This window comes from Phytobacter sp. V91 (assembly GCF_965644225.1).
Lineage (GTDB): Bacteria > Pseudomonadota > Gammaproteobacteria > Enterobacterales > Enterobacteriaceae > CBFFRJ01.
This window is the reverse complement of record NZ_CBFFRJ010000024.1, coordinates 1-48,144: the sequence shown is the minus strand read 5'-3', so window position 1 is coordinate 48,144 and position 48,144 is coordinate 1. Positions and strand designations below refer to the sequence as shown.

General features: G+C 52.5%; 42 protein-coding genes and 2 pseudogenes. 27 read left to right on the top strand and 17 right to left on the bottom strand.

The genetic code is table 11. The annotated features are described in order from the left end of the window. Window positions 1-407 precede the first annotated feature (407 nt). Window positions 408-1,112 carry a FadR/GntR family transcriptional regulator gene (locus tag ACSZO4_RS07215; RefSeq protein ID WP_437888204.1) on the top strand — a complete coding sequence of 235 codons (705 nt, stop codon included), beginning with the start codon at window positions 408-410 and terminating at the stop codon, window positions 1,110-1,112. A gap of 11 nt (window positions 1,113-1,123) precedes the next feature. After that, window positions 1,124-2,553, top strand: a pseudogene (gene mdtD, locus ACSZO4_RS07210) (multidrug transporter subunit MdtD). On the opposite strand, the gene rbsR reads toward mdtD, so the two are convergent. From rbsR to kup, 7 genes are all read right to left on the bottom strand, one after another. Then, window positions 2,519-3,511, bottom strand: coding sequence for a ribose operon transcriptional repressor RbsR (gene rbsR / locus ACSZO4_RS07205; protein WP_437888203.1), 993 nt, complete (start codon window positions 3,509-3,511; stop codon window positions 2,519-2,521). The pseudogene mdtD and the gene rbsR overlap by 35 nt on opposite strands. A 3-nt stretch (window positions 3,512-3,514) precedes the next feature. Beyond that, window positions 3,515-4,444, bottom strand: coding sequence for a ribokinase (gene rbsK / locus ACSZO4_RS07200; RefSeq protein ID WP_437888202.1), 930 nt, complete (start codon window positions 4,442-4,444; stop codon window positions 3,515-3,517). A 110-nt stretch (window positions 4,445-4,554) separates the two neighbouring features. Continuing rightward, window positions 4,555-5,445: a ribose ABC transporter substrate-binding protein RbsB gene (gene rbsB, locus ACSZO4_RS07195; RefSeq protein WP_437888201.1), complete on the bottom strand. Its 891-nt coding sequence runs from the start codon at window positions 5,443-5,445 to the stop codon at window positions 4,555-4,557. A 27-nt stretch (window positions 5,446-5,472) separates the two neighbouring features. Further along, window positions 5,473-6,438, bottom strand: coding sequence for a ribose ABC transporter permease (gene rbsC, locus ACSZO4_RS07190; RefSeq protein WP_437888200.1), 966 nt, complete (start codon window positions 6,436-6,438; stop codon window positions 5,473-5,475). A gap of 5 nt (window positions 6,439-6,443) precedes the next feature. Then, a complete protein-coding gene (gene rbsA / locus ACSZO4_RS07185) occupies window positions 6,444-7,949 on the bottom strand; it encodes a ribose ABC transporter ATP-binding protein RbsA (protein ID WP_437888199.1) in 1,506 nt (501 codons plus the stop codon). Window positions 7,950-7,956: 7 nt separating this feature from the next. Then, the gene (rbsD, locus tag ACSZO4_RS07180) at window positions 7,957-8,376 is read right to left on the bottom strand and encodes a D-ribose pyranase (protein WP_437888198.1); all 420 of its coding nucleotides are present in this window, start codon (window positions 8,374-8,376) and stop codon (window positions 7,957-7,959) included. Window positions 8,377-8,580: 204 nt separating this feature from the next. Further along, window positions 8,581-10,449 (bottom strand): low affinity potassium transporter Kup, encoded by a 1,869-nt coding sequence (gene kup, locus ACSZO4_RS07175; protein WP_437888197.1) that lies wholly within the window; start codon window positions 10,447-10,449, stop codon window positions 8,581-8,583. Window positions 10,450-10,673: 224 nt separating this feature from the next. On the opposite strand from kup, the gene ravA reads away from it, so the two are divergent. Both ravA and viaA read left to right on the top strand, forming a co-directional pair. Then, window positions 10,674-12,170, top strand: a complete 1,497-nt coding sequence (gene ravA / locus ACSZO4_RS07170; RefSeq protein WP_437888196.1) for an ATPase RavA — start codon at window positions 10,674-10,676, stop codon at window positions 12,168-12,170. Beyond that, window positions 12,164-13,615: an ATPase RavA stimulator ViaA gene (viaA, locus tag ACSZO4_RS07165; RefSeq protein ID WP_437888195.1), complete on the top strand. Its 1,452-nt coding sequence runs from the start codon at window positions 12,164-12,166 to the stop codon at window positions 13,613-13,615. The genes ravA and viaA overlap by 7 nt, the downstream gene beginning before the upstream one ends. Here viaA and asnA read toward each other — a convergent pair. Beyond that, complete coding sequence (asnA, locus tag ACSZO4_RS07160; protein WP_437888194.1) at window positions 13,612-14,604, bottom strand: aspartate--ammonia ligase; 993 nt, start codon at window positions 14,602-14,604, stop codon at window positions 13,612-13,614. The two genes, viaA and asnA, sit on opposite strands and share 4 nt — an antisense overlap. 154 nt (window positions 14,605-14,758) lie before the next feature. Between asnA and asnC the strand changes: the two genes are divergently transcribed. The 13 genes from asnC to ACSZO4_RS07095 all read left to right on the top strand — a co-directional run bounded on the left by asnC (window position 14,759) and on the right by ACSZO4_RS07095 (window position 26,254). Further along, window positions 14,759-15,217 carry a transcriptional regulator AsnC gene (gene asnC, locus ACSZO4_RS07155; RefSeq protein WP_041689565.1) on the top strand — a complete coding sequence of 153 codons (459 nt, stop codon included), beginning with the start codon at window positions 14,759-14,761 and terminating at the stop codon, window positions 15,215-15,217. Between the two features lie 99 nt (window positions 15,218-15,316). Continuing rightward, a complete protein-coding gene (mioC, locus tag ACSZO4_RS07150) occupies window positions 15,317-15,766 on the top strand; it encodes an FMN-binding protein MioC (protein ID WP_437888193.1) in 450 nt (149 codons plus the stop codon). Between the two features lie 372 nt (window positions 15,767-16,138). Continuing rightward, on the top strand, window positions 16,139-18,028 hold the full coding sequence (gene mnmG / locus ACSZO4_RS07145) for a tRNA uridine-5-carboxymethylaminomethyl(34) synthesis enzyme MnmG (RefSeq protein ID WP_437888192.1): 1,890 nt from the start codon (window positions 16,139-16,141) through the stop codon (window positions 18,026-18,028). 99 nt (window positions 18,029-18,127) lie between these two features. Next, window positions 18,128-18,745, top strand: coding sequence for a 16S rRNA (guanine(527)-N(7))-methyltransferase RsmG (gene rsmG / locus ACSZO4_RS07140; protein ID WP_437888191.1), 618 nt, complete (start codon window positions 18,128-18,130; stop codon window positions 18,743-18,745). Between the two features lie 619 nt (window positions 18,746-19,364). Then, the gene (gene atpI, locus ACSZO4_RS07135; RefSeq protein ID WP_437888190.1) at window positions 19,365-19,745 is read left to right on the top strand and encodes a F0F1 ATP synthase subunit I; all 381 of its coding nucleotides are present in this window, start codon (window positions 19,365-19,367) and stop codon (window positions 19,743-19,745) included. Window positions 19,746-19,753: 8 nt separating this feature from the next. Then, complete coding sequence (gene atpB, locus ACSZO4_RS07130; protein ID WP_437888189.1) at window positions 19,754-20,572, top strand: F0F1 ATP synthase subunit A; 819 nt, start codon at window positions 19,754-19,756, stop codon at window positions 20,570-20,572. Between the two features lie 48 nt (window positions 20,573-20,620). Beyond that, window positions 20,621-20,860 carry a F0F1 ATP synthase subunit C gene (atpE, locus tag ACSZO4_RS07125; RefSeq protein WP_004393045.1) on the top strand — a complete coding sequence of 80 codons (240 nt, stop codon included), beginning with the start codon at window positions 20,621-20,623 and terminating at the stop codon, window positions 20,858-20,860. 59 nt (window positions 20,861-20,919) lie between these two features. Next, complete coding sequence (gene atpF, locus ACSZO4_RS07120; protein WP_437888188.1) at window positions 20,920-21,390, top strand: F0F1 ATP synthase subunit B; 471 nt, start codon at window positions 20,920-20,922, stop codon at window positions 21,388-21,390. Window positions 21,391-21,403: 13 nt separating this feature from the next. Continuing rightward, window positions 21,404-21,937 carry a F0F1 ATP synthase subunit delta gene (gene atpH / locus ACSZO4_RS07115; protein ID WP_437888187.1) on the top strand — a complete coding sequence of 178 codons (534 nt, stop codon included), beginning with the start codon at window positions 21,404-21,406 and terminating at the stop codon, window positions 21,935-21,937. 12 nt (window positions 21,938-21,949) lie between these two features. Further along, window positions 21,950-23,491, top strand: coding sequence for a F0F1 ATP synthase subunit alpha (atpA, locus tag ACSZO4_RS07110; protein ID WP_437888186.1), 1,542 nt, complete (start codon window positions 21,950-21,952; stop codon window positions 23,489-23,491). A 50-nt stretch (window positions 23,492-23,541) separates the two neighbouring features. Continuing rightward, window positions 23,542-24,405, top strand: a complete 864-nt coding sequence (atpG, locus tag ACSZO4_RS07105) for a F0F1 ATP synthase subunit gamma (RefSeq protein WP_437888185.1) — start codon at window positions 23,542-23,544, stop codon at window positions 24,403-24,405. Between the two features lie 26 nt (window positions 24,406-24,431). Beyond that, entirely contained in the window at window positions 24,432-25,814 is a 1,383-nt protein-coding gene (atpD, locus tag ACSZO4_RS07100; protein ID WP_437888184.1) for a F0F1 ATP synthase subunit beta, read from the top strand. A 20-nt stretch (window positions 25,815-25,834) separates the two neighbouring features. Beyond that, window positions 25,835-26,254, top strand: a complete 420-nt coding sequence (locus tag ACSZO4_RS07095; RefSeq protein ID WP_437888183.1) for a F0F1 ATP synthase subunit epsilon — start codon at window positions 25,835-25,837, stop codon at window positions 26,252-26,254. Between the two features lie 375 nt (window positions 26,255-26,629). On the opposite strand, the gene ACSZO4_RS07090 is transcribed toward ACSZO4_RS07095, so the two are convergent. Then, window positions 26,630-28,804 (bottom strand): right-handed parallel beta-helix repeat-containing protein, encoded by a 2,175-nt coding sequence (locus ACSZO4_RS07090; RefSeq protein ID WP_437888182.1) that lies wholly within the window; start codon window positions 28,802-28,804, stop codon window positions 26,630-26,632. 342 nt (window positions 28,805-29,146) lie between these two features. Here ACSZO4_RS07090 and glmU point away from each other — a divergent pair, with 342 nt between their 5' ends. The 9 genes from glmU to ACSZO4_RS07045 all read left to right on the top strand — a co-directional run bounded on the left by glmU (window position 29,147) and on the right by ACSZO4_RS07045 (window position 40,619). Then, entirely contained in the window at window positions 29,147-30,517 is a 1,371-nt protein-coding gene (gene glmU / locus ACSZO4_RS07085) for a bifunctional UDP-N-acetylglucosamine diphosphorylase/glucosamine-1-phosphate N-acetyltransferase GlmU (protein ID WP_437888181.1), read from the top strand. Window positions 30,518-30,712: 195 nt separating this feature from the next. Beyond that, complete coding sequence (gene glmS, locus ACSZO4_RS07080) at window positions 30,713-32,542, top strand: glutamine--fructose-6-phosphate transaminase (isomerizing) (RefSeq protein WP_437888180.1); 1,830 nt, start codon at window positions 30,713-30,715, stop codon at window positions 32,540-32,542. 316 nt (window positions 32,543-32,858) lie between these two features. Further along, window positions 32,859-33,899: a phosphate ABC transporter substrate-binding protein PstS gene (gene pstS, locus ACSZO4_RS07075; protein ID WP_437888179.1), complete on the top strand. Its 1,041-nt coding sequence runs from the start codon at window positions 32,859-32,861 to the stop codon at window positions 33,897-33,899. 118 nt (window positions 33,900-34,017) lie between these two features. Continuing rightward, window positions 34,018-34,977: a phosphate ABC transporter permease PstC gene (pstC, locus tag ACSZO4_RS07070; RefSeq protein ID WP_437888178.1), complete on the top strand. Its 960-nt coding sequence runs from the start codon at window positions 34,018-34,020 to the stop codon at window positions 34,975-34,977. Then, on the top strand, window positions 34,977-35,864 hold the full coding sequence (gene pstA, locus ACSZO4_RS07065) for a phosphate ABC transporter permease PstA (RefSeq protein ID WP_437888177.1): 888 nt from the start codon (window positions 34,977-34,979) through the stop codon (window positions 35,862-35,864). Before pstC ends, pstA begins: the two co-directional genes overlap by 1 nt. 45 nt (window positions 35,865-35,909) lie before the next feature. Next, on the top strand, window positions 35,910-36,683 hold the full coding sequence (gene pstB / locus ACSZO4_RS07060; RefSeq protein ID WP_437888176.1) for a phosphate ABC transporter ATP-binding protein PstB: 774 nt from the start codon (window positions 35,910-35,912) through the stop codon (window positions 36,681-36,683). A gap of 13 nt (window positions 36,684-36,696) precedes the next feature. Further along, complete coding sequence (gene phoU, locus ACSZO4_RS07055) at window positions 36,697-37,422, top strand: phosphate signaling complex protein PhoU (protein ID WP_437433081.1); 726 nt, start codon at window positions 36,697-36,699, stop codon at window positions 37,420-37,422. Window positions 37,423-37,796: 374 nt separating this feature from the next. Next, entirely contained in the window at window positions 37,797-39,386 is a 1,590-nt protein-coding gene (locus tag ACSZO4_RS07050; RefSeq protein WP_437888175.1) for a carbohydrate porin, read from the top strand. Between the two features lie 54 nt (window positions 39,387-39,440). After that, on the top strand, window positions 39,441-40,619 hold the full coding sequence (locus tag ACSZO4_RS07045; RefSeq protein ID WP_437888174.1) for an alpha/beta hydrolase-fold protein: 1,179 nt from the start codon (window positions 39,441-39,443) through the stop codon (window positions 40,617-40,619). Between the two features lie 37 nt (window positions 40,620-40,656). Here the strand turns inward: ACSZO4_RS07045 and yieH are convergent, their stop codons facing one another. After that, complete coding sequence (gene yieH / locus ACSZO4_RS07040; protein WP_437888173.1) at window positions 40,657-41,322, bottom strand: 6-phosphogluconate phosphatase; 666 nt, start codon at window positions 41,320-41,322, stop codon at window positions 40,657-40,659. 188 nt (window positions 41,323-41,510) lie between these two features. On the opposite strand from yieH, the gene ACSZO4_RS07035 reads away from it, so the two are divergent. Then, window positions 41,511-42,845 carry an NCS2 family permease gene (locus tag ACSZO4_RS07035; protein WP_437888172.1) on the top strand — a complete coding sequence of 445 codons (1,335 nt, stop codon included), beginning with the start codon at window positions 41,511-41,513 and terminating at the stop codon, window positions 42,843-42,845. A 64-nt stretch (window positions 42,846-42,909) separates the two neighbouring features. Here ACSZO4_RS07035 and ACSZO4_RS07030 read toward each other — a convergent pair whose 3' ends face one another. The 7 genes and pseudogenes from ACSZO4_RS07030 to ACSZO4_RS07000 form a co-directional block, all read right to left on the bottom strand. Then, window positions 42,910-43,656, bottom strand: coding sequence for a 4'-phosphopantetheinyl transferase family protein (locus ACSZO4_RS07030; protein WP_437888171.1), 747 nt, complete (start codon window positions 43,654-43,656; stop codon window positions 42,910-42,912). Window positions 43,657-43,936: 280 nt separating this feature from the next. After that, the gene (gene mnmE, locus ACSZO4_RS07025) at window positions 43,937-45,301 is read right to left on the bottom strand and encodes a tRNA uridine-5-carboxymethylaminomethyl(34) synthesis GTPase MnmE (protein WP_437888170.1); all 1,365 of its coding nucleotides are present in this window, start codon (window positions 45,299-45,301) and stop codon (window positions 43,937-43,939) included. 97 nt (window positions 45,302-45,398) lie between these two features. Next, window positions 45,399-47,042 (bottom strand): membrane protein insertase YidC, encoded by a 1,644-nt coding sequence (yidC, locus tag ACSZO4_RS07020; protein WP_437888169.1) that lies wholly within the window; start codon window positions 47,040-47,042, stop codon window positions 45,399-45,401. Between the two features lie 2 nt (window positions 47,043-47,044). After that, a complete protein-coding gene (gene yidD / locus ACSZO4_RS07015; RefSeq protein ID WP_437888168.1) occupies window positions 47,045-47,302 on the bottom strand; it encodes a membrane protein insertion efficiency factor YidD in 258 nt (85 codons plus the stop codon). Further along, window positions 47,266-47,625, bottom strand: a complete 360-nt coding sequence (gene rnpA / locus ACSZO4_RS07010) for a ribonuclease P protein component (protein ID WP_088221260.1) — start codon at window positions 47,623-47,625, stop codon at window positions 47,266-47,268. Before rnpA ends, yidD begins: the two co-directional genes overlap by 37 nt. Before the next feature lie 17 nt (window positions 47,626-47,642). Continuing rightward, window positions 47,643-47,783 carry a 50S ribosomal protein L34 gene (gene rpmH, locus ACSZO4_RS07005; RefSeq protein ID WP_000831330.1) on the bottom strand — a complete coding sequence of 47 codons (141 nt, stop codon included), beginning with the start codon at window positions 47,781-47,783 and terminating at the stop codon, window positions 47,643-47,645. A 229-nt stretch (window positions 47,784-48,012) separates the two neighbouring features. Beyond that, window positions 48,013-48,081: pseudogene (locus ACSZO4_RS07000) on the bottom strand (hypothetical protein); the annotation flags it as partial. Window positions 48,082-48,144 lie beyond the last annotated feature (63 nt).

Here is a 48,144-nt window from a genome sequence, read left to right as displayed (position 1 = left end):
TCGTCCGAGGACGTTAAGAATCCATGTCACTTTGAGTGCCCACACAGATTGTCTGATAAATTGTTAAAGAGCAGTGCCGCTTCGTTTTTCGCTGCGGCGCGGGGTGTGCATATTACGCTTTCCCGCCTCAGAGTCAAGCATTTATTTTTGCTTTTCTCTGCGAGGTTCTCAGTGGAACCCCGCTGACCCGGCGGCGTTTGTGCCGTTGTTCCGTGTCAGTGGAGGCGCATTATAGGGAGTTATTCCGGGCTGACAAGCGCTAAATTCAAAAAACTTTTCAACCGTCTTTTTTTTCAACAACACGCGGAAAAAGGCAGCATAAAGGCATTAATTTGCTGTTTTTATCACCACGGATATATACCGAATGGCATACTAACAAGTGAATATGCAAAACCAGGAACCTATAAATGTCTTTAAATGCACAACAGATCGCGGCACAAAAAAACCTTTCCTGGGTGCTGGCTGAGAAAGTGGCACAGCAAATCCTTAAAGGTCAGTATCTCCCCGGAAGCATTCTGCCTGGTGAAATAGAGTTGGGAGAGCAGTTTGGTGTCAGCCGAACGGCAGTAAGAGAAGCAATAAAGACATTAGCCGCAAAAGGTATGGTCCTTCCCCGTCCACGTATTGGCACTCGGGTCATGCCGAGGGAAAACTGGAACTTCCTTGATAAAGAGTTACTGACGTGGTGGATGAGCGAGGATAACTTTCAGGAAGTTATTCAGCACTTCCTTATTATGCGTAGCAGCATTGAACCCCAGGCGTGCCAGTTAGCCGCCGTAATGGGAACTGCCGAACAAAAGGCACACCTTAATACGCTAATGGAAGAGATGGGCAGGCTTAAAAAGCATTTTAATCGCGAGCGCTGGGTTGAAGTGGATATGGCCTGGCATGAACTGATCTATACGATGAGCGGCAATCCTTTTCTGACTTCCTTCGCAGCACTGCTCCATTCGGTCTATCGCACCTATTTCACGTCAATAACCCAGGACCAGGTGATTAAACTCGACCTTCATCAGGCCATTGTTGATGCCATCCAGGAAAGCAATGGGGAAGGCGCTTTCCACGCGTGTCAGATGCTGTTAAAAACACCAGGCGCACCCGCGGCAAAATAACAGGAACCCGCATGACAGAGAAAAAACACCGCAGTATGGCCGGATTGCCGTGGATTGCGGCAATGGCTTTCTTTATGCAGGCTCTGGACGCCACAATATTAAATACCGCACTGCCTGCAATTGCACAGAGCCTCAATCGTTCCCCTCTGGCGATGCAATCAGCCATTATTAGCTACACCTTAACGGTCGCAATGTTGATCCCGGCAAGCGGCTGGCTGGCAGACAGATTCGGTACCCGCCGGGTATTTATGCTGGCGGTCAGTTTGTTTACCCTCGGCTCACTGGCCTGTGCACTTTCCACCTCACTGGCATCGCTGGTCACTTTCCGCGTTATCCAGGGGATTGGCGGCGCGATGATGATGCCCGTAGCCCGCCTTGCGCTACTGCGTGCCTATCCGCGTAGCGAGCTACTTCCGGTCCTCAACTTCGTAACGATGCCGGGTCTGGTGGGGCCAATACTCGGGCCGGTGCTGGGCGGCGTTATGGTCACCTGGGCTACCTGGCACTGGATATTCCTGATTAATATCCCGATTGGTATTACCGGATTGTTATATGCGCGCAAATACATGCCCAACTTCACCACGCCGCGCAAGCGTTTCGATACCGGCGGTTTTTTTCTTTTCGGCCTCAGTCTGGTGCTGTTTTCCTGCGGGATGGAGCTATTTGGCGAGAAAATTGTGGCGAGCTGGCAGGCAGGCGTCGTGATCCTGAGCGGGATTATGCTATTCCTTCTTTATATACGTCATGCACGCCGTCATCCCACCCCGCTGATATCGCTCAATCTCTTCAGAACACGAACGTTTTCCGTAGGCATAGCCGGGAACATCGCTTCTCGTCTGGGTACCGGTTGTGTGCCGTTTTTAATGCCACTGATGCTGCAAGTGGGTTTTGGCTACTCAGCATTGATAGCCGGCTGCATGATGGCCCCGACAGCCATGGGGTCCATTCTGGCTAAATCACTGGTTACCCAGGTGCTCCGCCGCCTGGGTTATCGCAAAACCCTGGTCGGGATTACGCTGTTTATCGGGCTGATGATTGCTCAGTTTTCCCTGCAGTCACCCGCGATGGAGGTCTGGCTGCTGATACTGCCTCTGTTTATTCTGGGTATGGCGATGTCTACCCAGTTCACCGCAATGAACACCATTACACTCGCGGATTTAACGGATGAAAACGCCAGCAGCGGCAATAGCGTTCTGGCCGTTACTCAACAATTGTCGATTAGCCTGGGTGTAGCGGTGAGCGCTGCGGTACTGCGCTTCTATGAGGGATTTGAGGGGAATAACATCGTAGAGCAGTTCCACAACACCTTTATCACCATGGGTGTTATCACGCTGATATCCGCATTTACCTTTATGCTGTTACGACCAAAAGATGGCCGTAACCTGATAAAAGAAAAGCACTGAGGCTTAAGCGGATCCGCGCTCCATCAGCACCGGCGTAAGCTGTAAGCGCTGCTGCTGCTGGGTTGGGTCAGCAATACGGTGGATTAGCACGTCAATGGCCAGTTCACCCAGCTCGTCTTTCGGCTGATGAATAGTCGTGAGCGGCGGCGCCATATAACGCGCCAGTTCGATATCGTCATAGCCGACAATCGCCATATCGTCAGGGACTTTTAACCCGGCCTGGTACAGCGCCTGATACGCCCCCACGGCCATCGCATCGTTGCTGATAAACACCGCCTGGGGACGATCTTGTTGCGCCAGCAGCGTCTGCATCGCCTCAAAACCACCACCAAACTCAAAATTACTGATGATTTCATCCCCTTCGCCGACGGTCAGGCCCGCATTCGCCATTGCCGCACGATAACCCTCAAGGCGCAGACGGGCTGGGGTTTTGTCCTGAGGACCGGTAACACAGGCAATATGGGTATGACCTTTATTGATCAGATACTGAGTGGCCATATCGCCCCCCAATAACGAATTATCCTGAATCAGGTCACTGTCACCATCAAAAGGTGCCCAGTCCATCATTACTGTCGGAACAGAAGGGTAGCGCTGGAGAATTTCCTGAGAAGGCTGGTGAGTCTCAGTGCATAAAAGCAAAAGCCCATCGACTCGCTTTTGCATCAGCGTTTCCAGATTACGGTTCATACGCTGCTCATCGCCTTCGGTATTGCACAATATCAGGCTGTAGCCGCGTTCAAAGCAGCTGCGCTCTACACCGCGCACCAGTTCAGAATAGAAGGGGTTTGAACTGGCGGTAATCAACATGCCGATGGTGCGGGTTTGATTTATTTTCAGGCTGCGGGCCAGCGCAGAAGGCGCATAGTTCAACGTCTTGATTGCGGATTCCACCTTTTCCCGGATGGCATCACTGACAAAACGATCTTTATTGATGACATGCGAAACGGTCGACGTTGATACACCCGCTACGCGGGCCACATCCTTCATCGTAGCCAATCGTCACCCCTGCTGACTGAGAAAATCATCAATTTCTTTGCGCCACGGAACCGACGGTTGCGCCCCTTTACGGGTGACAGCAATGGCTGCCGCCGCGTGAGCAAATCGGATAGCGTCATCCAGCGCATTATTCTCTAACAGCGCCGTCATCAGCGCGCCATTGAAGGTATCGCCTGCGGCAATGGTATCGATGGCTTTAACTTTAAATCCGGGGATACGCCGGCCTTCGCCTTTTACGCTCGCCCAGACACCACGGCTGCCAAGAGTAATAATGACGGTATCAATGCCTTTAGTATGGAGTACTTGCGCCGCATTTGACGCATCTTCGTCACTGCTCACCCGAATACCGGTCAGTTTTTCTGCTTCAGTTTCATTCGGGGTAATGATATCCACCAGCGCCAGCAACTCATCGGACAATTCACGGGCGGGTGCCGGGTTCAGAGCCACGATGGTTTGATTCTCATGAGCGATACGGGCAGCCGCCAGTACGCTTTCAACCGGTGACTCCAGCTGCATCAACAATGCCGAAGCCTGAGCAATAGCGTCGCGTTGGGCGACAACGCGTTCAACGGAGAGTGCTGCGTTTGCGCCCGCATGAATACCGATGACATTCTCACCTTCACCGTTAACAAAAATCAGCGCCACGCCAGTGGACTCACCAGCAATAACACTGACAGGCGCAACGTCGATATTGTCGCTTTTCAGCTGCTGGCGAACGCGTTCACCCGTATCGTCATCGCCCGTACAGGCAATAAACGCAATATTAGCACCGCTGCGACCCGCAGCGACGGCCTGATTTGCGCCTTTACCGCCAAAGGCGATTTGGTACTGATTACCCGTTACCGTTTCCCCTGGGGTCGGGAAAGATTCAAGGTTGAGAATGTGATCGGCATTAATACTGCCAAGGACGACCAGTTTGCCTGTGGTTTTCATGATGCGCTTGTCCGTTAAAATGCGCCACCAGCCTGCCGGTGGCGCGAGCCCTGCTTTTCTTTAATACGTTATCCTCCAGACCCCTTCCCGTGGGAGAGTCTGAATCCTTCTTACTGTTTGATAACCAGTTTCAGGTCAACAGGGATTTTTACGTGTACTTTCTCGCCTTTCAGCACTTTATCAGCGGTTTCAACGCCTTTGGCGCCAATCTGTTCCGGGAGCTGCGCGATGGTCGCCGCCATTTTGCCGTCGTTTACCGCTTTTACGCCATCCGGCGTACCGTCAAATCCCACCACCATCACGTCGGATTTGCCTGCGGTTTGCAGCGCGCGCATCGCGCCCAGCGCCATCTCATCGTTCTGAGCAAATACCGCCTGCACATCAGGATGGGCCGTCAGCAGGTTCTGCATAACGTTCAGGCCTTTTGTACGGTCAAAGTCAGCAGGCTGGCTGGCAAGAACACTAAATTTGTGTGCAGCAACGGCCTGCTGGAAACCTTCGCCACGTTCACGGGCCGCAGAAGTTCCGGCAATCCCCTGGAGCTCAATAATTTTCGCGCCTTCACCCGCCTTACGGGCAATGTAGTCACCGGCAATTTTACCGCCCAGCACGTTATCGGAAGCGATATGGCTGACCACTTCGCCTTTCGCCGCAGCACGGTCAAGGGTGATAACCGGAATGTTGGCCTGGTTTGCCATTTTAACTGCGTTACCCACGGCGTCGGAGTCAGTCGGGTTGATCAGCAGCAGTTTGGTGCCACGAACCGTCAAATCCTGAACGTTGGCTAACTCTTTCGCCGGGTTGTTTTGTGAATCCAGCACTACCAGGTTGTAACCCAGTTTATCGGCTTCTTTCTGCGCACCGTCTTTCAGGCTAACAAAGAACGGGTTGTTCAGTGTGGAAACAACCAGTGCAATGGTGTCCTTGGCCATCGCATTCGCGCTTACGGTGGCGCTCAGTGCAACAGCAGAAACCAGGGTAGCCAGTTTTTTCATGTTCATATTCATGATGTCCTGTAGTGTGGGTAATTACTGTTTTTTGTTGTCTACCAGCACCGCGAGCAGAATCACCACTGCTTTAACGATCATCTGGTAATAGGAAGAAACGCTTAACAAATTCAATCCATTATTCAGGAAGCCAAGGATCAGCGCACCGATCAATGTCCCAACAATGCGCCCTTTACCTCCGGCCAGGCTGGTACCGCCCAACACCACCGCAGCAATGGCATCCAGCTCATAACCGGTCCCGGCGTTTGGCTGAGCGGAGGACAGACGGGCAACCTCAATAATGCCTGCCAGTGAAGCCAGTAAGCCGCACAGGGCATAAACCATCACTTTCACTTTATCGACGCTGATGCCCGACAACCGGGTTGCCGCTTCGTTACCGCCCAGAGCATAAATATAGCGGCCGAGACGGGTATGGTGCAGTAAATACCAGGTGGCAATAAAGACAACCGCCATAATCCACACCGGGGCCGGGATCCCCAAAGGACGCCCAATACCAAACCAGCCAAAGAGATCGGCATTATCGGTAAATCCGGTGTTTATTGGGCTCCCGTTGGTATAGACCAGCGTAATGCCGCGCAGCAGCAGCATCATCACCAGGGTGGCAATAAACGCCTGCACCCGACCTTTAGCCACCACCGCACCAGTGACTGCCCCTACAGCAGTCCCCAGAGCCAGGGCGGCGGCGACAGCCACCAGCGCATTCACTTCCATTCCCACCAATGACGCGGCGACCGCACCGGTCAGCGCCAGTAAAGAACCGACGGACAGGTCGATCCCGGAAGTCAAAATAACCAGCGTCATGCCAACCGCCATAATGGCGTTCACTGACGTCTGTTGCAGGATATTCAACAAGTTATTGACGGTAAAAAAGTTCGGGCTCAGGGTCGATACAATCGCAATCAGCACCAGTAAGGCGATCAGTGATTTTTGTTCCATCAACCACGCTTTGCTGAAATAGCGGCGACCAGAAACAGCCTGGGTAGTCATCTTTTTTACTCCTGATTCACACGATTAAGCTTGCCCACAGCGGCAGCCATCAATACTTCCTGAGTGGCCTGCTCGCGTGTGAATTCACCCTCGAGATGCCCTTCGTGCATCACCATGATGCGGTCGCTCATGCCTAATACTTCCGGCATTTCCGACGACACCAGAATGATGCTCAGGCCATCGGCCTTAAACTGGTTAATAAGCTGATAAATCTCTTTTTTCGCCCCCACATCGACGCCACGGGTTGGCTCATCAAGGATCAGCACTTTCGGGCGCGTCATTAATCCACGCGCAATCGCCACTTTTTGCTGATTACCACCAGAAAGCAGGCCAATTGCCTGTTCCATCGACGGAGTTTTGACGTTGAACAGACGGATAAAGTCGCTGACCGCCTGCTGTTCATCTTTGTGTTTCAGGCTACCGCCACTACGACTGAAATAGCCCAGCGCGGTCAGGGACATATTCTCTTTGACCGACATACCAAGGACTAAACCATCGCGCTTACGGTCTTCTGAGATATAGACGATGCCGTTTGCCAGGCCATCCTGCGGATAGCGGGTCACCACTTCATGCCCATCCAGGGTAACGTAACCACTAGTACGTGGCAGAGCGCCATACAGCACTTTCATCAGTTCTGTTCGTCCGGCGCCCATCAGGCCTGCCACGCCCAGGATCTCGCCTTTACGCAGCGTGAACGACACATCGTGCACGCCAGGTCCACACAGATTGTCCACTTTCAGGCGGATGTCGCCGGGTGCTTTATCAAGGCGTGGGTACTGATCTTCGAGCTTACGACCGACCATCATTTCAATCAGCGTATCTTCGGTGAGCGTGGGCACCTGACGCTCGGCAATAAACTGACCATCGCGGAAGACGGTGACGTCATCGCAAATCTCAAAGATCTCTTTCATACGGTGGGAAATATAGACAATACCGCGCCCCTGGGCTTTCAGCTCGCGGATCACCCGGAACAGGGACTCGGTTTCGGTGTCGGTCAGCGCATCGGTCGGCTCGTCCATCACAATCACCCGTGACTCGTAGCTCAACACCTTGGCAATCTCCACCATCTGCTGATCGCCAATAGAGAGTTCCCCTACCAGCAGATCGCTCTTATAGCGCAGATTCAGTTTCGCCAGCAGTTTGTCAGCTTCGGCATACATTTTCTTCCAGTCGATTTTGCCGAAACGACTGACGAACTCACGCCCGAGAAAGATGTTTTCAGCAATGCTCAACTGAGGGATCAGATTGAGCTCCTGGTGAATAATACCGATGCCCGCTTCCTGGGAGGATTTCGGCCCATTGAAGGTGGTCTCTTTTCCCAGCCACAGCAATGAACCGGCATCACGGGTATAAATACCGGTCAGCACTTTCATCATGGTGGATTTGCCCGCGCCGTTTTCACCAACCAGCGCCATAACGCGGCCAGCATAAACATTTAGCGCCGCACCGGAGAGGGCTTTTACCCCCGGGAATGCTTTGTCGATTCCCTTAAGTTGCAGTAACGCGTCCATGCCGGCCTCAGAAGGTTACGCCGGCACAGAGAATAATATTCGCATACGGGGAACACTCCCCGCTGCGAATAACCGCCTGACTGTCTGCGGTCTGTTTTTTAAATTGTTCGTGGGGAACGTAACGAACATCTATGGTATTACCCTGGTGTTGTTGCAGCTGCTCAATATGGCTGAGCAACGTTTCGTGGAGCTGCGGATTATGTTGTTGAATTTCCGCTGCGATGATAGCTGCCTCAACCTGCATTTCCGTCGTGACCACTTCCAGTACCTGCATAAAGCCAGGCACCCCCTGGGTTAATGCCATATCAATACGTTGAGTACCCTGTGGCACCGGTAAACCCGCGTCACAGACCACCAGCGTATCGGTATGCCCAAGACGGGAAATCACCGACGAGATTTCAGAGTTAAGAACAGTACCTTTTTTCATTTTATGCTCCATTAGCGAAACGTTTCGCTGATCTCAGTGTAAACCTGAGAATGTTCAGAAAACCACCGCAGCGTTACAGAAGTGTGATCGATATCGAAACGTTTCGCTCGCGTTGCATTAAAAAAACATCGCTTTGCTTTCTTAAGCCAAATTGCGGGTGTGAAATAACAAAAACCCCTCGAAAAGAGGGGTTTTAGCAGGCTGTTAAATCTCGACCTGGGTACCGAGTTCAATAACCCGGTTAGGCGGGATTTCAAACTGATCCGGGGCGCGCAAGGCATTACGCTGGAGGAGCAGATAAAGTTTGCCGCGCAGGCGCAGATACCAGGGGCGTTTACCGACAATCAGAGACTCATGGGACATAAAGAATGAGGTCTCCATCATCCGGCAGCTTAACCCTTCCAGACCGCAGCGGTGGAACACCTCCTCTACGTTCGGGGTCTCACGCCAGCCGTAGCTTGCCACGACTCGCCAGAATGTCGGCGAAAGCTGCTCAATCTGCACCCGTCGTACGTTATGCACATAAGGCGCATCTTCGGTGCGCAACGTCAGCAGGATAACCCGCTCATGCAACACCTTGTTGTGCTTCAGATTGTGCAGCATGGCAAAGGGGATCACATTCAACGCGCGGGACATATAAACCGCGGTACCTGGCACACGCACCGGCGGCGATTTCTCCAGCGAGGCAATCATGGCTTCCAGAGAGTTGCCGTGCTCATGCATCCGGCGCAGCAGGCGAAAACGCTCGCTCTTCCAGGTTGTCATCACCACAAACATGACCAGGCCCAGGCTCAGCGGCAACCAGCCACCGGACAGCAGCTTGTCGAGGTTCGCCGAAAACAGCGGAATATCAATACACAGGAACCCGGTAAGCAGCAGGCCGACGAACACTTTATTCCAGTGCCAGTTTTTGCGCGCCACGGTCATCGACAGAATAGAGGTCAGCACCATGGTTCCGGTCACTGCAATACCGTAAGCCGCCGCCAGATTGCTCGAGTGCTCAAAGCTGACTATCACAATGACCACCGCAAAATAGAGCAGCCAGTTAATGAAAGGGATGTAGATCTGCCCCGACTCCATCTCCGAGGTATGGATGATACGCATCGGCGACAGATAGCCCAGACGCACGGCCTGACGAGTAAGCGAGAAGACGCCGGAAATGACCGCCTGGGAAGCAATTACCGTTGCCAGGGTGGCAATCACCAGCATCGGGATCAACGCCCACTCAGGCGCCAGCAGAAAGAACGGGTTTTTAATCGCCTCCGGGTTTTTTAATAACAGCGCCCCCTGGCCGAAATAATTCAGCACCAGCGAGGGGAGTACCACCAGGAACCAGGCCACGCGAATAGGCAGTTTGCCGAAGTGCCCCATATCCGCATACAACGCCTCAACGCCGGTAATAGAGAGCACCACGGCGCCCAGGGCCACAAACGAAACGGTTTTGTACTCGAGGAAGAAATTGACCGCCCAGGCCGGATTAAGCGCCTGAAGCACTTCCGGATTTGAGATGATACCGCGCGCGCCCAGCATCGCCAGAATCAAAAACCAGGCAAGCATAATAGGCGCAAAGAGTTTGCCCACAAGCCCCGTTCCGTGCTTCTGGATCATAAACAGCAGCGTCAGTACCACTATCGAAAGCGGGACAGTCCAGCTCTCCAGTGAAGGCGCAACGATTTCCAGACCTTCAATGGCCGACATCACCGAAATGGCAGGGGTTATCACCACCTCGCCATAGAAGAAGCTGCCGCCAATCAGCCCCATAATCACCAGCACCGAGGTCATTCGCGCCGACGTATTGCGACCGGCCAGTGACATTAGCGTAAGAATACCGCCCTCTCCGGCGTTATCCGCACGCATCACGAAGGTGAGATATTTGATGGAAACAACAAGTATCAGCAGCCAGAAAATCAGCGACAGGAAGCCAAAAACAGCGTCGCGTTCGACACCGAAACCAAACTGACCTGACAAACATTCACGAAGAGTATAAAGCGGGCTGGTGCCAATATCACCGTAGACAACCCCAATAGCCGCGAGTGTTATCGCGGGCAACGATTGCTTATTATCAGTGCTCATAGACTAATCTTTTGTTTGAATGACAAATGTGTGCTTAGTCCCTTGGCCCACAAAAAGCGCACAGTATGCACGATTATTTGCTAAATCGTACCCCTAAATGCGACCACATTATTCTGGCGCAATGAAAATGACGCCATTGTTCAGTCTATTACAAGCCCCAACTCAAACGTCTATACTCGCAGAGGCAAGCCGGGGGTTCCCGGCGAAAGGATGCAAAATCAATTATGGCTCACTCACATTTATTAGCAGAAAGAATTTCCCGCTTAAGCAGTGCACTGGAAAAAGGTCTTTTTGAGCGTAGCCACGCTATTCGCCTGTGCCTGTTAGCCGCATTGAGCGGTGAAAGTGTGTTTCTGCTCGGCCCGCCAGGTATCGCCAAAAGCCTGATCGCCCGCCGCCTGAAGTTCGCGTTTAAGCATGCCCGCGCGTTTGAATACCTGATGACCCGCTTTTCCACCCCCGAAGAGGTGTTTGGTCCACTCTCTATTCAGGCGCTAAAAGATGAAGGACGCTATGAGCGTTTAACCCAGGGTTATTTGCCGGAAGCTGAAATTGTCTTTCTCGATGAGATCTGGAAAGCAGGGCCTGCAATCCTTAATACCCTGCTCACCGCCATCAATGAACGTCGTTTTCGCAATGGCGCGAGCGAAGAAAAAATCCCTATGCGTCTGCTGGTGGCCGCGTCCAACGAATTGCCGGAAGCGGATAACAGCCTTGAGGCGCTGTATGACCGAATGCTGATCCGTCTGTGGCTGGATAAAGTGCAGGAGAAAGGGAATTTTCGCTCCATGCTGGTCAGTCAGCAGGATGAAAACCACAACCCCGTTCCCGCAGACCTGCAGATAAGCGATGAGGAATATACCGACTGGCAGCAGAAGATTGTCCAGGTGACGCTGCCTGATAGCGTTTTCGAACTGATCTACCTGCTTCGTCAGCAGCTCGATAGTTTACCTAATGCGCCTTATGTCTCAGATCGACGCTGGAAAAAAGCGATCCATTTACTTCAGGCCAGCGCCTTCTTTAGCGGACGCGATGCGGTCGCGCCAGTCGATCTTATCCTGTTAAAAGATTGTCTGTGGTACGACGCGCTAAGCATGCAACTGCTGAAAAATCAGTTAGAAATATTGATGACCGGGCACGCCTGGCAGCAGCAGTCGATGCTCACTCAACTGGGCGCCATTGCCCAGCGCCGCATTCAGCTTCAACAGCAGCAGAGTGATAAAACCGCCCTCAAAGTCTCCCGCCAGGGCGGTATGTTCAGCCGCCGTCCGCATTACGATCTGCCCGACGAATTACAGGATGCCACCCTGACCCTTCTGCTCCAGCAGCCGCTAAAACTTCATGATATGCAGGTTATTCACGTGACCATTGAGCGTGCAGCGCTGGCACAGTGGCTGGCGAAGGGAGGGGAAATCCGCGGCAAACTCAACGGCATCGGCTTTGCGCAGGTCCTGAATCTGGATGTGGATGGTAATCTGAATGTGGTGATCCGTGATGTCAGCTTGCAGGGCTCGCGCCTTGCCCTGCCCGGCGGTAGCCAGACGAATGTTCCGGAAGAAGTCTCGCAGCAGCTGGAAGCCCTCGATACTCTCTGGCATCAGCAACATACCCGCTTTAGCGAACAACAGAAGTGTCTGTTCATTCCCGACGACTGGTTAGGGCGTATTGAATCCAGCTTGCAGTATGTCCGGGCGCAGATCCAACAGGCGCGTCAATGCTAACTCTGGACGTGCTGAATGCGATTTTAACCATTGGTGAGGAGGCGATCATTGAGGAGTTGATCGTCGCCATACTGGCCTCGCCGCAGCTGGCGGTGTTCTTCGAAAAGTTTCCTCGTCTGCGTCACGCCATCACCGAAGACATTCCTCGCTGGCGGGAAGCGTTGAAAAGCCGCCTGAAAGAGGCCCAGGTACCGCCGGAGCTGACAGAAGAAGTCTTATCTTATCAACAGAGTCAGTTGCTCCCGACATCACAACTGATTGTCCAGCTTCCGCAAATCCTGAACCTGCTGGATAAGCTTCGATCGCCGTTTGCCGCCCAGGCCCATGCTATGGTGGCGGATAACCCCACCTTCACGCCAGCGCTGCATACGCTCTTTTTACAGCGCTGGCGGCTGAGTCTGGTGGTACAGACCACCGCGTTTAATCAACAGCTATTAGAAGAGGAGCGCGAGCAGCTGCTCAGTGAAGTACAGGCCCGTATGACCCTCAGCGGCCAGCTTGAGCCAGTGTTAATCGAGAACGAAAACGCCGCCGGACGCTTATGGGATATGAGCGCCGGGCAGATCTCGCGCGGCGACTACCAGTTGATTGTTAAGTACGGCGATTTCCTGAGCGAGCAACCGGAGCTGAAACAACTGGCGGAACAGCTCGGCCGTTCGCGCGAGGCGAAATCCGTTCCCCGCAAAGATGCGCCAATGGAAACCTTCCGGATGCTGGTGCGTGAACCTTCGACGGTACCGGAACAGGTTGATGGTATTCATCAAAGCGATGATATTTTGCGCCTGCTGCCTGCGGAACTGGCAACCCTTGGCATATCGGAACTGGAATATGAGTTTTATCGCCGTCTGGTCGAAAAACAGCTGATTACTTATCGTCTGCATGGCGATGCCTGGCGGGAAAAAGTGGTCGAACGCCCGGTTGTGCATCAGGACTTTGACGAGCAGCCGCGCGGGCCGTTTATTGTCTGTGTCGATACCTCAGGTTCAATGGGCGGCTTCAATGAACAATGCGCTAAAGCATTTTGCCTTGCGCTGATGCGCGTCGCCCTGGCGGATAAACGACGCTGCTACATCATGCTGTTTTCCAGTGAAGTGGTGCGGTATGAGCTTACCAGTCAGCAGGGACTGGAGCAGGCGATCCGCTTTCTTAGCCAGCGTTTTCGTGGCGGCACGGATATCGCCAGCTGTTTTCGGGCCATTATTGAGCGGATGCGGGGAGGGGAGTGGTATGACGCCGATGCGGTGGTCATTTCTGACTTTATCGCCCAGAGACTGCCGGACGATGTGGTCAGCCATGTCAAAGAGCTACAAAGCGTACAGCAGCAACGTTTTCATGCCGTGGCGATGTCGGCGCACGGTAAACCCGGCATCATGCGCATCTTTGATCATATCTGGCGCTTTGATACCGGGATGCGCAGCCGCCTGCTGCGCCGCTGGAAACGTTAAAGAAGCGAAGAAACGCTTGCGCGCACCTGCTCAGGCCAGACGCCACATTGTACCTGGCCGATATGCGGCAGTTGCAAAAGCAACATGGTCAGACGGGACTGGCCAATACCGCCCCCGATGGTTTGCGGCATCTCGCCCTGTACCAGCGCCTGATGCCACTCCAGTTGCAACCTGTCTTCATCATCGGTGATTTTAAGCTGCCGCTTCAGGGCTTCGGCATCAACCCGGATCCCCATCGACGACAGCTCAAGCACATCTTCAAGCACCGGGTTCCACACCAGAATATCGCCGTTCAGCCCCTGTAAGCCACCATCGCCCGGCGTACTCCAGTCATCATAATCCGGCGCCCGCACGTCATGATGCTGGCCATCACTGAGTTTGCCGCCAATGCCAATCAGGAATACTGCTCCCAGCTCTTTGGCAATCGCGCGCTCACGGCCTTTGGCATCAAGTTCAGGGAAGCGGCTCAGCAGCGCCTGGCTATGCACAAAGTGGATCTGCTCCGGCAGGAAGGACGTCAGGCCAAACTCCTCGCTCACGGCGGCTTCGGTCGCTTTGATCCCGGCGTAAATGGCTTCAACGGTCGATTTAAGGGTACCGGTATGACGATCGCCATCGCCCATCACCCGCTCCCAGTCCCATTGATCCACATAGACAGAGTGAACCGGCGACAGACGATCTTCATCAGGGCGCAGCGCTTTCATATGCGTGTATAAGCCTTCGCCAGCGCTGAAATCATGCTGTCCCAGAGTTTTGCGTTTCCATTTCGCCAGCGAATGCACCACTTCAAACTGGGCATCCGGCAGGTTTTTTACTTTCACCTGCACCGCTTTCTCAGAACCTGACAGATTATCCTGAGTGCCATCTCCGACACGGCTTAAAATTGGAGCCTGAACCTCAATAAGCCCCAGTTTTTCTTCCAGTTGGCGGGAGAAATGCGACTTCACGAAAATAATCTGACGTTGTTTGCTGATGTAAGCGGATTTCATTTTTCCTTTCCTTTTTTCTCTCTGTTGCCCGTCATTAAGCAACAGAAATTCATTACCATTCAATAATCGGCAACAAAAAAGGCCTCACAGGTTTTGATTCGTTAAAATGACCCGTTAATATAGAAAGATTGTTCACTCATCATAAGAAAAACGTATGGAAAATTATCAGATCGATAATCTGGACCGCGGCATCCTCGAGGCATTAATGGCCAACGCCCGTACGGCATACGCCGAACTGGCGAAGCAATTTGGCGTAAGCCCGGGCACCATTCACGTCCGCGTGGAGAAAATGAAGCAGGCGGGGATCATCACCGGTGCCCGCATCGATGTCAGCCCCAAACAATTAGGTTATGACGTCTGTTGCTTTATCGGCATCATTCTTAAGAGCGCAAAGGACTACCCTTCAGCGCTGGCCAGACTGGAAAGCCTCGAAGAGGTGACCGAAGCCTATTACACCACCGGGCATTACAGCATCTTTATTAAAGTGATGTGCCGATCGATTGATGCCCTGCAACAGGTGCTTATCAACAAGATCCAAACAATTGATGAAATCCAGTCCACCGAGACGCTGATCTCCCTGCAAAACCCGATCATGCGGACGATCCGCCCGTAACAGGGCGTTTTCATGCACCCGTAATACCCATATTGTCCACAGGTAGATCCCAGCTGATTCACAGCGTACAATACGCCCCTCTTAACCGGAGTGGACTTCATGGCAGATATTACTCTTATTAGTGGCAGCACCCTGGGCGGCGCGGAATATGTCGCCGAACATCTGGCAGAAAAACTGGAAGATGCCGGTTTTACCACCGAGACCCTGCATGGCCCTCTGCTGGAAGACCTTCCGCTGGAAGGCACCTGGCTGGTGGTGAGTTCCACCCATGGCGCTGGCGATCTCCCGGACAACATTCAGCCTTTATACGATCAACTGGCGGCACAAAAGCCGGATCTGACGGCAGTGCGTTTCGGGGCGATTGGGATCGGCAGCCGCGAATATGACACCTTCTGCGGCGCGATTGATAAATTAGAAGCGTCACTGATCGCCTGTGGGGCAAAACAAGCGGGTGAAACCGCCCGAATTAACATCCTTGAGCATGACATTCCGGAGGATCCGGCTGAAATATGGCTGGGATCCTGGATTAATTTACTCAAGAACGATTAAAGATCGCGCGATCAGATGTGGATAAGTATGCTTAAAACCGCTGATCAACCGGTAGTTATCCAATGAATAACCCTTGGTCAGTTTTTGGCTTGTGTATAACTAGCCCTTTTGATCCCAGCTTATACTGACCAGGATCACCGATCATTCACAGTTAATGATCCTTACTAAGATGATGATCTTCTTACCAGGATCCGGCTTATCCACAAGCAAGCGGGATCCTAATAAGAGATCACAATAGAACAGATCTCTCTATATAAAGATCTTCTTTTTAATACCCGGGATCCCAACGCTTTCTCCCTGAGCTAAAGTTGAGTAGAATCCACGGCCCGGGCTTCAATTCCTTTCTAACCGCTTTACGCGAGGCAATTCACCATGTTTTATCCGGATCCTTTTGACGTCATCATCATTGGCGGGGGTCATGCAGGCACTGAGGCCGCGATGGCCGCAGCGCGTATGGGTCAACAAACCCTGCTTTTGACACACAATATCGACACGCTGGGGCAGATGAGCTGCAACCCTGCCATTGGCGGTATTGGGAAAGGACACCTGGTGAAGGAAGTGGATGCCCTTGGCGGTTTAATGGCAAAGGCCATCGATCAGGCCGGTATTCAGTTTAGGATACTAAACGCGAGCAAAGGACCTGCGGTACGGGCGACCCGTGCGCAGGCCGATCGCGTGCTCTATCGTCAGGCCGTTCGCATGGCGCTGGAAAACCAGCCGAATCTGATGATCTTCCAGCAGGCGGTTGAAGATTTGATCGTCGAAAACGATCGTGTGGTCGGTGCGGTAACCCAGATGGGACTTAAATTCCGGGCTAAAGCGGTCGTTCTGACCGTCGGAACCTTCCTTGACGGTAAAATTCATATCGGTCTGGACAACTACAGCGGCGGTCGTGCGGGTGATCCGCCGTCAATTCCGCTTTCACGCCGTTTGCGTGAGCTGCCTTTGCGCGTCAGCCGTCTTAAAACCGGTACGCCTCCGCGTATCGATGCCCGTACTATCGACTTCAGCGTCCTGGCGCAGCAACATGGCGATGACCCAATGCCGGTCTTCTCGTTTATGGGCAATGCGGCTCAGCATCCGCGTCAGGTACCTTGTTACATCACCCATACCAACGAAAAAACCCATGATGTGATCCGTAATAACCTCGATCGTAGTCCCATGTACGCCGGGGTGATCGAAGGGATCGGCCCACGCTATTGCCCGTCGATCGAAGATAAGGTGATGCGCTTTGCGGATCGTAATCAGCATCAGATCTTCCTGGAGCCGGAAGGAATGACCTCGAACGAAATTTATCCTAACGGGATCTCCACCAGCCTGCCGTTTGATGTGCAGATGAAAATCGTGCGCTCAATGCAGGGGATGGAAAACGCAAAAATCGTTCGTCCCGGCTACGCCATTGAGTACGATTTCTTCGATCCTCGTGACCTGAAGCCGACGCTGGAAAGCAAATATATCCAGGGGCTGTTCTTTGCCGGGCAGATCAACGGCACAACCGGTTACGAAGAGGCCGCTGCACAGGGACTGCTGGCAGGTCTCAATGCGGCACGCGCCTCTGCCGAAAAAGAGGGATGGGCACCTGCGCGTTCAGAGGCTTACCTGGGCGTGCTGGTGGACGATCTCTGCACGCTGGGTACCAAAGAACCTTACCGCATGTTCACTTCCCGCGCCGAATACCGTCTGATGCTGCGTGAAGACAATGCTGACCTGCGTCTGACGGAGAAAGGCCGTGAGCTGGGCCTGGTGGACGATGAGCGCTGGGCTCGTTTCAATGAGAAACTGGAAAGCATTGAGCGTGAACGTCAGCGTCTGAAATCAGTCTGGGTGAATCCAACTTCAGAAACCGCTCCGGAAGTGAATAACAACCTGACGGCACCGCTGTCACGCGAAGCCAGCGGTGAAGATCTGCTTCGTCGTCCGGAAATGACCTATGCGCAGCTGGTTCAGCTGACCGCATTTGCGCCAGGACTGGAGGATGCCGAGGCTGCCGAACAGGTTGAAATCCAGGTCAAGTACGAAGGCTATATCGCACGCCAGCAGGATGAGATTGAAAAACAACAGCGGAATGAAAATACGCTGCTGCCAGCTTCTCTGGATTATCGGCAGGTGAGTGGGCTATCCAACGAAGTGATCGCCAAACTTAACGATCACAAACCGGCTTCCATCGGCCAGGCGTCGCGTATTTCTGGTATCACGCCTGCGGCGATCTCCATTCTGCTGGTGTGGCTGAAAAAACAAGGCATGCTGCGCCGCAGCGCTTAACGTTTTGCTGATTGCCCGGCGGCATTGCGCCTGCCGGGCAATATTTCCCTGGAGGATGAGTTTCAGGCCATCCGCAGACTTCGCTAACAGGTACCCACTGTGCTTAACAAACTTTCCCGCCTGCTGGATGAAGCAGGTATTTCGCTCACCGATCACCAGAAAACTCAGCTTGTTGCCTATGTGGAAATGCTGAACAAGTGGAACAAAGCTTACAATCTGACCTCGGTACGCTCACCCGATGAAATGCTTATCCGCCATATTCTCGACAGCATTGTGGTCGCTCCTTATCTGCAGGGAACTCGTTTTATCGACGTGGGGACCGGGCCGGGCCTGCCGGGGATCCCGCTCTCTATCGTACGTCCTGAGTGCCATTTCACACTGCTGGATAGCCTGGGCAAGCGCGTGCGCTTTTTGAAGCAGGTTCAGCATGAGCTTAAGCTCGACAATATCACCCCGGTGCAAAGTCGGGTTGAGGATTTCCCTGCGGAGCCACCGTTTGACGGCGTGATTAGCCGTGCGTTTGCATCCTTAACGGATATGGTCAACTGGTGCCGCCATTTGCCTGGGCAGAATGGACGATTTTATGCACTTAAGGGATTGATTCCTTCCGAGGAAATGGAGCAATTACCGCCTGATCTGAGCGTTGAATCGGTGGTTGAATTAACCGTTCCTCATCTCGAGGGCGAACGGCATTTGATTACCGTTAAGCTAAACTAAATTTAATCTCCCTCAAAAAATGTAGAATTTGTGCTGTTTTTAGATTGTTAAAAAACGGCACCAAAAACAGTGATACGTTCGGTTACATTTAACGGAGTTGTCACCTGTGTTTTTCCAGATTTTAACGCTTAGTTTTTTGTTAACAGTTAAAATAGTCAACTGCGAAAATATCAGGCTGCTAAAAATCGGCGTCGTGACCGGATCGCTGTTGTTAAAAAATTATTATAAATGTCAATGAAAGGTTTTTTATGTGTGCCGAGCTGTTTTAAAAAGAGTTGTGGATAATCATTCGTAATATCAAAACCTTGAAATGGCATATTTTCTGAGAGGCCATCATCAGGCGAACGCATAAATGTTTAATTTGTGATCTGGTACGCACTTTAATCGCAGGGTTTTCGCGTTATTTGGGATTTTGCTTAAAGGTTCACAGTTTGCTGAAAAGTTGAAAAACAGACCCGTGGCAAAATATTTAAACATTTATTCACCTTTTCGCTACTTATTGTTTGAATTCACGGGGCCGCACCGTATAATTTGACCGCTTTTTGGTGCTTGACTCCGGGCGTTAAAGAACGTTTTATACGACACGCGGCATACCTCGAAGTGAGCAGGAGTGAATACGATGTCGGTGTCGCTTTTAAGTCGAAACGTTGCTCGCAAGCTTCTGCTTATTCAGCTTCTGGCAGTGATTATTTGTGGAACGCTGTTTAGCCTCAAAGACCCTTTCTGGGGCGTCTCCGCCGTGTGCGGAGGAATGGCAGTATTTTTGCCAAATATGTTGTTTATGATTTTTGCCTGGCGTCATCAGGCGCATACACCTGTTAAAGGCCGCGTAGCCTGGTCCTTCGCCTTCGGTGAAGCGTTTAAGGTGTTGGCGACATTCGTGTTGCTGGTGGTGGCGCTGGCGGTTTTCAGGGCGGTTTTTTTACCGCTGATAGTCACGTGGGTTTCGGTGCTGGTTGTTCAGATACTGGCACCCGCTGTAATTAACAACAAAGGGTAAGAGGCATCATGTCTGCAGGAGAAATCTCAACACCGCAGGAGTATATAGGACACCATCTGAATAACCTTCAGTTGGACCTGCGTACTTTCTCGCTGGTGGATCCGCATAACCCCCCGGCCACATTCTGGACGCTCAACATTGACTCCATGTTTTTCTCAGTGGCTCTGGGTCTGTTGTTCCTGGTCATGTTCCGTAGCGTAGCCAAAAAGGCGACCAGCGGCGTACCAGGGAAATTCCAGACCGCAATTGAGCTGGTCATTGGTTTTGTCCACGGTAGCGTGAAAGACATGTACCATGGCAAAAGCAAGCTTATTGCGCCGCTGGCCCTGACGATTTTCGTCTGGGTATTCCTGATGAACCTGATGGATTTGCTGCCTATCGACCTGCTGCCGTACATCGGCGAGCACATCTTTGGTCTGCCTGCGCTGCGTGTGGTGCCGTCTGCTGACGTGAACATCACGCTGTCTATGGCCTTAGGCGTATTTATCCTGATTCTGTTCTACAGCATCAAAATGAAAGGCCTGGGTGGCTTTGCTAAAGAGCTCACACTCCAGCCGTTCAACCATCCGGTGTTTATCCCGGTCAACCTGATCCTGGAAGGTGTTAGCCTGCTGTCCAAACCGGTTTCTCTCGGTCTGCGACTGTTCGGCAACATGTACGCCGGTGAGTTGATTTTCATTCTGATTGCTGGTCTGTTGCCGTGGTGGTCACAGTGGATCCTTAATGTGCCGTGGGCCATTTTCCACATCCTGATTATTACGCTGCAAGCCTTCATTTTCATGGTTCTGACGATCGTTTATCTGTCGATGGCGTCTGAAGAGCATTGATTTTTAATAACACTACTACGTTCTAACTGAAACAATCTGGAGACTGTCATGGAAAACCTGAATATGGATCTGCTGTACATGGCTGCCGCTATTATGATGGGTCTGGCGGCAATCGGTGCTGCGATCGGTATCGGCATCCTCGGGGGCAAATTCCTGGAAGGCGCAGCGCGTCAACCGGATCTGATCCCTCTTCTGCGTACTCAGTTCTTTATCGTTATGGGTCTGGTGGATGCAATCCCAATGATCGCTGTAGGTCTGGGTCTGTACGTGATGTTTGCTGTCGCGTAGTAAAAAGTTGCTTAACAGCAAATATTTAAGAACTTTAACCAGATAAGAGGCATTGTGCTGTGAATCTAAACGCAACAATCCTCGGCCAGGCCATCGCGTTTGTCCTGTTCGTTCTGTTCTGCATGAAGTACGTATGGCCGCCATTAATCGCAGCCATTGAAAAACGTCAGAAAGAAATTGCTGACGGTCTTGCTTCCGCTGAACGGGCTAAAAAGGACCTGGACCTTGCACAGGCCAATGCGACCGACCAGCTGAAAAAAGCGAAAGCTGAAGCTCAGGTCATCATTGAGCAGGCGAACAAACGCCGTGCTCAGATCCTGGACGAAGCGAAAGCAGAAGCCGAGCAGGAACGTACTAAAATCGTGGCGCAGGCGCAGGCGGAAATTGACGCTGAACGCAAACGTGCTCGCGAAGAGCTGCGTAAACAAGTGGCTCTGCTGGCTGTTGCCGGCGCCGAGAAGATCATCGAGCGTTCCGTGGATGAAGCTGCTAACAGCGACATCGTGAATAAACTGGTCGCTGAACTGTAAGGAGGAGGGGCTGATGTCTGAATTTGTAACGGTAGCTCGCCCCTACGCCAAAGCAGCTTTTGACTTTGCTGTTGAAAGCCAAAGCGTTGACCGCTGGCAGGATATGCTGGTGTTTGCCGCCGAGGTGACGAAAAACGAACATATGGCAGAGCTTCTCTCCGGTGCGATGGCACCGGAAACGCTCGCGAGTTCGTTTATCGCAGTCTGTGGGGAGCAACTTGACGACAACGGTCAAAACCTGATTCGGGTGATGGCTGAAAACGGTCGTATTAAGGCGCTCCCTGATGTTCTTGAGCAGTTTATTCAATTGCGTGCAGCCAGCGAGGCTATCGCAGAAGTCGAAGTGACTTCCGCGACCGCACTGAGTGAAGAACAGCTTTCGAAAATCAGTGCGGCGATGGAAAAACGTCTTTCACGCAAAGTGAAGCTGAATTGCAAAATTGACAAATCTGTAATGGCAGGCGTAATCATCCGTGCGGGTGATATGGTCATTGATGGCAGCGTTCGCGGCCGTCTTGAACGCCTTGCAGACGTCTTGCAGTCTTAAGGGGACTGGAGCATGCAACTGAATTCCACCGAAATCAGCGAACTGATCAAGCAGCGCATTGCTCAGTTCAGTGTTGTGAGCGAAGCTCATAACGAAGGTACTATTGTTTCTGTTAGTGACGGTGTTATCCGCATTCACGGCCTGGCCGATTGTATGCAGGGTGAAATGATCTCCCTGCCGGGTAACCGTTACGCTATCGCACTGAACCTGGAGCGCGACTCCGTAGGTGCCGTTGTGATGGGTCCGTATGCTGACCTTGCCGAAGGCATGAAAGTTAAGTGTACTGGCCGTATTCTTGAAGTTCCGGTAGGCCGTGGCCTGCTGGGTCGCGTGGTGAACACCCTGGGTGCGCCAATCGACGGTAAAGGTCCGGTTGATAACGATGGCTTCTCGCCAATCGAAGTTATTGCCCCGGGCGTTATCGAACGTCAGTCCGTTGATCAGCCGGTACAGACCGGTTATAAATCCGTTGATGCCATGATCCCAATCGGTCGTGGTCAGCGTGAATTGATCATCGGTGACCGTCAGACCGGTAAAACCGCGATGGCAATCGATGCGATCATCAACCAGCGTGATTCCGGTATCAAATGCGTGTACGTGGCTATCGGCCAGAAAGCGTCCACCATTTCTAACGTGGTCCGTAAACTGGAAGAGCACGGCGCACTGTCCAACACCATTGTTGTTGTGGCTACCGCGTCTGAATCCGCTGCACTGCAATACCTGGCGCCTTATGCCGGTTGCGCGATGGGCGAATACTTCCGTGACCGCGGTGAAGATGCACTGATCGTGTACGATGACCTGTCCAAACAGGCTGTCGCTTATCGTCAGGTTTCCCTGCTGCTCCGTCGTCCGCCAGGACGTGAAGCTTTCCCGGGCGACGTTTTTTACCTCCACTCCCGTCTGCTGGAACGCGCATCCCGCGTTAACGCTGAGTACGTTGAAGCCTTCACCAAAGGTGAAGTGAAAGGTAAAACCGGCTCCCTGACTGCGCTGCCGATTATCGAAACTCAGGCGGGTGACGTTTCTGCGTTCGTTCCGACCAACGTAATTTCTATTACCGATGGTCAGATCTTCCTGGAAACCAACCTGTTTAACTCCGGTATTCGTCCTGCTGTTAACCCAGGTATCTCAGTATCCCGTGTGGGTGGTGCTGCTCAGACCAAGATCATCAAGAAACTGTCCGGTGGTATTCGTACCGCGCTGGCGCAGTATCGTGAACTGGCTGCGTTCTCTCAGTTCGCATCCGATCTGGATGAAGCAACCCGTAAACAGCTGAGCCATGGTCAGAAAGTGACCGAGCTGCTGAAACAGAAACAGTATGCCCCAATGTCTGTTGCACAGCAGGGCCTGGTACTGTTCGCAGCTGAACGCGGTTACCTCGAAGATGTGGAACTGGCGAAAATCGGTAGCTTCGAAGCCGCACTGCTGGCTTACGTCGACCGTGATCACGCTCCGCTGATGCAAGAGATTAACCAGTCCGGTGGCTATAACGACGAAATCGAAGGCAAGCTGAAAGGCATCCTCGATTCCTTCAAAGCAACCCAGTCCTGGTAACGTCTGGCGGCTTGTCTTAGGGCAAGCCGCAAGGCATTGAGGAGAAGCTCATGGCCGGCGCAAAAGAGATACGTAGTAAGATCGCAAGCGTCCAGAACACGCAAAAGATCACTAAAGCGATGGAGATGGTCGCCGCTTCCAAAATGCGTAAATCGCAGGATCGCATGGCGTCCAGCCGTCCTTATGCAGATACCATGCGCAAAGTGATCGGTCACCTTGCGAATGGTAATCTGGAATATAAGCACCCTTACCTGGAAGAACGCGACGTTAAACGCGTGGGCTACCTGGTGGTGTCGACCGACCGTGGTCTGTGTGGCGGCTTGAACATTAACCTGTTCAAAAAGCTGCTGGCGGAGATGAAAGTCTGGTCCGATAAAGGCGTTCAGAGCGACCTCGCGATGATCGGCTCTAAGGGCGTGTCTTTCTTTAATTCCGTAGGTGGCAACGTTGTCGCTCAGGTAACAGGTATGGGGGATCACCCTTCCCTGTCCGAACTGATCGGCCCGGTAAAAGTCATGCTACAGGCTTACGACGAAGGTCGTTTGGACAAGCTTTATATTGTCAGTAACAAATTTATCAACACCATGTCTCAGGTTCCGACTATCACTCAGTTGCTGCCGTTACCGGCTGCAGAAGATGAAGAGTTGAAGCGTAAATCCTGGGATTATTTGTATGAGCCTGATCCAAAAGCGCTGCTGGATACTCTCCTGCGTCGTTATGTTGAATCTCAGGTTTATCAGGGTGTTGTTGAAAACCTGGCCAGCGAGCAGGCCGCACGTATGGTGGCGATGAAAGCCGCGACCGACAATGGCGGCAGCCTGATTAAAGAGCTGCAGTTGGTATACAACAAAGCTCGTCAGGCCAGCATTACTCAGGAACTCACCGAAATCGTCGGTGGTGCATCCGCGGTATAACCAGGTTAATTCGTAGAGGATTCAAGATGGCTACTGGAAAAATTGTCCAGGTAATCGGCGCCGTGGTTGACGTCGAATTCCCTCAGGATGCCGTACCGCGCGTGTACGATGCTCTTGAGGTTAACAATGGTAACGAGAGCCTGGTGCTGGAAGTTCAGCAGCAGCTCGGCGGCGGTATCGTACGTACCATCGCCATGGGTTCTTCTGACGGTCTGCGTCGTGGTCTGGAAGTTAAAGACCTTGAGCACCCGATCGAAGTCCCGGTAGGTAAAGCAACCCTGGGTCGTATCATGAACGTCCTGGGTCAGCCGATCGACATGAAAGGCGACATTGGCGAAGAAGACCGTTGGGCGATTCACCGTGCAGCACCGTCCTATGAAGAGCTCTCCAGCTCTCAGGAACTGCTGGAAACCGGTATCAAAGTTATCGACCTGATGTGTCCGTTCGCGAAGGGCGGTAAAGTCGGTCTGTTCGGTGGTGCGGGTGTAGGTAAAACCGTAAACATGATGGAGCTGATCCGTAACATCGCGATCGAGCACTCCGGTTACTCCGTGTTTGCAGGCGTGGGTGAGCGTACTCGTGAGGGTAACGACTTCTACCACGAGATGACCGACTCCAACGTACTGGATAAAGTATCCCTGGTTTACGGCCAGATGAACGAGCCGCCGGGAAACCGTCTGCGCGTTGCGCTGACCGGCCTGACCATGGCTGAGAAATTCCGTGACGAAGGCCGTGACGTACTGCTGTTCGTAGATAACATCTACCGTTACACCCTGGCCGGTACAGAAGTATCAGCACTGCTGGGTCGTATGCCTTCAGCGGTAGGTTACCAGCCGACGCTGGCGGAAGAGATGGGCGTTCTGCAGGAACGTATCACTTCCACCAAAACCGGTTCTATCACCTCCGTACAGGCGGTATACGTACCTGCGGATGACTTGACTGACCCGTCACCAGCCACCACCTTTGCGCACCTTGACGCAACCGTGGTACTGAGCCGTCAGATCGCGTCTCTGGGTATCTACCCGGCCGTTGACCCGCTGGATTCCACCAGCCGTCAGCTGGATCCGCTGGTTGTTGGTCAGGAACACTACGACACCGCGCGTGGCGTACAGTCCCTGCTGCAACGTTACCAGGAACTGAAAGACATCATCGCCATCCTGGGTATGGATGAACTGTCTGAAGAAGATAAACTGGTGGTAGCGCGTGCTCGTAAGATCCAGCGCTTCCTGTCCCAGCCGTTCTTCGTGGCAGAAGTATTCACCGGTTCTCCGGGCAAATACGTCTCCCTGAAAGACACCATCCGTGGCTTTAAAGGCATTATGGAAGGCGAATACGATCACCTGCCAGAGCAGGCGTTCTACATGGTCGGTTCTATCGACGAAGCCGTGGAAAAAGCCAAAAAACTTTAACGCCTTAATCGGAGGGTGATATGGCAATGACTTACCACCTGGACGTCGTCAGCGCAGAGAAACAAATGTTCTCTGGTCTGGTCGAGAAAATCCAGGTAACGGGTAGCGAAGGTGAACTGGGTATTTACCCGGGTCACGCCCCGCTGCTCACCGCCATTAAGCCTGGTATGATTCGCATCGTGAAACAGCTCGGTCATGAAGAGTTTATCTATCTGTCCGGCGGCATTCTTGAAGTGCAACCGGGCAGCACGACCGTTCTGGCTGATACCGCGATCCGCGGCCAGGATCTCGACGAAGCGCGAGCCCTGGAAGCTAAACGTAAGGCTGAAGAGCACATTAAGAGCTCTCATGGTGACGTGGATTACGCTCAGGCGTCCGCGGAACTGGCCAAAGCGATCGCTAAACTGCGTGTTATCGAGTTGACCAAAAAAGCGATGTAACACCGGCTTAAAGTCAAAAAGCCAGTCTGGTTAGCAGACTGGCTTTTTTTATGGCTGCGTTTCAGTTTATTTGAAATCAAAATGACGTTTTATATTTTTTGTGATTAGCATCACAAAAATGTTGATCGGTTAAAATTTGAGGTGTAGACTTCTTTTTGTGAAGTAAGTCACAAAAAAATCATTCAAACGAACAGGAATACATCATGAAACTGATCAACAAAATCATCGCATTCTTCAACAACATGAACGTTTCTTTCGGTACTTTTAATCTGTAATCACGCTGTACCGCTAACTAAAACGACAACACATGCGGTGTGAACAGAACTGAAAAAAGGTCGCCTGATGGCGACCTTTGTGTTTATCTCCAGCAGACTATTACAGCTTCATGAAGTCCCCGGTGTTAAAGCTTCCATCCGTATTGCGCTGCAGCGGTTGCGGCAAATCCAGTGATTTAAAATCTTTTTCGTTCAGGATCTTGCCGTCTTTATTGACGCTTTTCCCGTCTTCAATAAAAAAGTTTGTGGCGTCTATATTTCCTACCACCGCATCATCATATTTACCCGGTTCGCTGCGCAGAGACAGGTTGCCAGTAAAGGTGCCCTGACTTGCCGCATCGCCATACGGACTTGGGCGGAAGATAAAGTTAAAGCGCAGGTTATTTGCCGCTACGTTATTCGCAACCACCAGTTTGCCTGGGTTGAAGTTATCCGTGAATCCGTCCAGATGATTGCCGACGGCGATACTGTTACGCACCACATGCGCCACCGGCTGCCCTTCGCCACCCAGCTTGAAGCCATTGCTGGTGTTGTTACGGGCAATAGAATTGATAATAGTGACTACGCCATTGGCACCGTCTTCAATTTTATTAAACAGGTCAAAGCCATCGTCAATATTGTCGTGGGAGTAGCATCCCTCAAGGCTATTGCCCTCACCGACGCGCATTTTTACTGCAAAACCATCGGCGTTGATTTTTCCTGCATCCTCATTACTGAAAGACTCTGAGTTCAGGACGCGGTTATGGCTGGCCCACAGTGGACGACCAATCTTATCCGGCGAAGATATCTGGATCCCGGTGTCGTCGTTTTTATAAGCCACCACATTTTCAATCAGGTTATGGCTACCCTGGATCCGCAGGCTCTTATCGGTGATTTCAATCCCTTGCAGATGCCAGTAACTGGCGTCGAGCAGCATGCCGTGGATCACGGCTTTGCCATTCGCTTCCAGCGTTTTCAGTTTGCCTTTCAGACCACTTGCCGACAGCGGGATCTCCGTTTGCGGGTAGTCACCGGCGGCCAGTACGATCTTGCCGCCCGCAGGTACCATGGCTATTGCCGTTGCCAGATCCAGCGGCGCACTGGCGGTGCCATTGGCATCCGCTTTACCCTCAGGTGAAACATGCAGCGTTGATCCGCTTAGCGCAGCAACGCGCTCAACCTTAATGCTCTGCTCAACGGGCGTTTTGTCTTTTCCGCTGGTGGGGGTAAAGATAAGCTGGAAGGTATTCTGCGCCTGCAGTTTTGCCGGAAGAGCGAACATTTCCCCGGCTTTAACCGGTTTATCTGACCCGATCACCACTTCATTTTGTCTGACGCTGAACTGTCCGTCATAGTTGGCGCGAGCCTGAACGACATAGTGCTCAGTGGTGCTTTGGCTGGCGGAAGCAACCTGGACGACCACCGGCCAGGCTTTGGCGACCCAGGGTTTAGAGGGGACGGTCTGGGCGGGGGATGTCGTAAGCGTTGCATCACTGACGGTGATTTTTGCATTACGCGAAGCAAAGAAGCCGACGTAATACTGATTTTTATCCTGGACGGTGACCAAATCTGCATGCGGAACGGTTTTCGTCACCCACTGTTCGCTACCCACCGGCGCCCAGCCGGTAATAAAGCCATCGTTAGTGCGTTCGAGACGCATACGAAAGGTCGGGGTTTTTTGCAGATCCACTTCTTCCTGGTAGCTCTCTTTTTTGATCGACGAACCGGTGTTACCCCACGGCTGGCTGATACCTTCCCGGGCGAAAGCCTGTATTTTTACCCGGTGCGCATCCTTTTTATCCTGGGTCATAATGGCATTCATCACCATATTTGATGCTGCCGGAAACTCTTCATATCCCTCTTTCAATGGCTGCTGACGAGGATTGCCAATGATGTCGCGCACCAGTAGCCCCGCACCTTCCTGCGCTGCCGGTTTAGCGCCATTTTCCGGGCCGAACTGATCGACAGTGACCGTCGCCTGCAACACAAAGTTATTGCTGGCCGGAAGCGTGGTATAGAAGAACGTCAGACCGTCGTGCGAGTTGCCAATCTTGCCGCCACGGCTCTCGATAGTGACAGGTTTATCGAGACCCGCCGTACTCTCAACAGACAATTTCTTGCCGTCGATCGTCACATCGTTAACGCCGATTTTTTCCGGCAGCACGTTGGATGAGAAATTTACATCCGTCGACTGACCGAAAGCAATGGCCTTCCAGACCGCAGATTCAGCGGCTTGAGTGGCAAAGGTAACTGTTGAACAACAGAGGGTCAGAGCCAGAGGTATCTTATTATTCATCTTATTATCCTGAATGAAATTGACCTGATTATAAAGAAACTGAAATGGCGTTTCTTTTTCATACCTCACAATAATTAATTATTAAAACGCTATTTTGTTTTATTGGTTTCTTTATTCATGTGTAAAAAAAACTGAAAAACCATTGAGATAGATATCTGAATGGCTGCTTAGGCGTTTTTTCCGCGACAAGATGGCGTGAAATGGTTGAAAATAGTCGTCAGAATCACCGATTCAGACCGGCGTTGCGTGTTTTCTCTGCATCTCGTTTCATGACGAAAAATATGTAGAATTTTCAACGTCGAAGGGGTTTACTTCTTAACTTAATTTACCGTCAGGATCTGTATGTCAAACAGTGCGATGAGCGTGGTTGTCCTTGCCGCTGGCAAGGGGACGCGCATGTATTCCGATCTCCCGAAAGTTCTGCATACTCTTGCCGGGAAAGCGATGGTGCAGCATGTTATCGATGCTGCTAACCATCTTGGTTCTCGTCAGATCCATCTGGTCTACGGCCACGGTGGCGACCTGTTAAAACAAAAACTGTCTGACAACAATCTCAACTGGGTCCTGCAGGCCGAGCAACTTGGTACCGGCCACGCGATGCAGCAGGCCGCGCCATTCTTCGCTGACGATGAAGATATCCTGATGCTTTACGGCGATGTGCCGTTAATTTCAGCCGCCACCCTGACGCGCCTGCGTGACGCGAAACCGCAGGGCGGCATTGGCCTGCTCACGGTGAAACTCGACGATCCAACCGGCTACGGGCGCATCACCCGCGAGAATGGCCGCGTCAGCGGTATCGTTGAGCAGAAAGATGCCAGCGCAGAACAGCTCAATATTCAGGAAATCAACACCGGTATTTTGATTGCCAACGGCGGCGATTTGAAACGCTGGCTCGCTAAACTCACCAACAATAATGCGCAGGGTGAGTATTACATCACTGACATTATCGGTTTTGCGTATCAGGAAGGGCATGAGATTGCCGCAGTACATCCGCAGCAACTAAGTGAAGTTGAAGGGGTGAATAACCGTCTGCAACTGTCCAGACTGGAGCGCGTGTATCTTGCAGAGCAGGCAGACAAGCTCCTGCTGGCCGGGGTGATGTTACGTGATCCAGCGCGTTTTGATCTGCGCGGCACTCTGACTCATGGGCGAGATGTTGAAATCGATGCTAACGTGATCATTGAAGGTAACGTGACGCTCGGCAATCGCGTCAAAATTGGCGCCGGGTGCGTGATTAAAAACAGCGTGATCGGCGATGACTGCGAAATCAGTCCTTACAGCGTGGTGGAAGATGCCGAACTGGCTGCGGCCTGTACCATTGGCCCGTTTGCGCGCCTGCGTCCTGGCGCGGAGTTGCTGGAAGGGGCCCACGTTGGCAACTTCGTTGAGATGAAAAAAGCGCGTCTGGGGAAAGGCTCAAAAGCCGGTCATCTGAGCTACCTTGGTGATGCGGATATTGGCGACAACGTTAATATTGGCGCTGGCACCATCACCTGTAACTACGACGGCGCGAATAAGCATAAAACCGTGATTGGCGATGATGTGTTTGTTGGATCTGACAGCCAACTGGTGGCCCCGGTGAACGTCGGCAAAGGTGCGACTATTGCCGCAGGGACAACCCTGACCCGTAATGTGGCGGAAAACGAGCTGGTGCTCACGCGAGTCGCCCAGGTGCATAAGCCGGGCTGGCGCCGTCCGGTGAAGAAGAAGTAATTGCTCACTATTTAACTGTCAGACAGGCGTTCGCGCCCATCTGGCGGTCAGGGATGAGGGGATAACATAATCCCCCGCCCGTCAGCAGTACCAAAAAAATAACCCCACTCTCTACAAGGCTCGGGGCGCCCGGAAAACGGGCATACAGGTTGACCGACAACGACAGGCTAAATGCCAAAATCGGAATCAAAAAATATGTGTGGAATTGTTGGCGCTATCGCGCAGCGTGATGTTGCAGAAATCCTTCTCGAAGGTTTACGTCGTCTGGAATACCGTGGCTACGACTCTGCCGGTCTGGCAGTGGTTGACGCACAAGGTCATATGACCCGGCTGCGTCGTCTGGGTAAAGTGCAGATGCTGGCTCAGGCCGCGGAAGAACACCCACTGGTCGGCGGGACGGGTATTGCCCATACGCGCTGGGCAACCCATGGCGAGCCTTCAGAAGGCAATGCGCATCCGCATGTCTCTGAACATATTGTGGTGGTCCATAACGGGATCATCGAAAACCACGAACCTCTGCGCGACCAGTTGAAAGCGCGTGGTTATACCTTTGTTTCTGAAACAGATACCGAAGTTATTGCTCATCTGGTGCACTGGGAGCTGGAACAGGGCGGCACGCTGCGTGACGCGGTGCTGCGTACTATTCCGCAACTGCGCGGCGCCTATGGCACGGTTATTATGGACTCCCGCGATCCGGGCACGTTACTGGCTGCGCGTTCCGGCAGCCCGATGGTTATCGGTCTGGGGATGGGAGAGAACTTTATCGCCTCCGATCAGCTGGCACTGCTGCCGGTAACCCGCCGCTTTATCTTCCTTGAAGAGGGGGATATTGCTGAAGTGACCCGTCGCTCTGTCGCCATCTTCGATAAATCGGGCGCCGATGTGAAACGTGCGGAGATCGAGTCCAACCTGCAATACGACGCAGGCGATAAAGGCGCTTACCGTCACTACATGCAGAAAGAGATTTACGAACAGCCGAACGCGATTAAAAACACCCTGTCCGGGCGTATCAGCCATGGTGAGGTGGATTTAAGCGAGCTGGGTGAACATGCCAATGAACTGCTGAGCAAAGTGGAACATGTCCAGATCATTGCCTGTGGTACCTCGTACAACTCCGGTATGGTTTCCCGTTACTGGTTCGAGTCTCTGGCAGGCGTCCCCTGCGATGTGGAAATTGCGTCGGAATTCCGTTATCGCAAATCCGCTGTGCGCCGCAACAGCCTGATGATTACCCTGTCTCAGTCCGGCGAAACGGCTGATACCCTCGCGGGCCTGCGTCTGTCAAAAGAGTTGGGCTACCTCGGTTCACTGGCCATCTGTAACGTACCGGGTTCTTCACTGGTGCGTGAATCTGACCTGGCTATCATGACCAATGCAGGTACAGAAATTGGCGTGGCATCCACCAAGGCATTCACCACCCAGTTAACGGTGCTGTTGATGCTGGTGGCGAAACTGAGCCATCTGAAAGGGCTGGATGCATCCGTTGAACATGAGATTGTTCATGGGCTGCAAACTCTGCCGAGCCGCATTGAGCAGATGCTGTCGCAGGACAAACGCATTGCGCAGCTGGCGGAAGATTTCTCCGACAAACACCATGCGCTGTTCCTTGGCCGTGGCGATCAGTACCCGATTGCCCTCGAAGGCGCGCTGAAGCTCAAAGAGATCTCCTACATTCACGCTGAAGCTTATGCGGCCGGTGAGCTGAAACATGGCCCGCTGGCGCTGATTGATGACGATATGCCGGTTATCGTTATTGCGCCGAACAATGAGCTACTGGAAAAACTGAAATCCAACATTGAAGAGGTGCGTGCGCGTGGCGGTGTACTCTATGTCTTCGCTGATAAGGATGCCGGTTTTGTCAGCAGCAACAATATGCACATCATCGAGATGCCGCATGTTGATGAAGTGATTGCTCCGATTTTCTACACCGTTCCGCTACAGTTACTGGCTTACCACGTTGCGCTGATCAAAGGCACCGACGTCGATCAGCCGCGTAACCTGGCGAAATCCGTAACGGTAGAGTAATTCTCGAACGCCCTGGCCTGCCGGGGCGTTTTTCTCAAACCCGCTCGCAAAATGTCTCTTTTTTCAGCACCAAAGAGTGACAATCTCAGCCTATCTACTACTTTTTTAGTGTCACAAAAGTAAAATATTGCTGACAACTTACCGTCATTAAGATCAGCATCTTCATGATGCTTCACGCATTTTTAGTCAAATTTCAGTTTTAGTGGTTATTGTCATCAAACAGTAACAATCCTTGCATATAACTGTCATCAAAGTGTCCTATTTTGCTCAGCGTAGCAACTCAAACAACAATTTACGATTCCTGGCAGGAGACATTATGAACGTTATGCGTACCACTGTCGCAACTGTTGTCGCCGCGACCTTTTCTCTGAGCGCTTTTGCAGCTAACGCCGCTGCAAGTCTGACGGGTGCAGGTGCAACTTTCCCTGCGCCGGTGTATGCCAAATGGGCTGATACTTACCAGAAAGAAAACGGTAGCAAAGTAAACTACCAGGGTATCGGCTCTTCTGGTGGCGTAAAACAGATCATTGCTAACACCGTTGATTTCGGTGCTTCTGATGCTCCTCTGGCTGACGACAAACTGGCTCAGGAAGGCCTGTTCCAGTTCCCTACCGTTATCGGTGGTGTTGTTCTGGCCGTTAATCTGGAAGGCTTCAAATCCGGCGAACTGGTGCTGGATGGTAAAACCCTGGGTGATATCTACCTTGGCAAAATCAAAAAATGGAATGACGCAGCGATTGCGAAACTGAACCCGGGTAAAAAATTGCCGGCTCAGAACATCGCGGTTGTTCGTCGTGCTGACGGTTCCGGTACTTCCTTCGTTTTCACCAGCTACCTGGCGAAAGTTAACGAAGAGTGGAAATCCTCTATCGGCGCTGGCTCTACCGTAAACTGGCCAACTGGTCTGGGCGGTAAAGGTAATGACGGTATCGCTGCATTCGTCCAGCGTCTGCCGGGCTCCATCGGTTATGTTGAATATGCTTACGCTAAGCAGAACAACCTGACCTACACCAAGCTGATGTCTGCTGATGGCAAGCCGGTATCGCCGACCGAAGCAAGCTTCTCCAATGCGACCAAGAGCATTGACTGGAGCAAATCCTTCGCTCAGGACCTGACCAACCAGAAAGGCGCTGATGTGTGGCCAATCACCTCCACCACCTTCATCCTGGTGCACAAAGAGCAGAAAAACCCGGAGCAGGGTGCTGAAGTCCTGAAGTTCTTCGACTGGGCTTACACAAACGGTGGCAAACAGGCTAACGAACTGGATTACGCAACGCTGCCTGAAAGCGTGATTGCCCAGGTTCGTGCTGCATGGAAAACCAGCGTGAAAGACAGCAGCGGTAAAGCGCTGTACTAAATACCCGTCATACTTCGAGCCGCCTTGCTGCAACTCGAATTATTTAGGGTATGGCATTACCTTAGCCAGGAAGCACGATAAAATGCGCGCTTCCTGGCCCAAACTTAAAGAGTAACTTATGGTTGCAACCAAGCCGGCTTTTAGCCCTCCGGGCAAAAAAGGTGACATGATATTCAGCGCGCTGGTAAGACTGGCTGCGCTGATTGTGCTATTGCTGCTCGGCGGCATTATCGTGTCTCTGATTTTCTCCTCCTGGCCGAGTATTCAGAAATTTGGTTTCTCCTTCCTGTGGACGAAAGAGTGGGATGCGCCAAACGAAATTTTTGGTGCGCTGGTACCGATTTACGGCACGCTGGTCACCTCTTTCATCGCCCTGCTGATCGCTGTCCCGGTCAGTTTCGGTATTGCGCTGTTTCTGACGGAGCAGGCGCCTGGCTGGCTTAAGCGTCCGCTGGGGATCGCCATTGAGTTACTCGCCGCGATCCCCAGTATTGTTTACGGTATGTGGGGCCTGTTTATTTTCGCGCCTCTGTTTGCCAAATATTTCCAGGAACCGGTCGGCAATGTGATGTCCGCCATTCCTTTTGTTGGCGCGCTGTTCTCCGGCCCGGCTTTCGGTATCGGGATTTTGGCCGCAGGCGTGATCCTCGCCATCATGATTATTCCTTACATCGCAGCGGTTATGCGCGATGTGTTCGAACAAACCCCGGTGATGATGAAAGAGTCTGCCTACGGCATTGGCTGCACCACCTGGGAAGTTATCTGGCGTATCGTTCTGCCGTTTACCAAAAACGGGGTCATCGGCGGTGTGATGTTAGGTCTGGGCCGCGCGCTGGGTGAAACTATGGCGGTGACCTTTATCATCGGTAACACCTACCAGCTCGACAGCGCTTCGCTGTTTATGCCGGGTAACAGCATTACCTCTGCGCTGGCGAATGAGTTTGCCGAAGCGGAATCAGGACTGCATGTTGCAGCCCTGATGGAACTGGGTCTGATCCTGTTCGTGATTACCTTTATCGTACTGGCGATTTCTAAGCTGATGATTATGCGTCTGGCTAAAAATGAGGGGGCACGCTAATGGCTACGCTCGAAATACAGACCTCAACAGAGCTGGCGGAATCCCGTCGTAAGATGCAGGCCAAACGCCGGGCGAAAAATCGTCTGGCATTAACGCTCTCTATGGCGACCATGGCCTTCGGTTTGTTCTGGCTTATCTGGATCCTGATGTCGACCATCACCCGTGGGATTGATGGGATGTCGCTGGCCCTGTTCACCGAGATGACTCCGCCGCCGAATACCGCGGGCGGGGGGCTGGCGAATGCGCTGGCGGGCAGTGGTTTACTGATTTTCTGGGCCACCGCAGTGGGTACGCCGCTGGGGATCATGGCCGGTATTTACCTGGCGGAATACGGGCGTAAATCGTGGCTTGCCGAAATTATTCGCTTTATTAACGATATTTTGCTTTCCGCACCGTCGATTGTGGTGGGTTTGTTCGTCTACACCATCGTGGTGATGCAGATGCAACACTTCTCTGGTTGGGCGGGCGTGATAGCGCTGGCGCTGTTACAGGTGCCGATCGTGATTCGAACGACTGAGAACATGCTGAAACTGGTGCCTGACAGCCTGCGAGAAGCGGCCTATGCGCTGGGGACGCCGAAGTGGAAGATGATCTCCGCCATTACGCTGAAAGCCTCGGTCTCCGGCATTCTGACCGGCGTTCTGCTGGCGGTGGCGCGTATTGCCGGTGAAACCGCTCCGTTGCTGTTTACGGCGCTGTCGAACCAGTTCTGGAGCACCGACATGATGCAGCCCATTGCCAACCTGCCGGTGACTATCTTCAAATTCGCCATGAGCCCGTTTGCCGAATGGCAGCAACTGGCCTGGGCCGGCGTGCTGCTGATTACGTTGTGTGTGCTGTTGTTGAACGTTCTGGCGCGCGTGATTTTCGCGAACAAGAAATACTAATTTTTGCAGCACGGCGGAAGCGGTGCTGATTGAGGAAAGAGACAAATGAGTATGGTTGACACAACGCCGGACAAAATTCAGGTTCGTGATTTGAACTTCTATTACGGTAAATTCCATGCCCTGAAAAATATCAGCCTGGATATTGCCAAAAATCAGGTCACTGCTTTTATCGGGCCATCAGGCTGCGGTAAATCCACATTGCTGCGTACGTTCAACAAAATGTTTGAACTGTACCCTGAGCAGCGCGCGGAAGGTGAAATTCTGCTGGATGGGGATAACATTCTCACCAACACTCAGGATATCGCTCTGTTACGCGCCAAAGTCGGTATGGTGTTCCAGAAGCCGACGCCGTTCCCGATGTCGATTTATGACAATATCGCCTTTGGCGTGCGTCTGTTTGAAAAACTTTCACGTCCGGATATGGATGAGCGTGTGCAGTGGGCGCTGACCAAGGCCGCATTGTGGAATGAAACCAAAGATAAATTACACCAGAGTGGCTACTCTCTCTCTGGTGGTCAGCAGCAACGTCTGTGCATCGCGCGTGGTATTGCCATTCGCCCGGAAGTGTTGTTGCTGGATGAGCCATGTTCTGCACTGGATCCGATCTCAACCGGTCGCATTGAAGAGCTGATCACTGAGCTTAAACAGGATTACACCGTTGTGATTGTTACCCACAACATGCAGCAGGCTGCGCGTTGCTCCGATCACACTGCGTTTATGTACCTCGGCGAGTTGATTGAGTTCAGTAATACTGATGATCTGTTCACGAAGCCGAAGAAGAAACAAACCGAAGATTATATTACTGGCCGCTACGGTTGATTTGGAGTGCACCATGGACAACCTCAATCTTAATAAACATATTTCCGGCCAGTTTAATGCTGAGCTGGAAAGTATTCGCACTCAGGTCATGACCATGGGTGGAATGGTAGAGCAGCAGCTTTCTGATGCGATTACCGCCATGCACAACCAGGACAGCGAACTGGCTCAGCGTGTTGTCGAGGGTGACAAGCAGGTCAATATGATGGAAGTCGCCATCGATGAAGCCTGTGTGCGTATTATTGCAAAGCGTCAGCCGACGGCCAGCGACCTGCGCCTGGTGATGGCAATCATCAAGACCATTGCTGAACTGGAACGTATTGGCGATGTGGCGGATAAAATCTGCCGCACCGCACTGGAGAAGTTCTCTTCTCAGCATCAGCCGCTGCTGGTAAGCCTGGAGTCGCTGGGCCGCCATACCGTGCAAATGCTGCATGATGTGCTGGATGCTTTTGCCCGTATGGACATTGACGAAGCGGTGCGTATTTACCGTGAAGACAAGAAAGTTGACCAGGAATATGAAGGCATTGTGCGTCAGTTGATGACGTATATGATGGAAGATCCGCGCACTATCCCGAGCGTATTAACGGCTTTGTTCTGCGCGCGCTCCATTGAGCGTATTGGTGACCGCTGCCAGAATATCTGCGAATACATCTTCTATTTCGTCAAAGGCCAGGATTTCCGTCATGTTGGCGGCGATGAACTGGATAAGTTACTCGCCGGGCACGATCCAAAAGAGTAATTGCATTTCTGCTTATCTAAACGCCAGCTTCTGCTGGCGTTTCTCTTTTGAGCTCAGGCTGTTCCATAAAGATAATACTGGGCTAAAAATTCGCAGTGAATCACAGTTTATTCCTTTGCTCATTGCTGGCGAATTAAAAATCGCTATGTTGTGGGCTGAAACTGGATTGCTACCGCGTTGCGGGCTAAACCTGACATCTCCTTAACGGAGGTGCCAGGTTTTTTTGTTTTTGGGGCATGGCAACGCGCCCTGCCGCAATGCGTTATCCAGTACAGGATTGTTACTGCTTTAGACAGGCAAAACCTGAACTCACGCCCGTGTCATAACGGGCGGGTTCAGGTTTTTTTTTATTCAAAAATGGTTGGATGGAAACCATGAAAAAAACAATACCCTTAATTCTGGCATCATCATTTTTATACTCTGTTACACCTGCGGTGGCCGCGACACAGAACATGACCGTTGAACAGCGTCTGGCAGCGCTGGAAAAAGATCTCAGCGAAACGAAAAAGGAGTTACAACGCTACAAGGACGATGAGAAAAACAAGCAGGCGCTGTATTACTCGCAGCCAGCGACCTCGACGGCGAACGTACCGGCTACGGCGCCTGCGGCGGTGCTGGTTCAGACGGCTCCGGCATCGGCAACACAGCCCGCTCAGGCGGATGCGGTAACCGCGATGTCGATGAAAGATCTCAGTAAATTCGTCAAAGACGAGATTGGCTTCAGCTATACCGGCTATTTCCGTTCGGGCTGGGGCGGTACCACCAATGGCTCGCCAAAAGCCTGGGCTATCGGTTCACTGGGACGTTTTGGTAACGAGTACAGCAGCTGGTTTGATTTGCAGTTATCCCAGCGCGTCTACAACGAAAACGGCAAAACCGCGAAGGCCGTGGTGATGCTGGATGGCAACGTCGGTCAGTCTTACTCATCGGGCTGGTTTGGCGATAACAGCAGCAACGATAACCTCCTGCAATTCTCGGATATCTATCTGACCACCACCGGATTCCTGCCATTTGCACCAGAAGCCGATTTGTGGGTCGGTAAACATCAGTTGCCGAAACACGAAGTGCAAATGCTTGACTGGAAAACGCTGCCTACCGATAACGCCGGTGGCGTCGGGATTGAGAACATGAAGCTGGGCAGCGGTAAACTGGATATCGCCCTGCTGCGCGATGATATCGACCAGTACAATCGCTCACTCAGCAACTCGCAGCAGCTCAACACCAACACGGTTGATGTCCGTTATAAAGACATCCCGCTGTGGGATAACGCGGTGCTGATGCTTAACGGTCGTTATGCGATGGGGAACTCAACGGATACGCAGAAAGAAAACGTGAACGACAACGGGTATTACAAATGGAAAGATACCTGGATGGTGGGCACCGCGTTGACCCAGAAATTCAATAACGGCGGCTTCAACGAATTCAGCGTGCTGGTGGCCAATAACTCACTGGCGAGCAGTTTTTCTCGCTACACCGACTCCAGCCCCAATATAAGCTTCAACGGTCGTTACTACGGCGAGCATACCAACGGCACGGCAATTCGCCTCGTCTCGCAGGGGGAAACTTACCTGCGTGATGATGTGATCCTGGCGAACGCACTGGTCTGGGCACACGGCGAAGATGTCTACAGCTATGACACCGGTGCGCACAGTGATTTCACCAGCTACCGCGCGGCCATTCGCCCGGCTTACATCTGGGATAAATACAATCAGACGGGCGTTGAACTGGCGTATTTCAACCAGAAAAATACAGACCGGCTGGGTGTGAAGTACAAAGAGGCAGGCTACAAAACTACGCTCTACCATGCGCTTAAGGTCGATACCAGCATGCTGACGTCGCGCCCGGAAATCCGTTTCTATGGCACGTACATCCACGCACTAAACAACGAACTGGATAACTTCAGCTTTGCTGACGAGAAAAATGACCAGTTCGCAGCGGGCGTACAGGCTGAAGTCTGGTGGTAACAATGTGGCGGTTATCGATGCGTTGGCGTGGAAAAACAACACCAAGGAGATGATATGAAAAGACAACTTGCCTGTCTGGCTCTGGCAGTATCAGCCCTGTCAGGTGGTATGTCGGTACCGACATTTGCCGCCCCCTTCCCGGTCACTCCGGATATGTCTGTGCCGGTTAGCCAGTACGTGACGCAGGTTAATGCGGATAAGAGTATTACGTATCGTCTGTTCGCGCCGGGTGCAAAGCGCGTATCAGTCATTACGGGTTCCACACCAGATAACTTCGTCTCACATGATATGACCAAAGACGACAGCGGTGTCTGGTCCTGGAAGAGCAAAAGCCTGACGCCCAATCTCTACGAGTATTATTTTGATGTTGATGGGTTCCGTTCGGTGGATACAGGAAGCCGTTTCCAGAAACCGCAGCGCCAGGTCAACACCAGTCTGATTCTGGTACCGGGAAGCATTCTCGACGATCGCGCGGTCCCGCATGGTGATTTACTGACAGTGACTTACCACTCGAAAGAGCTGCGCTCTGAGCGTCGCGTCTATATCTGGACGCCACCGGGCTATAACGGAAAAGGCGAACCGCTGCCGGTGCTCTACTTCTACCACGGCTTCGGTGACACCGGTTTGTCAGCTATCGACCAGGGGCGTCTGCCGCAAATCATGGACAACCTGCTGGCAGAAGGCAAAATCAAGCCAATGCTGGTGGTGGTGCCGGATACAGAAACGGAAATCACGCAGGCGATTCCAGAAAACTATCCGCCGAAAGAGCGGCGCAAAACCTTCTATCCGCTGAACGCAAAAGCGGCTAACCGTGAGCTGATGCACGACATCATCCCGATGGTCGATGGGCGGTTTAATGTGCGTAAAGATGCTGACGGGCGTGCACTGGCGGGACTATCGCAAGGGGGCTATCAGGCTCTGGTGTCAGGGATGAATCATCTGGACAGCTTCGGTTGGCTGGCGACCTTTAGCGGCGTCACCACTGCGACGGTGCCGGATGCGGGTGTTGCCGCGCAACTTGCCAAACCGCAGGCCATTAATGCCCAGCTCCGCAACTTTACGGTGGTGGTGGGTGAGAAGGACTCGGTGACCGGTAAAGACATTGCGGGACTCAAGGCTGAGCTGGAAAAACAGGGCATTACGTTTGATTACAAGATGTACCCTGGTCTGAATCATGAAATGGACGTCTGGCGTCCGGCCTACGCTGAGTTTGTACAGAAGGTGTTTAAGTAAGGTGTCACGCCTCTCCTTTTCAGGAGAGGCGTCATGCTTAGCGGCTGATGTTCCAGCCGCGCGCCTGCCATAGCGCAGGCAGCTGCGACAGTTCGGTAAAGGTGGTGACCTGCGGGTGGTCAACGGGTTTGTTATGCGGATCGGCGCAGAAGTAAAACACCTCCATTCCCGCCGCAATACCGGACTGCACGCCAGCAACAGAATCATCAACCAGAATACAGCGCGGCGTATTCACGCCCAGTGCCTTCGCTGCATGGAACATGAGCGCCGGTTCCGGCTTCCAGCTTTGAATATCGTAACCACTAAACAAGAGATCCGGGAAATGGTGTAGCAGGCCTGTTTTCCCCAGCGAATGCTGCATTTTGCTGACCGGGCCATTGGAGACCACGCAAACCGGCACTGTCACCGCATCCAGCAGCGCTTTTGCACCGGGTATGATTTCCAGCTCAGAGTCAAACAGACGTGCAACCTCGGCACGAAACACGGGCTCCAGCGCGCTGTTTTCCAGCTTAACGCCATACTCTTCACCGATGACGGCGATAATTTCGTAAAGTTTCATACCTTTAAAGCGCTTAAACACCTCCTCAAGATCGAGATCGATGCCAAATTCTTTAAACATATGCACATAAGCGCGCGAACAAATGACTTCACTGTCGACCAGGGTGCCGTCACAGTCGAAAAATACTGCTTCTATTTGGGACATGCCGTTTCCTGTAACTCGATTTATTTAGGGAATGTTGCAAGTTTAACGTTTACTTAAGACAGATTACGTCACGCAATCGTTGCCGTATAAGCAAATTCAATGAAAAAAAGTGTGTGATAACGGTCAACATTGTCTCATTTTGGTATAGGATAGCGACGAATTTTCCCTCCTTTGTTCGGAAATTGATAATGAGCCAACAACAGACTACCCAGGCGTCGGGCCAGGGGTTGCTTGAACGCGTGTTTAAACTGCGTGAGCATGGCACGTCGGCACGCACCGAAGTGATCGCCGGTTTCACCACTTTTTTAACGATGGTTTACATCGTCTTTGTTAACCCGCAGATTTTGGGTGTTGCCGGGATGGACACCAGTGCGGTCTTCGTTACCACCTGTCTGATTGCTGCATTCGGTAGCATCCTGATGGGGCTGTTTGCCAACCTGCCGGTGGCTCTGGCACCAGCAATGGGGCTGAATGCCTTCTTTGCTTTTGTGGTGGTTGGCGCGATGGGCCTCTCCTGGCAGATCGGCATGGGGGCAATTTTCTGGGGTGCGGTAGGTCTGTTATTGCTGACCATTTTCCGCGTTCGTTACTGGATGATTGCCAATATTCCGATGGGCCTGCGCGTAGGTATTACCAGCGGCATCGGTCTGTTTATCGGCATGATGGGTCTGAAAAACGCCGGCGTTATCGTGGCGAACAAAGATACTCTGGTGTCCATTGGTAATCTGACCTCACACAGCGTCCTGCTGGGTGTGCTGGGCTTCTTTATCATTGCCATTCTGGCATCCCGCAATATTCATGCTGCAGTACTGGTGTCTATCGTTGTCACCACGCTGTTGGGCTGGCTGATGGGCGATGTGCAGTACCACGGTATTGTTTCCGCACCGCCGAGCATCACAAGCGTAGTGGGCAATGTGGATTTGGCCGGTTCGTTTAACATTGGTCTGGCAGGAGTCATTTTCTCCTTTATGCTGGTTAACCTGTTCGACTCCTCGGGTACGCTTATCGGGGTTACCGACAAAGCCGGGCTGGTGGATGAGAAGGGTAAATTCCCGCGCATGAAACAGGCGCTGTATGTCGACAGTATCTCTTCGGTTGCCGGTTCCTTTATCGGTACCTCTTCTGTCACTGCATATATCGAATCTTCTTCCGGCGTCTCCGTGGGCGGCCGTACCGGTCTGACCGCGGTCGTGGTGGGTATCCTGTTCCTGCTGGTTATCTTCCTTTCGCCACTGGCGGGTATGGTTCCTGCGTATGCCGCTGCGGGTGCGCTGATCTATGTTGGCGTGCTGATGACGTCCAGCCTTGCGCGTGTGAAGTGGGATGACCTGACTGAAGCCGTGCCTGCGTTTATTACCGCGGTGATGATGCCGTTCAGCTTCTCCATTACTGAAGGCATTGCGTTAGGCTTTATCTCCTACTGCATAATGAAGCTGTTCACTGGCCGTCTGCGCGAGCTGAGCCCTTGCGTGATAGTGGTCGCGCTGCTGTTCTTGTTGAAAATTGTTTTTATCGACCATTAATATCGGTATTCAGCACGCAGACAAGCCCGGTAAGCGGTAACGCTACCGGGCTTTTTTAATCAGGTCAGTTAAGGGTAAGGGTTTTTTCTGCTGGTAAGCTGGTAAATCGCATTAAACGCGAAGCGGGATCGTTTGCGCGGGTTTGCACATCCGGCAGATAGCGCCAGCCGTTTTTACTGTCAAACTCCCAGATTTTAAGGCTCTCAATGGCCGGTGTGGCTGCCACCGACCAGATCAGCACATCCTCAGCGTCACACAATACTTCTACCTGTGCCAGCTGTGGCACACGCAGACGTCCGGCTCCGGGCAGCAACTGCAACAGGTCGTGCCCGTTGTGCATCTGATTGATCAATTGCAGCACACTTTGCCGCAGGGTAGACAACTGCGTCTGGGCTTCATTGGGATCGTTTTGGTTGTTAATCCACAGCTGTTCGTTACTGGTCAGTTGCCAGCCCTGTTGTGTATAAGGGCTATGAAAACTGCGTGTGGCGCGCTGGAGTTCCATATTGAGGCCGCATTCACCTTCGGTGGCGATGGCAACGCCCACCATATTACCGGTAGAGGCTAGAGAGAAGTGCGGCAGGTCAGGATCGGAAAACTTAGGGCGTCCACTGGATTCAATTATGATGTCCGGTAATTCACCGACGCCGTACAGCATAAACATCATTTCGGCGAGTAATGCTCTGGAGGCCAGGAACCGCGACTGCTGGTGTTCAGGAAGTTGTCTGGCGCTGTCGCGGCAGAGCTGAGAGAGTCGGGTTGAAACTAAGCATCCTCCGGAGAGGGTCCCTCTTGCAAAATGCGTTGCCATTTTTCGCTCCGTGATAATGGTCCGGTACTGGAAGCAGTGATGCACATTATCGCGCATACCGATTAGGTTTTAATGTGGAAAAAGGTATCTGAAAAGCCCCAGGCACTGACTTTTACAATAAATTTAGTCAATAGATGTCCATCTACATATTTCCTGCACAATTGAAACGCCGGAAGGGGCTGGCAGGCAGAGACGAAGGTTGCACAAAAAGCAGTGGGTGGCCGGAAGCAGGCGACCCTGTGAATGAGGCGGTCGCCTTGTTGAGTGTGCTGCTCTGGGGTTACTTCCCGATACAGAAGCTGGAGAAAATACGTCCCAGCAGATCATCGGAGGTAAAATCGCCCGTTATTTCGCTCAGGGACTGCTGAGCGAGGCGCAGCTCCTCTGCCAGTAATTCACCCGCCCATGCCCCCAGCAACTGCGCTTTACCCTGTTGCAGGTGATTTGCGGCCTCTTCTAAGGCCTGTAGATGACGACGGCGCGCCAGGAAGCCGCCTTCCAGTATGGTGTCAAAACCCATGCTCTGTTTCAGATGGCTACGTAACTCATCAACACCTTCACCCGTCCGGGCCGAAAGACGAATAAGTGAGTGACCATTTACATCGCTGATGCCTGGCGCCTCGCCAGTGACGTCCGCTTTGTTACGCACCACTGTAATTGGCAGTTTCTGCGGCAGACGAGCGATAAAGTCAGGCCAGATTTCAGCGGGATTCAGGGCGTCGGTGGTGGTGCTGTCAACCATAAACAGCACACGGTCGGCTTGCTCGATTTCCTGCCAGGCGCGTTCAATACCAATGCGTTCGACTTCATCACTCGCGTCGCGCAGGCCTGCGGTATCAATAATATGCAGCGGCATGCCGTCGATATGAATATGTTCGCGCAGGACGTCGCGCGTGGTGCCGGCGATATCAGTCACGATCGCTGCCTCACGGCCTGCCAGCGCGTTCAGCAGGCTCGATTTCCCGGCATTTGGGCGACCGGCAATCACCACTTTCATCCCTTCACGCAACAGGCTGCCCTGGCGCGCCTCGGCACGTACCGCGTCCAGATCGACAATCACCGCATTGAGCTGGGCTTCAATTTTACCGTCGGACAGGAAGTCGATCTCCTCGTCCGGGAAATCGATAGCCGCTTCGACGTAGATGCGCAGGTGAGTGAGCGCTTCCACTAAATGATTCACGCGAGCGGAAAACACCCCCTGTAACGAGTTCACCGCTGAGCGTGCGGCCTGCTCGGAGCTGGCATCAATCAGGTCGGCAATAGCTTCAGCCTGGGCTAAATCGAGTTTGTCGTTAAGGAAGGCGCGTTCTGAGAATTCTCCCGGCTTTGCGATTCGCACGCCAGGAAGGGTCAGAATACGTTTGAGCAGCAGATCCAGAATCACCGGGCCGCCGTGCCCTTGTAGCTCCAGCACGTCTTCGCCCGTAAAGGAGTTGGGACCGGGGAACCACAGCGCAATGCCTTGATCCAGCGTGCTTCCGTCGAGGTCGATAAATGGCAGATAGTCGGCGTAGCGAGGCTTCGGCAGCTTGCCTAAAACCGCGTGCGCGACATCGCGGGCATTCAGGCCGGAAATACGCAGGATACCCACACCACCGCGTCCCGGTGGGGTTGCCTGGGCGACAATGGTGTCGTTATGGCTCATGGCTTGTCTCTTTATTCCAATAAAAAAGGCGGTCTGCTGACCGCCCTCTATTTACTCTTCCGTTTGCCGGGTGGCGCTTAGCTCACCCGGTTACAGGTCAGGAGCTTTTCTTCTCGCGGCTATGCAGGCCACGTTTCTCCAGACCACGGTAAATCAGCTGCTGCTGAATAATGGTTACCAGGTTGCTGACGATATAGTACAGCACCAGACCTGACGGGAACCACAGGAAGAAGACGGTGAAGATGACCGGCATAAAGGTCATGATCTTCTGCTGCATCGGGTCGGTCACGGTGGTCGGCGACATCTTCTGAATGAAGAACATCGTGATACCCATCAGGATCGGCAGGATGTAGTAAGGGTCCTGAGCAGACAGGTCATGGATCCACAGTGCGAACGGCGCATGGCGCAGCTCAACGGAACCCATCAGCATGTAATACAGCGCCAGGAAGATTGGCATCTGAATCAGCAGCGGGAAACAACCACCCAACGGGTTCACTTTTTCCGCTTTGTACAGCGCCATCATTTCCTGACTCTGACGCTGTTTGTCATCGCCCAGACGCTCACGCATGGCCTGAATTTTAGGCTGCAACATGCGCATTTTCGCCATGGAGGTGTACTGCGCTTTGGTCAGCGGGTACATGATGCCACGAACGATAAAGGTAATGACGATGATCGAGTAGCCCCAGTTACCCAGGAAGCTATGGATCCATTTCAGCAGTTTAAACAGCGGCTGAGAAATGAACCACAACCAGCCGTAGTCCACGGTCAAATCCAGGTGCGGCGCAGCAGCAGCCATTTTATCCTGAATGGCCGGGCCTACCCACAGAGTGCTGTTCAGCTCACTCTTCTGACCAGGCTGGACCAGAACCGGCTGCGATTTGTAGCCGATGGCTGCAATACCGTTGCCCAGGTTGGCGGTATAGAAGTTATTCGCGCCTTCAGTATGTGGGATCCATGCGGTAGCAAAATACTGCTGGAGCATCGCAACCCAACCGTTGTTGGCGCTGATGTTCAGGTTTTCGTTGTCCGCAATGGTATCGAACTTATATTTCTCATACTTCGAGTCAGGCGTAGAGTACGCCGCGCCACGGAAGGTATGCAGTGCGAAGTTATTGCTGCCGGTATCGCGATGCGATGGCAGATTGATGGACTGTTTCAGCTGACCGAAGGAGGAGACTTCCAGCGGTTTTTCGCTGGCGTTCTGCACGCCGTAGCCAACATTCACCGCATATTCACCACGTTTCAGGGTGAAGGTTTTGGTGAAGGTGTTGCCAGCGGCATCGGTGTAAGTCAGCGGGATCGCCAGCTCGTTCTGGCCATCAGCCAGTACGAACGCATCTTTTTCGCTATTGTACAGCGGACGCGGACCATTAGCCGGATTATCCGGACCGTCGCGACCGGTCAGACCGCTTTGTGCCTGATAGATAAACTGAGGCGTTGTTTCCAGTAACTGGAAAGGCTCGGTAGCACCCAGATCTTTCGGGTAACCCAAAAGCAGGGCCTGCTCAACATCACCACCACGGGTGTTGATGGTCATTTCCAGCACGTCGGTTTTAACCGAAATCAGTTTCCCCTGGCCACTGGCTGGTACGCCCTGGTCGGCTGCGCTACCCGCTGCGGTGGTCGTAGTCTGCGTGATCTGCTGCTGAGGCTGAGGATTTTTATCCTGCTCCCAGGCTTGCCAGATCATGAAAGACACGAACAACAAAGCGATGACAAAAAGATTGCGTTGCGAATCCATCGTTAGTGTTCTCTGGTATTAAAGGGTCCTGGCGGGACGGGATCGTCTCCACCCGGGTGTAAAGGGTGGCATTTTAATACGCGTTTCACTGTCAACCAACTGCCTTTTATCATTCCAAACCTGCTCAATGCCTCAATTCCATAGTGAGAGCAGGTTGGTGTGAAACGGCAACGTGGCCCGAGTAGCGGACTAATCAGGATTTGATAGACCCGAATAAGGCCTATCAGGAGCCGTGAGCCAGGCGACAATGGCGGCGCCATAACTTTTCCAACGCTTCCGAAAGCGCTCGGTTATCGAGGTCGGCAACCCCTTTTTTCGCCACCACCACGAAATCCATTGCCGGAAGTTCATGTTGACGTAAACGAAAGCTTTCACGCGTCAGACGTTTAATCCGATTGCGCTCATGGGCTCGTTTAACATTTTTTTTGGCGACGGTAAGACCGATACGGGGATGCCCCAGCGAATTCAGGCGGCCGAGGATGGTGATTTGCGGCGTGCCAGCCCGTTGTGGCTGCTGGAAGACGAATGTGAAATGATTGGGAGTTAACAAACGTAACTCCCTGGGAAAAGCGAGCTTAACCACCGAGGGGTTAGCTTTTATTACTTGGAAACGGTCAGACGTGCGCGGCCTTTAGCGCGACGACGAGCCAGAACCTGGCGACCATTTTTAGTAGCCATACGAGCACGGAAGCCGTGTGAACGGTTGCGCTTCAGTACGGACGGTTGAAAAGTGCGTTTCATGGCGATTTCTACCTAAACTTGAATGAATTCACTGACTTTTGCGTATGCCCGTAAGGCTAAGCGAACGACTAACGCTTCAGTGTGGGTGATTAAAGAGGCCGGATTGTAATAATTGTACACTCCGGAGTCAATTCTCTTTCCTTATAACGCGTGTATTTTTGCACAGATTAGGGTGAAAAACACTCAGCGTTCGACGGTTGAAAACGAGCATAACACGCCGGGGGAAGGATTATACGACCCAAACAGGAAATCGCAAGGATCCTCCAGGATCTTCGTTAGATCGATTAAGGAAGGTGCGATTTAATCGTCAGTTATGAGAACATAAGGCTTTCTTTGCCATAGATTTTTCACGATGCCCGCA

Excerpts from the sequence above, each read along its gene's own strand:
- ACSZO4_RS07215 (WP_437888204.1), top strand. The coding sequence starts at position 408 with ATGTCTTTAAATGCACAACAGATCGCGGCACAAAAAAACCTTTCCTGG.
- rbsK (WP_437888202.1), bottom strand. The coding sequence starts at position 4,444 with ATGAAAACCACAGGCAAACTGGTCGTCCTTGGCAGTATTAATGCCGAT.
- rbsB (WP_437888201.1), bottom strand. The coding sequence starts at position 5,445 with ATGAACATGAAAAAACTGGCTACCCTGGTTTCTGCTGTTGCACTGAGC.
- rbsC (WP_437888200.1), bottom strand. The coding sequence starts at position 6,438 with ATGACTACCCAGGCTGTTTCTGGTCGCCGCTATTTCAGCAAAGCGTGG.
- rbsA (WP_437888199.1), bottom strand. The coding sequence starts at position 7,949 with ATGGACGCGTTACTGCAACTTAAGGGAATCGACAAAGCATTCCCGGGG.
- rbsD (WP_437888198.1), bottom strand. The coding sequence starts at position 8,376 with ATGAAAAAAGGTACTGTTCTTAACTCTGAAATCTCGTCGGTGATTTCC.
- kup (WP_437888197.1), bottom strand. The coding sequence starts at position 10,449 with ATGAGCACTGATAATAAGCAATCGTTGCCCGCGATAACACTCGCGGCT.
- ravA (WP_437888196.1), top strand. The coding sequence starts at position 10,674 with ATGGCTCACTCACATTTATTAGCAGAAAGAATTTCCCGCTTAAGCAGT.
- viaA (WP_437888195.1), top strand. The coding sequence starts at position 12,164 with ATGCTAACTCTGGACGTGCTGAATGCGATTTTAACCATTGGTGAGGAG.
- asnA (WP_437888194.1), bottom strand. The coding sequence starts at position 14,604 with ATGAAATCCGCTTACATCAGCAAACAACGTCAGATTATTTTCGTGAAG.
- asnC (WP_041689565.1), top strand. The coding sequence starts at position 14,759 with ATGGAAAATTATCAGATCGATAATCTGGACCGCGGCATCCTCGAGGCA.
- mioC (WP_437888193.1), top strand. The coding sequence starts at position 15,317 with ATGGCAGATATTACTCTTATTAGTGGCAGCACCCTGGGCGGCGCGGAA.
- mnmG (WP_437888192.1), top strand. The coding sequence starts at position 16,139 with ATGTTTTATCCGGATCCTTTTGACGTCATCATCATTGGCGGGGGTCAT.
- atpI (WP_437888190.1), top strand. The coding sequence starts at position 19,365 with ATGTCGGTGTCGCTTTTAAGTCGAAACGTTGCTCGCAAGCTTCTGCTT.
- atpB (WP_437888189.1), top strand. The coding sequence starts at position 19,754 with ATGTCTGCAGGAGAAATCTCAACACCGCAGGAGTATATAGGACACCAT.
- atpE (WP_004393045.1), top strand. The coding sequence starts at position 20,621 with ATGGAAAACCTGAATATGGATCTGCTGTACATGGCTGCCGCTATTATG.
- atpH (WP_437888187.1), top strand. The coding sequence starts at position 21,404 with ATGTCTGAATTTGTAACGGTAGCTCGCCCCTACGCCAAAGCAGCTTTT.
- atpA (WP_437888186.1), top strand. The coding sequence starts at position 21,950 with ATGCAACTGAATTCCACCGAAATCAGCGAACTGATCAAGCAGCGCATT.
- atpG (WP_437888185.1), top strand. The coding sequence starts at position 23,542 with ATGGCCGGCGCAAAAGAGATACGTAGTAAGATCGCAAGCGTCCAGAAC.
- atpD (WP_437888184.1), top strand. The coding sequence starts at position 24,432 with ATGGCTACTGGAAAAATTGTCCAGGTAATCGGCGCCGTGGTTGACGTC.
- ACSZO4_RS07095 (WP_437888183.1), top strand. The coding sequence starts at position 25,835 with ATGGCAATGACTTACCACCTGGACGTCGTCAGCGCAGAGAAACAAATG.
- ACSZO4_RS07090 (WP_437888182.1), bottom strand. The coding sequence starts at position 28,804 with ATGAATAATAAGATACCTCTGGCTCTGACCCTCTGTTGTTCAACAGTT.
- glmU (WP_437888181.1), top strand. The coding sequence starts at position 29,147 with ATGTCAAACAGTGCGATGAGCGTGGTTGTCCTTGCCGCTGGCAAGGGG.
- glmS (WP_437888180.1), top strand. The coding sequence starts at position 30,713 with ATGTGTGGAATTGTTGGCGCTATCGCGCAGCGTGATGTTGCAGAAATC.
- pstS (WP_437888179.1), top strand. The coding sequence starts at position 32,859 with ATGAACGTTATGCGTACCACTGTCGCAACTGTTGTCGCCGCGACCTTT.
- pstC (WP_437888178.1), top strand. The coding sequence starts at position 34,018 with ATGGTTGCAACCAAGCCGGCTTTTAGCCCTCCGGGCAAAAAAGGTGAC.
- pstA (WP_437888177.1), top strand. The coding sequence starts at position 34,977 with ATGGCTACGCTCGAAATACAGACCTCAACAGAGCTGGCGGAATCCCGT.
- pstB (WP_437888176.1), top strand. The coding sequence starts at position 35,910 with ATGAGTATGGTTGACACAACGCCGGACAAAATTCAGGTTCGTGATTTG.
- phoU (WP_437433081.1), top strand. The coding sequence starts at position 36,697 with ATGGACAACCTCAATCTTAATAAACATATTTCCGGCCAGTTTAATGCT.
- ACSZO4_RS07050 (WP_437888175.1), top strand. The coding sequence starts at position 37,797 with ATGAAAAAAACAATACCCTTAATTCTGGCATCATCATTTTTATACTCT.
- ACSZO4_RS07045 (WP_437888174.1), top strand. The coding sequence starts at position 39,441 with ATGAAAAGACAACTTGCCTGTCTGGCTCTGGCAGTATCAGCCCTGTCA.
- yieH (WP_437888173.1), bottom strand. The coding sequence starts at position 41,322 with ATGTCCCAAATAGAAGCAGTATTTTTCGACTGTGACGGCACCCTGGTC.
- ACSZO4_RS07035 (WP_437888172.1), top strand. The coding sequence starts at position 41,511 with ATGAGCCAACAACAGACTACCCAGGCGTCGGGCCAGGGGTTGCTTGAA.
- ACSZO4_RS07030 (WP_437888171.1), bottom strand. The coding sequence starts at position 43,656 with ATGGCAACGCATTTTGCAAGAGGGACCCTCTCCGGAGGATGCTTAGTT.
- mnmE (WP_437888170.1), bottom strand. The coding sequence starts at position 45,301 with ATGAGCCATAACGACACCATTGTCGCCCAGGCAACCCCACCGGGACGC.
- yidC (WP_437888169.1), bottom strand. The coding sequence starts at position 47,042 with ATGGATTCGCAACGCAATCTTTTTGTCATCGCTTTGTTGTTCGTGTCT.
- yidD (WP_437888168.1), bottom strand. The coding sequence starts at position 47,302 with ATGGCGCCGCCATTGTCGCCTGGCTCACGGCTCCTGATAGGCCTTATT.
- rpmH (WP_000831330.1), bottom strand. The coding sequence starts at position 47,783 with ATGAAACGCACTTTTCAACCGTCCGTACTGAAGCGCAACCGTTCACAC.